Origin of the sequence: Altererythrobacter sp. TH136, from assembly GCF_007065885.1 — a bacterium.
In the GTDB taxonomy this organism is placed as follows: Bacteria; Pseudomonadota; Alphaproteobacteria; order Sphingomonadales; family Sphingomonadaceae; genus Tsuneonella.
The window spans coordinates 2,519,857-2,572,987 of record NZ_CP041409.1 but is presented as its reverse complement, the minus strand read 5'-3'; the positions used below and the strand labels follow the sequence as shown (position 1 = coordinate 2,572,987).

Below are 53,131 nucleotides of genomic sequence, written 5' to 3'. Positions count from 1 at the left end.
CGACGCATTGGGCGAAGGAATGGTCAGGCCGCCCAGGTTCTGCGTTCCGCCGGTATCGACCCCGCGCTCCATGTCGAAGCGCAGATCCGCCTGCGCCTTGGCCTGACGCTAGCGGCGTACCTCGCTTGACGGGATACCGAGCGCGATGCGCGCGTGCTTGACGATCCGGCGGATCGTGCCGGCCGCGCCCTCGCGGCGGAGAACCGCAGCGGTCCGCCGTGCGATCCACAATGCCTGGCTCATCGCTCCGCCAGACCAAGCACCTCGGCATAGAACGGCCGCCCCGCGTCTGCCCTGCCTGCCGGCATCGCCAGCTGGACACGATCGAGGCTGACGATCACCTCAAATCCGCTCAGCCTGCGCCACGGCGTCGCTGGCGCGCAGCGCGCTGACGATGCGCGTCAGGTGCGCCAGGTCCTGCACATCGAGTTCAACCTCGTAGGTGGTGAACGGGGGGTCAGTCTGGGTCTGCTCCAGCGCGACGACATTGGCGTGGTTCTGCGCGTACAGGCCCGCCATCTCGGCCAGCGTGCCGGGGCGGTCATACAGCGTTGCCCGCACCCGCCCGACCGCGCCGTGGCTGCGCTTGCCCCACGACAGGTCGATCCAGTCGGCGTCGATCCCGCTGGCGAGTTCCAGGCAATCGATCGTGTGGACCTCCACCGGCTCGCCCGACTTGCGCAAGCCGACGATCCGATCGCCCGGCACCGGGTGGCAGCATTCGGCCAGGCTGAACCCGACTCCGGGCGTGAGCCCGCGGATCGAGATGGCGCGTTCCTGCCGCGGCCATGGTTCCTGCAGTTCGACGCCGGCGGTGCTGCCGGGCACCAGCGCTTCCATCACCTCGCGGTCAGGCAGCTTATTGGCGCCGATGATATACATCAGCTCGTCCTCATCCTCGAGATCCAGCCGTTTGACCGCTTCGCGCAGCGCCTTCTTGCCGATCTTGACCGGCAGCCGCGCGGCGATCTCGTCGAACAGCTTTCGGCCCAGCGCGGCGACCTCGTCGCGCTCCTTCAGCCGCACCGCCCGGCGGATCGATGCGCGCGCCTTGCCGGTGGTGACGAAGCTGAGCCACGACAACTGCGGCTCGGCCGCCTTGCCCTTGATGATCTCCACCACGTCGCCGTTATTGAGCACCGTGCGCAGCGGCATGTGCCGCCCGTTGATCTTGGCGCCCACGGTCTGCGCGCCAAGATCGGTGTGCACCGCGAACGCGAAATCGACCGGCGTCGCGCCCTTTGGCAGCTGGAACAACGCGCCCTTGGGGGTGAAAGCGAAGATGCGGTCCTGGTAGATCGCCATCCGCGTATGCTCGAGCAGTTCCTCGGCATCGTGGCTGGCATCGACGATCTCGATCAGATCGCGCAACCAGCCGACCTGGCCATCGGGCTTGTCGCCCTGCTTGTACGCCCAGTGCGCGGCCAGGCCGAATTCGTTGGTCCGGTGCATCGCGCGGGTGCGCACCTGGACTTCCACCCGCATCGAGTTTTCATAGATGAGGCTGGTGTGCAGCGAGCGATAGCCGTTGGTCTTCGGCGTGGAGATATAGTCCTTGAAGCGCCCCGGAATGAACTGCCACGTCGTGTGCAGCACCCCCAGCGCGCGGTAACAATCGGCATCGCTTTCGGTGATGACCCGGAAGGCCATGATGTCCGTCACTTGTTCGAAATTGACGTGCCGTTCGGCCATCTTGCGCCAGATCGAATACGGGTGCTTTTCGCGGCCCGATACCTCGACCTTCAGCCCCGCTTCGGCCAGCGCCTGCTTGATCGCCAGCGCGATGGCATCCACCTGGCCGCCGTCGGCACTGCGGATCTGCGCCAGGCGGCCGGTGATGGTGGCGTAGGCTTCCGGCTCGATTTGTTCGAACGCGAGAAGCTGCATCTCACGCACGTATTCGTACATCCCAACCCGCTCGGCCAGGGGGGCGTAGATGTCCATCGTCTCGCGCGCGATGCGCTGGCGCTTTTCCGGTGACTTGATGAAATGGAGCGTCCGCATGTTGTGCAGCCGGTCGCCCAGCTTCACGAGCAGCACGCGAATGTCCTCGCTCATCGCGAGCAGGAACTTGCGCAGGTTCTCCGCCGCCCGCTCGTTCTCGGGCATCGCCTCAATCTTCGACAGCTTGGTAACGCCGTCGACCAGTTGCGCGACTTCGCTGCCGAAATTGATCTCGATGTCGCCAATCGTCGCCAGCGTATCCTCGACCGTGTCGTGGAGCAGCGCGGTGATGATCGTTTCCTGATCGAGCTTCAGGTCGGTCATCAGGCCAGCCACCTCGACCGGATGACTGAAGTACGGGTCCCCGCTTGCGCGCTTCTGCGTGCCGTGTTTCTGCACGGTATAGACATAGGCGCGGTTCAGCAGCGCCTCGTCGGCGTCCGGGTCGTATTCCTTGACCCGCTCTACCAGTTCGTATTGCCGCAACATCTCGCACCCTGATGTGAGGAATGCGCGAACAGGAGCAAGCCTTTTCGTCGACGGGGGGCCGCATGCCGGACGCGGCGCCCCCTGGAAAGAAGCTGGCTCAGTCCTTCTTGAGCACCAGCTTGTCGACCGTGACCGTAGTTACAGCGTGGTAACCCGGACGCGTTGTGGCGTAGATGCGACGCGCCAGTGGCTGGCCCCACTCGCCCTCACCCATCAGGGTCTCGAACAACGGCGCGACGAACTTGCGGCGGCCGACCCGGGCCAGGAATTGCTCCGCCAGCGGGACGGCGGGTTCGTAGCGATTGGCGAGAGCCAGCTGGAGCCATGCGAACAGGACTTCGTCGTTGCCCTCGTTCGACAGGCCCAGCGCCTGGTCCAGCGCGCCAAGCTGGGCCGCAGTGCGCTCGCGCGGCAGCTTGGCCATGAACCGCAGACGTTCGGCCGTGGTCCACTTTGCCCAGGCAGCTTGCGGCACCCCGCCGCCGGTGCCGTAGGCCGCGGCGGCAGCATCGACCTCGGCAAACGCGGCGGGGTTCGGCCGCACCGCATTGGCCGGCAGGCCCGGCTGGTAGATCCATTCGTCGAGCATCAGGCGCTGCGCCAGCGCAGGGTCGTTGCCGACAAGGTTGGCCTTCATGTCAGCCAGGATCATCGCGCTGGTGGCGGGCTGGAACGCGTGGTTGTCGAACCACTGGCGCAGCCAGGCATCGAACCGGGGGCGGCCGACGATGGTTTCGACGGTCCGCATGAACACCGCGCCCTTGTCGTAGATTACTCCGCCCAGCCCGGCGTCGGGCCCGGCCACGCTGTCGGGCAAGTGCAGCGCGGTCTCCGGGTTGTCGGGACCGGCCTTGGCCAGCTCGCCCTCCATCTCGGCAAAGCTCAACGCCGCTTCCTGGCTGGCGCGGCGGGGACCGTACAGCGCCTCGATGATGCGGTTCTCGAAATAGCTGGTGACGCCTTCGTTCAGCCAGCTGTCGGACCAGTTGGCGTTGGTCACCAGATTGCCGGACCACGAGTGCGCCAGTTCGTGTGCGATCAGGCCGTTGAGGCTGCGGTCGCCGGCGATGAAGGTCGGCGTCAGGAAGGTGAGTGTCGGGTTTTCCATCCCGCCGTAGGGGAAGCTCGGCGGCAGCACGATCATGTCGTAGCGGCCCCAGCGGTACGGACCGTATAGCTTCTCCGCAGCCACAACCATCTTCTCGGTATCGGCGGTTTCGTGATGCGCCGCGGCCAGGGTGGCCGGTTCGGCCCACACCCCGGTGCGCGGGCCGATCTCACGGAACGCGATGTCGCCTGCCGCGATCGCGATCAGATACGGCGCGACCGGCTTGTTCATTGCATAGGTGAACGCGCGGCGATCGCCGAGGTCTTCCGTCTCGCCCTGCTTCAGGCCCGACATCACCACCGTCAGCGGCTTGGGTGCGGTGATCCGCGCGCGCCAGGTCTGGCGAATGCCGGGGCTGTCTTGCGTCGGGATCCATGTGCGGTTGAGGATCGCCTGGCCCTGGCTGAACAGGAACGGCTGCGCCTTGCCCGCGGTCTGCTCAGGAGCAAGCCACTGCAGCGCCTCGGCGCCGGGGGCGGCGGTGTACTGGATGGCGATGCGCCGGCGCTCGGCTCCCGGTCCGATGGCGATGGTCAGCGGCGCGCCCCGGCCCTCGACCGACTGGCCGACGGTGAACGGCAGTTCCGCGCCGCCGCCATCGGTGACGCGGCTGATCTGCAAGCCGCGATCGTCCAGGACGACCTCGGTCGCGCCGGGCGCGGTGAGGAGATCGAGTGTCGCGGTGCCGCCCACCGTCTTGGCAGCGAAGTCGAGCGCGAGATCGAGGTCGACGTGCGTGACCCGTGCGACTTCTGGCCGGGCATAGGTCGCCGTGTCGCGGGCGTCCGTACTGGTCAGGATCGGCGCCACCATGGTCTGGGGAGGCGCGTCAGGCGTCATCGTCGTGCACGCCGCGGTCGATGCGAGCAGCAGAAGGGCGGCAAGACTACGCATGAAATTCTCCGAATTATGTTGGTGCAGCCGCGGGTCATCGCGCGGCGGCGCAGTAAGTGGTCATCGCGCGCGAGTGCGGTTCAGCTCCACACCGCCTCGGGCGGAAGGCTCATCAGGATGGCATCGATGTTGCCGCCCGTCTTGAGGCCGAACAACGTGCCGCGATCGTAGACGAGGTTGAACTCGGCGTAGCGCCCACGCCACTCCAGTTGCTGAAGCTTCTCCTGAGGGGTGAACTCAGCGCCCATACGGCGCCGGACGATGCGCGGGAACACGTCGAGAAATGCCCTTCCGACATCCTGGGTGAAAGCGAAGTGCCGCTCCCATGCGGCGTCGTCCGCGCAATCGAGGTGATCGTAGAAAATCCCGCCCACGCCGCGATGGACCCCGCGATGCGGGATATAGAAGTAATCGTCCGCCCATTTCTTGAACTGGTCGTAGTACGTGGGATTATGCCCGGCGCACGCGGCGCGGAACGCGGCGTGAAATTCCGCCGTGTCGTCATCATAGGGAAGCGGCGGGTTCAGGTCCGCCCCGCCCCCGAACCACGCCTTGCTGGTGGTCAGGAAACGGGTGTTCATGTGGACCGCCGGCACGTGGGGATTGGCCATGTGCGCGACCAGGCTGATCCCGGTGGCGGTGAAGCCCGGATCCTCTTCGCTCGCGCCGTTGATCGTGGCCGCGAAACCCGGCGCGAAGTTGCCGTGTACGGTGGACACGTTGACCCCGACCTTCTCGAACACCTGCCCTTTCATCACTCCGCGCGTGCCGCCACCGGGGGAATCGTTGCCCTCCTCCTCACGTGCCCAGGGCGTGTACTCGAACGAAGCGTCCGACCCGGCTTCGCGCTCGATCGCCTCGAACGCAGCGCAGATCTGGTCGCGCAAGTCTTCGAACCAGACTTTCGCGCGGGCGGTGTGGGGGGTCCAGTCAGTCATGCGCGACACCCTTGCCAAGCCGAATCGACTGGGGCAAGAGCGCGGCATGGTTCCCCTTTCGTTCGCCACCCTTGCCTTCGCTAACGAAGAATTCGCGATCACGCAGGGCCGCGCGCTGTACTGGCCGCGGGAACGGGCTTTGCTGGTGGCCGACCTCCACCTGGAAAAAGCCAGCTTCTTCGCGCGTCACGGCCAGCTGCTGCCCCCTTACGACAGCCGCGAAACGCTGGAGCGGCTGGCGCTGGCGATCCGCGAAACCGGCGCGCGACGGGTCTATACGCTGGGCGATAACTTCCACGATGCGCGCGGGGCATCCCGGCTGGAACCGCACGCCGCCGGCATGCTCGCCGCCCTGACCCGCGTCACCGACTGGGTCTGGATCACCGGCAATCACGATATCGACAAGGTCAGCGGCGCGGCGGAGGCAGCGGCGGGCGGCACGATGGCGAACGAACTCGTCATCGCCGGCCTGGTCCTGCGTCACCGCGCGAAAGCAGGCGAGACGCGGCCCGAACTGTCGGGCCACTACCACCCCCGGCTGCAGCTCACGGTTCGTTCGCGGCGCATCCGCCGGCCGTGCGCGGTCGTCAGCGCGGACGGACGCGGCTCTGGACGGATGATCCTGCCGGCCTTTGGCGCGCTGACCGGGGGCATGAATGCGGCCGATCCGGAAATTCTTAAGGCGCTTCAGCCAGCGCGGACGATTGACGCGGTGGTGCCAGCCGGTGGCAAACTCGCCACATTCCCCCTGTGGCGTGCGGCGGCCTAGGCGCAGCCTCTTCCGTATCTGACGATTCGCGCCTAAGTAGAACGTCACTCTAATGGCATTTCAGGAGAACGCCCCATAGCTCGTCCCCCCCGGCGCATGCTGGCCCCGCCCGTCAAGAGCGGCCCGCGCTTTGATAATCTGATCCAGTCCGACAAGGTTCGCGTCATCGACGAAAACGGTGAGAACCTCGGCGTGATGTACACGCGCGAAGCGATGGAACAGGCCAACGAGATTGGCCTTAATCTGGTCGAGATCTCGCCAAACGCCGATCCGCCAGTCGCGAAGTTCCTCGACGTCGGCAAGCACCGTTACGAGGCGCAGAAAAAAGCCAACCAGGCGCGCAAGACTCAGAAAACGCAGGACATCAAAGAGATCAAGATGCGTCCGAACATCGACGATCACGATTACGATGTGAAAATGCGCAACGTGAAGAAGTTCATCGAGGAAGGCGACAAGGTCAAGATGACCCTGCGTTTCCGCGGACGTGAAATGGCGCACCAGGAACTCGGCATGGACCTGTTGAAACGGGTGCAGGAAGACACCGCCGAGATCGCCAAGGTCGAAGCATACCCGCGCCTTGAAGGGCGCCAGATGCTCATGGTGATCTCTCCGAAGTAAGCTGACGAATGCCGGATCCGGCTTGCGCCTGGTCCGGCTTCGCTGCCCCCGAGGGAGCCGTGGCGTGAAAAGAGCCGTGAGCTGCGCGGTGGCCCTAGCAGCGTTGCTGCTAACCGCATGCGAGCAGAAACATCCCGCGCCATCTGACGAGTTGAAGGCGATCACCGGGGAAGAGCCTTCCCCGCCAAGGGGCACCCAGCCCGCATCACCGACTCCCGCACCGCCCTCTCCGGTGCCGCCCAATCCGGCCGTCTCGCCGGATGCCGTTCCCGGCGAGAACGATGGCCGGCCTGTTATCGCTCCTGCAACGCTTACCCTTGCTGCCGCGAGGTCGGAAACGGGCGCACGGGCCAACCTGCTGGCGTGGGCACGCGGGATCGAACTGCGCGAATTCGATCAGGCGTGGGCGCTGATGGGCGATGCGGCCAAGGCAGAGCTTTCGAAACAGCAGCTCAACGCACTGTTCCATCCGCTCCGCGACCTTGCCGTCACGGTGCCTGCCGGCCGGATGGAGGGAGCTGCAGGATCGACCTACTACACGGTGCCGGCAACGGTCACCGGCGCGCGTTCGGACGGCAGTCGAGCGACGCTGACAGGTGAGTGATCCTGCGCCGGGTCAACGACATCGACGGCGCGACGCGCGAACAGCTCGCCTGGAAGATCGTGTCGATGCGACTGTCCCCCGTCTGAGCGCGCCACGCTCCTGTGGTGGGGCAGGTTGCCCTGCCGGGCGGTTGCGATAGAACAGCCTCCGGGCATGGAGGGGCAAGACCGATGACAGCACGACGGATCGGCCTCGTCACCGGGGTGCTGGCATTCGTGCTCACCCTGTTGCTGCCGCCGCCCGCAGGTATGCCGGCCGAGGCATGGCTGGTCGCAGGCCTTGTCGTGTGGATGGCCGCATGGTGGATGACCGAGGCGCTGCCGCTCACCGCCACCGCGCTCCTGCCATTCCTGGTGCTGCCGATGGCCGGGGTGATGAGCGCGAACGAGACCGCCAGCCAGTATTATTCCCCGATCCTGTTTCTCATCCTGGGCGGCGCGTTCATCGCGCTCGCCATCGAACGCACCGGGCTGCACGCACGGCTTGCGCAAGGTCTTTTGCGGGTCGTCGGGAACGGCGGCAGCCAGCATCGTCTGCTGTTCGCGTTCATGGCGGCTGCGGCCATCCTCAGTATGGTCATATCGAACACCTCGACCGCCCTGATCATGATGCCGATGGCACTCGCGGTGCTCGCCAGCGGAGGGTCGGAGGAAGTCACTCAGACCGGCCTGTCAGGGGCGCTGCCGATGGGGATCGCCTTCGCCGCCTCGATCGGCGGACTCGGCACGATCGTGGGATCGCCGACCAACGCCATCGCCGTCGGACTGATCGCGGAGCTGACCGGCGTGCGCATCGGGTTCGCGCAGTGGGCTTCGTTCGGGGTTCCGGTGGTGCTGATCGCGACACCGCTCGCGGCCTGGATCGTCGGCCAGGTGCACCGGGTCGCCGAACACCCGTTCGATGTCACCGGCGCCCGCGCAGCCATCCACACCGACCATAGCTGGACGGTGCCGGAGCGGCGGCTGCTTCCCTTGATCATGCTCGCGTTCGGACTGTGGATGGCGCAACCGCTGCTTGAACCGCTCGTCCCTGCGGGCGCGCTGACCGATGGGACCATCGCGGTGTTCTGCGGGACGCTCCTGTTCGTGCTGCCCGACGGTACCGGGCGGCCGATGCTGACCTGGAGCGAGGCCGATCGCGCGCCATGGGGCGTCATCATGATGTTTGGCGGCGGACTGGCATTGGCCGCCGGAATGAGCGAATCGGGATTTGCGGCATGGCTCGGCCAGTCGCTGCTGGCGCTGAGCAGCGTGCCGCTCATCATCGTCGCGTTGGCGGTCGTCGCCCTGATGATCGCCATCACCGAATTCGCCAGCAACGTCGCGACCGCGAGCGCGATCATGCCGGTGGTGGCGAGCCTTGCGGTGGCGCTCGGCGCTGATCCCGTGCTTCTCGCGCTGCCGGCGGCTCTCGCAGCCAGTTGGGGCTTCATGCTGCCCGCCGGCACGGGGCCCAATGCGATCGCCTGGGCGACGGGACGGATCGCCCTGCCGCGTATGCTGGCCGCGGGCGCGGCGCTGGATGTCGCGGGCGTGTTCCTGCTGATCGGCGCCGTCTGGGGCGTAGCGGCGCTGGGGGCGTGAGCGCAAGCGGCCGATGGTTGCGGTTGAAATCATCGCCGCCGCACCGTAATCGCTCCGGCGACCGTCGAGCCGGCGGAGATGCGTCCTGCGGAGGTTAGGACACGAGCGCCCCGGCCCCTCATTCTCGTGCTCCCCGCCTCCCTGGGAGCGTTGGTCCTGAGGAAGCATCGCATGTCCGACCCTACCCCCACTCGCAAGCCCAAGGCGGCCGTCACCCGCATCGGCGACCACGAACTGAAGCCTTCCACCTTGATGATGGGTGCGGGATACGATCCCGCGCTGTCCGAAGGCAGCCTGAAGCCGCCGATCTTCCTCACTAGCACCTTTGCGTTCGAGAACGCCGCCGCTGGCAAGCGCCACTTCGAAGGCATCACCGGCAAGCGGCCCGGCGGCGCGGAAGGGCTGGTCTATTCCCGCTTCAACGGACCCAACCAGGAGATCCTCGAGGCGCGCCTGTCGATCTGGGATGGCGCGGAGGAGACGCTGTGCTTCTCAAGCGGCATGACCGCCATCTGTGTGCTGCTGCTGACGTTCTGCTCCGCGGGCGATGTCATCGTGCATTCGGGGCCTCTCTATGCCGCCAGTGAAGGGTTCGTGGCAAAGCACATGAGCCGGTTCGGCGTGACCTATGTCGATTTCCCCGCGGGTGCCGACCGCGCCGAACTGGACGCCGTCATGGCCAAGGCCAAGGCGCTGGCGGACAGCCAGGGCGGCAAGGTGGCGATGGTTTACCTCGAAAGCCCCGCCAACCCGACCAATGCGCTGGTCGATGTCGAGGCCGTGCGCGATGCGCGCGACGCCGCGCTGGGCACCGACTGCCCCATCGCGATCGACAACACGTTTCTGGGGCCGCTGTGGTCCCGTCCGCTCGATCACGGGGCCGACATCGTGGTCTACTCGCTGACGAAGTACGTCGGCGGTCATTCGGACCTCGTGGCCGGCAGCGTATCGGGGGCCAAGAAATGGCTCACCCCGGTGCGCATGTTGCGCAATACCATGGGCGGCATCGCCGATCCCAACACCGCCTGGATGCTCCTGCGCAGCCTGGAGACCGTAGAGCTCAGGATGGACCGGGCCGGACAGAACGCAGCCAAGGTCTGCGATTTCCTTGCCGGGCATCCCAAGGTTGAGAAGCTCGGTTACCTCGGCATGATCGACGATCCCCGCCAGCATTACATCTTCGATCGCCATTGCATGGGCGCGGGAAGCACCTTCTCGGTGTTCATCCGGGGCGGCGAGGCGGAGTGTTTCCGTTTCCTGGATGCGCTGACGATCGCGAAACTCGCTGTCAGCCTGGGCGGGACCGAGACGCTTGCCAGCCACCCCGCCTCGATGACGCACCTGTCGGTTCCGGACGAGCGCAAGACCGCGCTCGGCATCGCGGACAACCTGGTGCGGATCAGCATCGGCATCGAGGATCCCGAAGACCTGATTGCCGACTTCGCTCAGGCCCTCGACGCGGTCTGAGCGGGCGGCTCCCCGCCTTTCCGGAAACGTGCGGCGTCCGCACCGTGTCCGGGAAGGCGGCGGGAGCCAATCGCCGTCAGCCCTTCCATACGCGCCTTTCCTCAGCCTGACGAAGGATGTCGTAGGCCAGTTGCAGCTTCTGGAATTCGGCCGCAGCCGCGGCATCGCCGGGTTTAAGATCCGGGTGCACCTGTTTGGCTTTTTCGCGCCAGGCTTTCTTGATCGCTGCGAAGTCCGCGTCAGCTTCGACCCCGATGATTTCGAGGGCCCGCATCTCGTCAGCGCTGCGGCTGCCGTCGCCGCTGCCCGACCATCCATAGTGCGCGGATTCTGCGTATCCGTCGTTATCGCGCTTCTCGGTGCGCGCCCGCTCGGCCGCCTCTTCCTTGCTGAGGCCTTCGAAATAGTCCCACTTGCTGTTGTATTCGGCCGCATGCCGCTGGCAGAAATACCATCTTTCGGGGGTGTTGGGGCTTTTGGGCGCGGGACAGTTGCCCGGATCCTCGCACCCGTGACGATCGCACAGCCGCACCGTCGTTGTTTCACGGCTACCGCCATAACCCCGCCAGCGGGGGAAGCCCCAGTCGCTTGAGCGCCGCGCGCCGGTCATGTGGGATTTCCGATTGTCATCGTGGCCGACCTAGGCGGTGCCACCGGCAATTGAAAGCGAACGAAGGGATTTTGTTGCAATGCAACATCAAAGTCCCTAATTGAAACCTGTCATGCGCAAGATGAGCTCTCAACTGATGATCGCCGCGGTCGCCTCGACGCTCGCGATGGCTTCGCTCGCCTTGGGATCACCCGCGCTGCACGGCGGGGGCGGGAACGGCGCGGGCGCACTGCCCTCGTTGGGTGGGCTGCCCGCGCCGTCCATCTTCCTGCGTTAGTTCACCACCACCGATACGGCGCGGCGGTTCTGAGCCCACGAGGCATCGTCCGAACCGAGCGCGACGGGGCGTTCCTTGCCATAGCTGACGGTGTTGATGCGGCTGGCCGCGACGCCGAGGCTGACCAGGTAGTTCTTCGCCGCGTTCGCTCTCCGCTCACCGAGCGCAAGATTGTACTCGCGCGTGCCGCGCTCATCGGCATGCCCTTCCACCGTGATGGCCAGTTGCGGATACTGGTTCAGATACGCCGCCTGGGTCTGCAGCGCGGCAGCGTCGGCGCTGTCCACGTTGTATTGGTCGGTGTCGAAATAGATCACGTTCTGGCCGTTTACCGCGTTCACGAAGTGCCCTTGAGTGCCGAGCACCGCCGCACCGCCGCTATCGCCGCCCAATGATCCTGAACTGGTGGAGGTCGGCACGGGGTCCGGCGGAAGAGAAGCGGGGGGCTCCTTCTTGCACGCGCCCAGCACGGCGGTGCCGGCCAATAGCGCGGTGATGACGATGCGACGGTTCATGGTGTTCTCCTGATTGAAATCGTCGGTCGGTGCGACCCGTGCTCCCCTGATGGGAATGCTCTTACGGCAGGATTGGTCCCCATGCCGGGTCCGACGCGTCCACCGGAGTGGGCAGCCGGCGTTCGTTGCGGCCGGTCAGATCGACCTGGTACAGCGCGGCCTTGCCGCTCCCCCGCTCGGTGCGGAAGAACTGGATCACGCGGCCATTGGGGGACCACGTCGGCGCCTCGTCCTGCCACCCACTAGTCAGCGTGCGCACGCCGCCGCCGGACGGGTTCATAACGGAAATGCGGAAGTTGCTGGCATTGGTGAATGCGATCTGGTCACCGCGCGGGCTCCATTCCGGGGTCGCGCACCGTCCGCCGCCAAAGCTGATCCGCCGCTGGTTGGACCCGTCCGCGTTCATGACATAACATTGCTGAGTGCCCGACCGGTCGCTTTCGAACACGATCTGGCGGCCGTCGGGTGAATAGGAGCCGCCGATGTCGATCCCCGGCGTGGTGGTCAGCCGGATGCTTTGTCCGCCTGATGCCGGCACGCGGTAGATGTCGGTGTTCCCCGCCACGGCCATCGAATACAGCACCCACTGCCCGTCCGGCGACCAGCGCGGGGCGAAAGTGGGGTTGGTGGACTGCGTCACCAGCGTCTGCCGCCCGGTGCCGATGTCATAGACATAAATGCGCGGGTTCTTGTCGACGTAGCTGAGGTACATCAGCTTGCGGTAATCGGGCGAGTAGCGCGGGGTCAGCGCGGTCGCCCGGCCGTTGGTGATGAAGCGGTGGTTCGCCCCGTCCGAATCCATGATCGCCAGGCGCTTCACCCGGTTATCCTTGGGACCGGTCTCGGCGATATAGGCGATGCGGCTGTCGAAGAACGGGCTCTCACCCGACAGGCGCGAATAGACGAGGTCCGCGCACTTGTGCGCCGCGCGCCGCCAGTCGACCGGCTGGACCACCCAGCCCGCGCGCGCCAGTTCCTTCTGCAACTGCACATCGTAGAGATAGCAGCCCACGGTCAGGCGTCCGTCGGCGCCCGCGCGGACGTATCCCTCCACCAGCATTTCGGCACTGCGGCCGGACCACGTGGCCCAGGCGGGCGCGGTGATCTCGCCATAAGTCGGCTGCGGCAGGGAGCCCGGACCGACCGGCTTGAACAGTCCGTTGTTCCTCAAATCGTTGAACACGACCTGCGCCAGTTCGCGGCCCAGCGCCACGGTGCCCCCCGCGTTCGCGGGGGTCGGAGCCTGGCGGTCGGTGGCGAAAGCGGGGATCGCGATGCCGAGGTCTTCCAGATTACCCTCGAAACTCACCGAGCCTGACAGCCCCTCCTCCTCGGTCGTCTCGACGGGGGTGTCGGCAGGCGGTTTCTGCCCCAGATCCTGCGCAGCCAGCGGCAGCGCGGTGGTCAGCAGCAGAAGGGTGGCGAGGGTTTTGATCATTGGGCCAGTTTCCAGTCAAATCCAAAGGGTCCGACGAGCTTCCACGCGTCGTAGTATTCGTCCGGCAGGTCGAACGGCGCCGCCAGTTGCACGGCACGGATCGCTTGTTCGGCATGGCGTCCGGCCTGTGCGCGATTGGTATCGTTGATTCCGGTCTGCCGGACCAGTTCCGGGCGTCCCTGCAGGCTGCCATCGGTGTTGAGCCGGAAGCGCAGGTACGTGGTGATCTGGTCCACGTCAGGCCCGTCTGGCGGCTGCCACCTGGGCTTGATCTCCCGCGCGATCGACTGGACCAATGACGCCTTGGCGCTGGCGCCGATCTGGCTTGCCGGAACGCGCGTTTCGCGGGTGGCGGTGCTGGTGCCGGCGCCCGGCAGAAAGTCCGCGCCAATCCGGCTGCCGCCCGCCGGCTTGGGAGTGGAACGGGACTGGCTGGCAGGCGCATCGGGCCGCCGACGCGGCTCGCTGGACGGTGCGGCGGGCCGTGCTTGCGGCGCGGAGGTGGAACGCGCGACCGGCTTCGCTCGGGGCGCGGTGGTCGCACGCGGAACCGGCTTTGGCTGCGGCACCGCAGCGGCCCGCGGAACGGGCCTCGGCGCAGGAGCCGGGGCGGCGACCGGTTGAGGCCGCTCGATCGGGGTTGCGGTCGCCGGTTGCGGCACCGCCTCTGCCGGCGGCGCAGGCTCAGGAGCAAGCATCGGCGCGACAGCGGCGGCGCTTTCCGGCACGGGCTCGGGCGCGGTGGCCTCCAGGCCCACGTCGGTCGCGAGGTTGACCGTCATCTTCTCGGTCGGCGGAATCAACGTGCGCTTCGCCGGCTGCACCAGCAGCGCCGCTCCAAGGGCAAGATGCAGCGCCAGGGCGATTCCCAGTCCCAGGCGCTCCTCGCGGCGAAGATTGGCGAAAATCATCGGTATCGCCGCGCTATGGGGCCGACACTGAACTGTTGGTGACCAGCGAGATTGAATTGAACCCGCCCCGGTTCAACTCCCCCATCACCGCCATGACACGGCCGTAATCCAGTTCCTTATCCGCACGCAGCGTCACCACCGGCGGTTCGCCGCCGCTTGCATTCAACTGCGCCAGCGCATCGGGAAAGCCGCCGACCGCCACGCGCTCCTTGTCGATGAAGATGTACCCGTCGCGGTCGATCGACACGGTCACCTGCTCAGGATTCTGGTCGATCGGGTTGGCCCGGCTGTCAGGCAGTTCGATCGGCACGCCCGCGGTCAGCAGCGGCGCGGTCACCATGAAGATGATCAGCAGCACCAGCATCACATCGACCAGCGGAGTGACGTTGATCTCCGCCATCGGCGCACGGCCACGCCGCCCGCGTTTCTTCGCGTGCAAACCCATCGCCATCAGAGCGTCTCGATCTCTCGGCTGAGGCTCGCGTGGAAGCGGTCGGCGAAGCGCTGCAGCCGTCCTTCCAGACCGTTCACCGAGTGGCTGAAACGGTTGTAGGCGATCACCGCCGGGATGGCGGCGAACAGGCCGATCGCGGTGGCGAACAGCGCCTCGGAGATACCCGGAGCGACCACCGCCAGCGACGAGTTCTGCTGCTGCCCGATGGAAAAGAAGCTGTTCATGATGCCCCAGACCGTGCCGAACAGGCCGACGAACGGCGCGACGGAGCCCACCGTGGCGAGGAAGTTCAAACGGTTCGACAGTTCGTCCGCTTCAGACGCGACCTGGCTTTCCATGGTCGCCGCCAGGCGCTGGCGCAGGCCGTCGCGATCAGCGACGCGGCCGCCTTTCACTGAGTGGCGCCATTCTCGCATGCCGGCGGCCGCGACCCGGGCGCTGGCGATGTCCTTCTTGCCGCGCTCCTTCATCAAGGTGTCGAAGCTGTCGGCGTGCCAGAAATCGTCCTCGTATTCGCGGCAGCGCTTGCGCACCGCCGACATGCGGAACGAGAAGCTGACGATGATCATCCAGGTCCAGATGCTCGCCAGCAGCAGGCCCAGCATCACGGCCTGGACGACGATGTCGGCGTCCAGGAACAACTGTACGGGATCGAGCCGCGTGGGCACGGCGGCGGCCGCGGCAAGAAGCGATAGGTCGGTCATTCAGGTCTTTCTGCAAATTGTGCAAAGGCGGCGCGCCATTCGGCCCGCTGGCGCCGGGGCCGCCCGGCGGGATCGATGAAGCCGACGCGGACGGATTGCTCGGCGATCAGCTCACCATCCCGGGTGGCGCGTTGTTGAATGCGGACGCTGGCCGCGCCGAGATCGAGGCAACGAGTCTCGATGATGACGGTGTCATCCAGCCTGGCCGGCCGCACATACCGGATGGCAAGGTCTGCCACGGCATAGGCGCCCTCACCCGCTTCGACCGCGCTGCGCTGGTCGATCTTGAGCAGCCGCAGCAGGTCGCTCCGCGCGCGTTCGAACCAGCGAAGGTAGTTGGCGTGGTACACGATCCCCGAAAGATCGGTGTCCTCGTAATACGCGCGCACTGCATACAGGTGACGCGGGCCGTCGATCAGACCACCGGGTAGCGATAGGTTAACCGTCATTGGCAGCGGCCTTAGCCGCAGCGCGACTCCGCTGGCAACTAACGAAGGTCAGCGCGTGGCGTTCAGCCGATCATCCGCCCCAGCGGGCGTCCGCCGAAGATATGCGCATGCAGGTGAGCGACTTCCTGCCCCCCGTCACGGCCGATATTGTACAGCACGCGGTAACCGTTCTCGACCAGTCCCGCGTCGCGCGCCACTTGCCCGATGGCCCGGGCAAAGCCCGCAATCTCGCCATCGGACGCGCGGGCGGAGAAATCGTCCCAGCTGACGTAAGCGCCGCGGGGGATCACCAGGATATGCACCGGCGATTGCGGCGCGATGTCGTGGAATGCGACCGCCCATTCATCTTCGTACACGCGGGTGGACGGGATCTCGCCGCGCAGCAGCCTGGCGAAGATATTCTGGTCGTCGTACGGCGCGGTGGGATCAATCGGCATCAGGCACTCCTGGCGGCTTTTTCATCGAGGCCGGAAGTCCCCTCCCGCCGGTCCAGCTCGGCCAGCACGTCGGCCAGCGGCACGCCCTTCTCGCCGAGCAGGATCAGCAGGTGGAACAAGACGTCCGCCGCTTCGCCGACGAGCTCGGCCCGATCGCCCGCCAGCGCGGCGATCACCGCTTCGACCGCTTCCTCTCCCAGCTTGCGCGCAATCACGGGCAAGCCGCGCGCGTGAAGCTGCGCAACATAACTGGAACCGGGCTCGCCCGAGCCGAGGCGCTGGGCGATGGTGCTTTCGAGGCGGGTCAGGGTATCCACCCGCCGTGCATGGCGGGAGGCGACCGGTCAGGTCAAGCCGTCAGTCGCGCCGCCGGCGCGCGCCGCGGCGACCAACGATCACGCCGAGCACCCCCAGTCCGAACAGTGCCAGGCCCGAAGGTTCGGGCACCGCCGTTCCCGCCGCCATGGCCGGCGACGCGATGAAGAGAACTACGAGAGAAATGGCGATCCGCATGGCTGAGGACCAAGGCTCGCATCGCGGTGGCTTGCCAATGGTGTTGTGGACGGCGTCCCGCCACGGGACGGGTCAGGCGCGCGCAGGCAATCCGGCAGCGCGCAAGGCGGCGTGTGCCTCGCCGATCGTGTGCTTGCCGAAGTGGAAGATCGAGGCCGCGAGCACGGCGCTGGCGTGCCCCTCCACCACCCCGTCGACCAGATGCTGCAACGAGCCCACCCCGCCGCTGGCGACGACCGGGACCGGCACCGCATCGGCGATCGCCCGGGTCAGGGCCAGGTCGTAGCCCGCTTGCGTCCCGTCTCCATCCATCGAGGTCACCAGCAACTCGCCCGCCCCCAGACGCGCCAGATTGATCGCGTGGTCCACCGCATCGATGCCGGTCGCGCGGCGCCCGCCGTGGGTGAAGATCTCCCACCGCTCGCCGCTTCGCCGCGCGTCGATCGAGGCGACGACACACTGGCTGCCGAAGCGCGCGGCGACATCGCCCACCACCTCAGGGCGCGCGACGGCGGCCGAATTCACCGCCACCTTGTCGGCCCCGGCCAATAGCAGCGCCCGGGCGTCGTCCACCGACCGCACGCCGCCGCCCACCGTAAGCGGCATGAAGCACACCTCGGCAGTCCGGCGAACGACATCGAGCAGCGTGCCCCGCCCTTCGTTGCTGGCGGAAATGTCGAGGAAGCACAGCTCGTCGGCCCCCGCTGCGTCATAGGCCCTGGCCTGCTCCACCGGATCGCCGGCGTCCTGCAGATCGACGAAGTTGACGCCTTTCACCACCCGCCCGTCAGCCACATCCAGGCACGGGATGACGCGGATGCGAACGGTCACGCGCGGTTCGCCATCGCGATCGCGGTCGCAAGGTCGAGCCGCCCGTCGTACAACGCCCGCCCGGTGATCACGCCTTCGATCCCGTCGCTGGCGTAGAGGGACAGCAAGTGGATGTCGTCGATCCCCTTGACCCCGCCACTGGCGATCACCGGAATATCCACCCGCCGGGCAAGTTCAACCGTCGCGTCGATGTTGACGCCTTTCAGCAAGCCATCGCGGCCGATATCGGTAAACAACAGCGCGGCCACTCCCGCGTCCTCGAACCGGCGCGCGAGATCGGCTGCGGGAACGTCCGACACCTCCGCCCAGCCCTCGGTCGCGACCATCCCGTCACGCGCGTCGACCGCGACCACGACGCCGCCGGGGAACGCGCCGGCCATATCGCGCACGAACTGCGGGTCTTTCAGCGCCGCGGTACCCATGACGACGCGCGCCACGCCCAGGTCAAACCAGCCTTCGACCGCCGCGCGGGTGCGGATGCCGCCGCCAAGCTGCACATATCCGGGAAATTTGGCCACGATGGCCTCAACCGCGGCGCGGTTCTCGGCCTGGCCCGCGAACGACCCGTCAAGATCGACCACATGGAGGTGTTCAGCCCCCGCATCGGCAAACAGCGCCGCCTGCGCCGCGGGATCGTCGCCATAGACGGTGGCGCGATCCATGTCGCCTTCGGCCAGGCGCACCACCTGGCCGGATTTGAGGTCGATGGCGGGGAATACGATCATGGCGGCGCCGCTATCACCGCCGCCCGCGGTCGTCACGCGGGCAAATTCTACGATGGCACGAATGCGCTCTTGGGAACGTGCGTTATCCGGCAGGCCAGATCAGCCTCGCCGCTTGCGACGACGAAGTGGTCGCCGGCGTCAACGATGCCGGTGGTGAAGACCACATCGCGCACGTACATCTGGTGCTCGATCGGCCGGGTCAGGTCCGGGTTTGCCTCGATCAACGGGGGGTGACTGGTGGCGAGCACCTTCCACGGCTCATCCGGGTCCAGCAGCGACCAGTACGTGCGATAAATGCCGACGATCTCCTTGGGCTCCACCCCATGCCACAGGCTCAGCCAGCCGCGTCGCCCCGCGATCTCGGTCAGGACCGGCGGGGTGCCGCCGCCGATCCGCGCGGTCGCGGCCGTGCCGGCATGGGGCCGGATCGCGGGCTCGATATGCGGCTTCCAGTGGAGCGCGTCCGGGCTGGTGGCGTGGTTGATCGATGGCCCCGCGTGCCACTCGCTGCCGGGTGGATAGGCGAAGAACAGCTGTCCCAGCGGCCGGGTCTGCGCCCAATACTGATCATCGATCAGGCCTTCGAAGATCAGCATGTCCTTGTTCTGGTGATCGAGCGCGATCCCTTCGAACCGCCAATCGAGCGCATCGCCCGAGCTGTAGAGGGTCGTCGAGTGCCGCTCCGGGCTGACCGAGCAGGTGGTCATCAGGTAGCGTTCGCCAACCTTGCTGATCCGCGCGTCCTCCACGCCATAGCACTGATAGCTGCCCGCCGGCGCAATCGCCTTGTCATAGTGGATCGCCACCCGCTCCAGCCCGTCAGGCGTCAATTCGACCGGCAGCAGCCACGACAGCGAGGTCAGCGCCATGACCTTCCAGCCATAGCCCCGCAGCTCGAACTTGCGCGGGTCCGCGGTGTCGGCGAACTGGAGCGGCCACGCGTCGAGCACGAAGCGACCGCCTCTGCCATCGCTATCCCAGCGGATGGCATGGACGTTGCCGTCCCGCACCGGCTGACGCAGCGCTTCCGCCACCCGGACCATCATCAGCAGGTTGCCGTTCGGCAATCGGGTCAACGCCGGGTTGAACGCGCCGAGCACATAGGTCTCGGCGTCCAACTGACCCGCGAGCGGCGATTGCGCGAGGTCGATATCGTCCGGCGTCAGGATCAACCGGTCGACTGCAAAGCTCATTCGTCGGACACGCGCTGGGTCATGGCAAGCTGCATCACCACCGCGCGGCGCGGCTGCGTCAGCATGAAGTGCACCGCCACGGCGATGTCCTCGGCCCGCAGCATCTTATCCTCGTTGATCATCTCGCGCTGCTTGTCGGCCGGGATGTCGGGGTACTGGAAGTCGGCGCCGGTCAGCCCGGGTTCGATCAGGCCCACCTTGATCCCCTTGCTCCCCAGCTCCTTGTGCAGCGCTTCGGCAAAACCCTGGATGCCCTTCTTCATGCCCGCGTAGACCGAGCCGGAGCCGCCCAGGCTGTGCGCGCTCATCGATCCGATCAGGACCAGGTTGCCCTTATCCTTCAGGTGCGACACCGATTTGTGCGCGCTCATCACGTAAGCGGCATAGTCCGTGGCAACCGCGTACCACGCGTCTTCCTCGCTGGTGGTGGTCAGCCCATCGACCGGGACGGCGGCATTGATGATCGCGATGTCATAGCTGCCCAGCCGCTTTTCCGCCTCGGTGAAGAAGCGATCGAGGTCCTCGCGCTTCGCAAGGTCGAGCGCGATGCCGTCACCCTTGCCGACCTCGTTGATCCGCTCCAGCCCGTCCTTGAGGTGCTGCTCGTCGCGCCCGCAGGTGAAAATCTCGACACCTTCGCTCGCCAGCAGGACCGCGATCGCGCGGCCGATGCCGGTGGTGCCCCCGGTGATGATCGCCTTGCGTCCTTTCAGGGACGGCATCTCGGTATGCGCGTCGGACAGGTTCTTGGGATCGGCATCAGCCATCGGCAGGTCTCCTTTTGCAGTTAGCAGGGAGACGCATCGCACCGGCCGGCCGTTCCCGCCGGTCAGGGGCTCCAGCCGAGGAACCGCTCGAGCAGCCGCAATCCGTATGCCTGGCTTTTCTCCGGGTGGAATTGCACGCCCAGGATGTTGTCCCGCGCCACGGCGGCGACCAGTCCCCCGCCGTGGTCGGTCATCGCGGCGACATCGCGGCCTTCGTCGCACGCGAAGTGGTACGAATGGAGAAAGTACGCCTCCCCCGGCTCCACCAGCATGGCCCCGTCGCGGTGAGGCATCGGGCGGACTTCGTTCCACCCCATATGCGGGACCTTGAGCGCCGGATCGGTGCGTTCGATCGGCAGGACTTCGCCTGCGATCCAGCCCAGGCCGTCGGTGTCCCCGTGTTCCCGGCCGCGCGTTGCGAGCAGTTGCATTCCCACGCACACGCCCAGGAACGGGACGCCGTCGGTGAGAACCCGCTCTTCCAGCGCCTCGACCAGGCCGGGGATCGCGGCGAGGCCTTCCGCGCAGGCGCGAAACGAGCCTACCCCGGGCAGCACGATGCGCCGCGCACCGCGCACCAGGTCGGGATCGGCGGTGACGTGGACATGTTCGGCCCCGGCGGCCTTCAGCGCGTTGTGGACCGAATGGAGATTGCCGGCGCCGTAATCGATCAGCGCGATGGCTTCAGACATGCGAAGGGCCTGTAAGGGAAGCCTCAGCCACCAAGCTGACCCTTCGTGCTGGGAATGGCCCCGCCCTTGCGCTCGTCGCGCTCGACCGCCTGCCGCATGGCGCGCGCGAAGCCCTTGTAAATCGCCTCGCACACGTGGTGGTTGTTGCTGCCGTACATCAGTTCGACATGCAGCGTGATCCCGCAGGCTTGCGTGACCGAATGAAACCAGTGCTCGATCAGCTCGGTATCCCATTCGCCCAGCCGCGGCTGGCTGAAGCCCGCGCGCCACACGAGGTATGGCCGCCCGGAAATGTCCAGCGCCACCCGCGCGAGCGTTTCGTCCATCGGCGAATAGGCCTGCCCGTAACGGCCGATCCCCGCCTTGTCGCCAAGCGCCTGCCCCAGCGCCTGGCCCAGCGCGATCGCGCTGTCCTCGGTCGTGTGGTGCTGGTCGACGTGAAGATCGCCCTGCACGCGCATCGTGACGTCGATCAGGGAATGGCGGCTGAACTGTTCGACCATGTGATCGAGAAAGCCGATGCCGGTCGATACCGAGTATGTGCCGTTGCCGTCGAGATTGACCTCGACCAGAATGGCGGTTTCGCTGGTGGTGCGTTCTATCCGGCCGGTGCGCATGGCGGCGGATATACGCGGCAAGCGCCGCCGTGCAAGCGTTCGCCGGTTTAGGTTTCCGGCTTGACCGAGCCGCGCGGCCAAGCCACCACGCGGGCGATGACCGACGATATGCCAGACAGCCTGATCCCTTACGACGAGATCGTGCAGGAAGCGCTGCGCGCGGTCGTCGGACGGGTGCTCGGTGAAGTGCAAACGACGGGCGGCAGCCTGCCGGGCAACCACCACTTCTACATCACCTTCAAGACCGGTGCCCCGGGCGTCTCCATCCCGCCGCATTTGCGCGAGCGCTTCCCGGACGAGATGACGGTGGTGCTGCAGAACAAGTTCTGGGACCTGAAGGTGGACGACGATGGGTTCAGCGTCGGCCTGACGTTCAACCAGGTACCCGCCAAGCTGGAAATCCCGTTCGGCGCGATCACCGCGTTCGTCGATCCGGCGGTCGATTTCGGGCTGCAATTCCAGGCAACCGTCGCCGACATGATGCCCGAAACGCACGACGAGGCGGAGAATGACGGGTCGGAACGCAGCGGCGGACCCACCGTTACCGAAAGCGACGATGGATCAAACGTCGTGACGGTCGATTTCGGCCGCAAGAAATAAGCACGGCGGCGTCGTTGCCGCCCCATGGGGATACGGCAATGGCGCGAACGCGCGAAACGGCACCACCCAGCAAGAAGACTGAAGCGGCCGGCGGGATTACCGACGCGGGCGCCCAACTGGTCGCCAAGGCCACGGGCAGCAGCACCTCTGTTCCGGGCCCCAGCCCCAATCCGGCGACCAACCTGATCATCCAGGATATCGCCCTGCGCGCCGGTGGCCGCCTGGTGCGTCACACCATGGAGAAAGGCCTGCTTCATGGCCGCTTCGGCCAGGGCACGGCAAAGGCCATCGTTGAGAACCGGTCGCTGTCGAATACGCTGGTCAGCGCGCTGCTGGCGCGGCTGGCCACGCGCTCGCTGCCGGGCGCGGTGGTGATCGGCGGGGGCCTGGCGGTGAAAACGCTCTACGACCGCAGCCGCACCAAACGCCAGGCGCGCCGTTCCGGCGACCGGACGCTGCGGAAGATGGCGGAGGATTGAGCGCGGCTTCCGGGTTGATTTATTAGGCCGGCCTGGCGCACTTGCGGGCGATGACCGGCGACCGAACTCCTGCCAACACTCTCAAGCGCCGCGGACTGATGTTCGTGCTGTCCTCGCCATCGGGCGCGGGCAAGACGACCATCTCGCACATGCTGCTGGCAGCAGACCCCGAGATCAAGCTGTCGGTCTCGGTCACCACAAGGCCAATGCGGCCCGGCGAGCGCGACGGGGTCGATTACCACTTCGCGACCGACTCGGAATTTGATCGGATGGTGGCGGACGACGATTTCTACGAATGGGCGCACGTGTTTGGTCATCGCTACGGCACGCCCAAGGGGCACATCCGCAGCGGGCTGAAGGACGGGCAGGACTGGCTGTTCGACATAGACTGGCAGGGCACCCAGCAGCTGATCCAGAAGGACAAGCAGGACGTGGTTGCCGTTTTCATCCTGCCACCCAGCATCGATGAACTGCGCCGCCGGCTCGAAACCCGCGCGCAGGACAGCGCGGCGGTGATCGACGCGCGGATGGATCGCGCCCGGGCCGAGATCAGTCACTGGGACGCGTACGATTATGTCGTCATCAATGACGACGTCGACGCCTGTTTCGCCAAGGTGCGCGAGATCCTGCATGCCGAGCGCCGGAAGCGGCGGCGCCAGACGGGGCTGATCGATTTCGTTCGCGCGATGATGGGCTGAAACGCGGAGGGCCTGGTCCCACCGGGAAGATCTACCGCGGCGACCGGTTTATCGCCCTCGGGGAACACCAGGCAGCGCCGGGCATTTTCACCATCACGTCGCGGGGACGTATTGTCGCACCGCGCGAAGCAGGAAATCACGACATGAAAAAGAAGGTCCTCATCGCGCTCGCCTTGTCCAGCGGGCTGATCCTGTCGGCATGCAACGCTGTTCGCGGCGCCGCCAATGATGTCGAGTCGGTTGGCGACTGCGTCGACGGTCAGCCGGGTAACTGCTAACTGGTTCGCAGCGGCCGGTGCTCAGGGAATTACCCTAACTCACCGGCCGCTGCAGCAAACGAGCGTTAAAGTCCGCCCGCCGGATCGGCGAAGTGCGTTGGCAAGTGCGCGTTGACGATGCCGCCGTCGACGGTCAGCGTTTCCCCGATCGTGTAATCGCCTGCGCGGCTGGCGAGATAGACCGCGCTGCCCCCCATGTCATACTTGTCACCCACCCGCTTGTTCGGAATGCCCTTTGACGACTGCTCCTCGTGATCGCGCGCGACCTTGTTCATGCTTGAAGGGAACGCGCCTGGTGCGATCGCGGTGACATAGACGTGATCCTGCACCAGCCGCGCGGCCATGCGGCGGGTCAAGTGAATCAGCGCCGCTTTTGACGCCTGGTAGCTATAGGTCTCCCACGGATTGATCCGCAGGCCATCGACGCTGGCGATGTTGATCACCTTGCTCGGGCTGGCCTGGCTCGAATTCGCGGTCAGCAGCTTGTGTAGCTTCTGGGTCAGGAAAAACGGCGACTTGACGTTGAGGTCCATCACCTTGTCCCAGCCCGCTTCCGGGAAATCGAGGTAATCCGCGCCCCAGGCCGAACCGGCATTGTTGACCAGGATGTCGAGCCGGGTCTCACGACCAGACAGCTCCTCCACCAGCGCGTCGATGCCGCTCATGGTGGATATGTCGCCCTGGATGCCGATGACCTTGTCGCCCAGCTCGGCGCAGGTCTCCTCGATCTCATGGATCTTGCGCGCCGAAATATAGACCTTGTCGATCCCGGCGGCGAGGAAGCCCTCGACGATCATCTTGCCGATCCCGCGGCTGCCGCCGGTGACCAGCGCGACGCGCCCCTTGAGGCTGAACATGTCTTCGAGGGTCATTTCTCTCTCCTGTCGCCCAACCCGCCCGCGGGAAGGATCAATCTAGTATCCGCTCATCCGCGCCACGCGGTCGGCGTGATAGTGGACGTCGCCCATGAACTCCGCGAGCGCGCGGTCGCGCTTCATGTAGAGGCCGATGTCGTATTCGTCGGTCATGCCGATGCCGCCGTGCATCTGCACGCCTTCCTTGACCGCGAGGCCGGCGGCCTTGCCCACCTTGGCTTTGGCGACCGACGCCATCAGCGAGGCGTTCTCGCTGCCCGCATCGAGCAGCTGCTGCGCCTTGATCACCACCGCGCGGGCGATTTCGACTTCGGAATACAAATGAGCGGCCCGGTGCTGGAGCACCTGGAATTCGCCTATCAGCTTGCCGAACTGCTTGCGCTGCTTGAGGTAGTCGATGGTCATGTCCATCGCCCCGCGGGCCACGCCCACGCCTTCGGCCGCCGCGCCGACGCGCCCAGCGTCGAGCATCCGACCCAGCACTTCGCGCCCGCCATCGACTTCACCGATGACGGCATCACCGTCGAGCTCGACCTGATCGAGCCTCAGGTGGCTGGCCATCGAGCTGTCGACCAGCCGCACCGAGTTGTGCCCCACGCCGGCGGCGTCCTTGGGCACCGCAAACAGGGTGATCCCCTGCTCGTCGGTGTCGGAGCCGGATGTGCGCGCGGCGACGACGATCATGTCGGCGCTCGCGCCATACAGCACGAAGTCCTTCTTGCCCGACAGCTTGAAGCCGTTGCCCGATCTTTCCGCTTTCGTGGCGATCCGCTCTGGCCGGTGCTTGGGGCCTTCATCGATCGCCACGGCGAACACGCTGTCGCCTGAAACTAGTCCGGGCAGCCAGCGCCCGCGCGCGTCGTCGCCCGCGGCGGACAGCGCCGTGGCGGCCATGACCGAGCTGGTGAGGAACGGCGACGGCGTCAGGTTGCGGCCGATCTCCTCCAGCACGATGCCTGCCTCGACATGCCCCATGCCCAGCCCGCCGTCCGCTTCGGGCACGAGCACGCCGGTGAAGCCCATCTCGGCCATCTGCTTCCACAGATCGTGCCCGAAGCCATCCTTGCATTCGCGATCGCGCCAATGGCGCAGCTGCTTTCCGATCGCGCCTTCCTCGCCCATGAACTGCTGAGCGGTCTCGGCGAGCATCGCTTGGTCTTCATTGTGGTAGAGCGGCATGTGTTCTCTTCCCGTCGTCCCAGCGACGGCTGGGATCTCGTTGTTCTAGGTCGGCATCGGGCGGCACGCGATCCCGGCGAGCGCCGGGATGGCGAATTCACGCGCCGGGCAGCTCGAGGATGCGCTTGGCGACGACGCCCAGCATGACTTCGCTGGTGCCGCCTTCGATCGAATTCGCCTTGGTGCGGAGCCAAGCGCGCGGGGCGGCGCCGCCGCGGGTTTCCTCGCTATCCCATTCGAGCGCGGTCGAGCCGCCGGCGGCCATCAGCAACTCGTGGCGTCGCTTGTTCAGCTCGGTGCCGGCGTACTTCATCATGTTGGGGTATGCCGGGTGCGTCTTGCCGACCTTGATCTCGTCGAGGAACTTCTCGCCCATCGCGCTGAACGCCAGCGCGTCGACGTCGAACATGGCCAGTTCGGCGCGGAGCACCGGGTCAAGCTCGCCGCCCGCATTGCGCGACAGCGCCGCGCCGATGCCGGCTCCGCGTTCCGAACTGTCGGCGCCCGAGATCATCTCGCGCTCGTGCCCCAGCAGGTACTTGGCCACGTCCCACCCGCGATTGATCTCTCCGACGTAGGCCGGGATGCCCTCGCCATAGGACTTGGGCACCTTCACGTCGTCGAAGAAAGTCTCGCAGAACGGGCTGTTGCCGCTGATCAGCAGGATCGGCTTGGTCGACACGCCGGGGGTGGCCATGTCGTAGAGCATGAAGGTGATGCCCTGGTACTTGTTCGCCTTGTCGGTGCGGACGAGGCAGAAAATCCAGTCGGCCTTGTCGGCGTAGCTCGTCCAGATCTTCTGGCCGTTGACGACCCAGTGATCGCCCTTGTCCTCGCCGAAGGTCTGCAAGCTTACGAGATCCGAGCCTGATCCCGGCTCCGAATACCCCTGGCACCAGCGGATCTCGCCGCGCGCGATCTGGTTGAGGAAGTACTTCTTCTGCTCTTCGGTACCGAAGTGCAGCAGCGCGGGGCCGAGCATCCAGATGCCGAAGCTGGAGAGCGGGGGACGCGCGCCGATGGCGGCCATTTCCTCGCGCAGGACCTTGGCCTCGGCCGGCGACAAACCGGCGCCGCCGTATTCCTTCGGCCACGACGGCACGGTGTAGCCCTTGTCGCGGCACGCCTCGAACCAGGCGCGCTGCGCGTCGCTTTTGAAGGTCGCGTTGCGGCCGCCCCAGTACACGTCCTCGTCATCGCGGACGGGCTGGCGCATTTCGGGCGGACAATTCGCCTCGAGCCAGGCGCGGGTTTCGCTGCGGAAAGCGTCCAGGTCGGACATTGGTCGTCTCCTCTCGTTGACGCATACGTAAGGCCGATTGTCGTGCCGGGGCAAGGGTCGATTTGCTCCATACCGATGGTTTGAGGATGCCGTAACGGCAGCCACAGCACCGTTGACGAGACAGCCCATCCGCTTACCCTACCGCCACAACAAAAGGCTCGGGAGAGGCCATGCGATTCTCAGGCAAGACCGTCGTCATCACCGGCGCGGCATCGGGTATCGGCGCCGAGACGGCGCGACTGTTCGCCCGTGAAGGCGCGGTCGTCTATGCCGCCGACATCGACGAGGCCGGCGTCCAGGCACTGCGCGACGAAGGCGTGGGCGACATTCGCTTCCAGCATTGCGACGTCTGCTCGACCGAGGCGATCAAAGCGCTCATGGACCGCGCGGGGCAGGAAACCGGCGGGATCGACGTGGTGTTCAACAACGCCGGCGCCGGCGGCGCGAGGGCCAAGATTCACGAGATCGAGCCCGACGAGTGGGACCGCACGATGGACCTGCTGCTGCGCTCGGTCGCGTTCGGCATCCGCTATGCCGTGCCGCACATGCAGGGCCGGCCCGGCGCCGCGATCGTCAACACCGCCAGCGTGGCGGCCACCGGCTCGGGGTTCTCGCCCACCGCGTATGCGGTCGCCAAGGCGGGCGTGCTCCACCTGAGCAAGGTCGCCGCCGCCGACCTCGCCCAGTTCGGCATCCGGGTGAACGCGATCCTGCCGGGCTTCATCAACACCAACATCTTCACCACCGCGCTCGAAGTGCCGGACGAGACCAAGCACATCGCCAAGTCGATGATCGCCCAGATGAGCGCCAACGCGCAGCCGGTCAGCCGCGGCGGGCAGCCGCGCGACATCGCGGAAGCATGCGCGTTCCTCGCAAGCGAAGCGGCCAGCTTCGTCACGGGCACCTCGCTGCTGGTCGATGGCGGCCTCACGATCGGGCAGCGGGGCAGCTGGGATCCCGAAACGCCGGGGATGCTCGAAGCGCTGTCCGCCATGGAAGCGCAGGCGACCGGAACCGCTGCGTGAGCGCCAGCGCGGCGGCGCCCCAGACGCCGGCACCTGAATCGCCGGCACCGGGCACATCGACTCCCATGACGCCGGTCCAGGGCCGCGTGCCGACCCGCCTTGCCATGGCGAACGGCCTGGGCAGCATTGCCTACGGGATAAAGGACAACGGCTTTTCCACCTTCCTGCTGCTGTTCTATAACCAGGTGCTAGGAATGGACGCGCGGCTGGTCAGCCTGGCGTTGCTGATCGCGCTGGTGTTCGATGGGTTGATCGATCCCATCGTCGGCCACGTCAGCGACCGGACGAACACCCGCTGGGGCCGCCGGCTGCCCTACCTCTATGTTGCGCCGCTGTTCCTCGGCGGCTTCTGGGTGCTGTTGTGGTCGCCCGTCGGCCCGGCGAGCTTCCCGGTCCTGCTGCTCTCGGCGATCGCGGTGCGCGCCGCGGTGGCGTTCTGCGAAGTGCCGTCCGCCGCGCTGGTGGCGGAAATCACCCGCGATTACGACGAGCGCACCCGCCTCACCCGCCTGCGCTATCTCAACGCCTGGGGCGGCGGCCTCCTGATGCTGCTGCTGGCGTACGGCGTGTTCCTGCCCAACGCGATGCTGGCGCGCGAGGGTTACCACAACTACGGCATCGTCGGCGCGATCCTGATGGTCGGCACGGTGCTGCTGTCGGCATGGGGCCAGCACAAGTGGGTCGGCCACCGGCCAGAGGTCAAAGCCCCCGGCAAGGCGGGCATCGGCGGCGCGTTCAGCGAAATCCGCGAGAGCCTGTCCCACCCCGCATTCGTGGTGCTGATGTTCGCGATCGCGGCGTCGATCACCAGCCAGGGGATCACCTTCTCGATCTCCAACTACCTGTACCTGTTCGTATGGAAGTTCCCGCCGCTGGCGCTGCAGCTTTACCCGCTGCTGCTGTTCGGCAGCGTGATCGGCAGTTTTCTGCTGGTCGGCCCGCTGCAACAGCGGTTCGGCAAGCGCGAAACCGCAGCCGTTGCCGCCGTGATCGGGATGATCTGCTGGGTTACTCCCCTCACCTTCCGCCACTTCGGGCTGTGGTGGCCTGACGGGTCCATTCCGTCGCTTGGCGGAATGTTCGTCGCGACGTTTTTCTCGAACATGTTCAGCGTCATCGCCGGCATCGCGCTGTCATCGATGGTGGCGGACGTGGTCGAGGCTTCCGAAGAACAGACGGGCCGCCGGTCGGAAGGCACGTTCGCGGCCGGCGCGTTCTTCGCGGCCAAATGCTCCACCGGCGTCGGGATTTTCATAACCGGGTTCCTGCTCAGCTATGCCGGAATGCCCAGCGGCGCCACGCCGGGCGCGGTCGCGCCCGATATCATCGACCGGCTGGCGATGACCTATGCCGCGTGCGTGTTCGTGCTGGCGATCCTGGTGGTGCTGATCATCCGCCGCTTCCCCATCACGCGCGAGGGGCACGAGGCGCGGCTGGCGCTGCTCGCCCAGGCGGCCAAGGCTGATCCCGACGCGGTCGGACACCACCCGTGATGCCAACTAGAGCCTTGGCGCGGCCGCGTGGCTCTGCCACGGTCCTGAATTGCAACGGACAGATGTCGGGCGCACGAGAAACCGTCTGAAACCGGCCGAGTGCCAGCGAATTTTCAACTGGAGTCAACGCCTTGAAAGCTGCAGTTCTTATCCAACCGAAACAGCCGCTCGAAATCGAGGAGCTGTCGATCTCCAAGCCGGGCCCGCACGAAGTGCTGATCCGCACCGCCGCCTGTGGCCTGTGCCATTCCGACCTGCACTTCATCGAAGGCACTTACCCCCACGCCCTCCCCGCGGTGCCGGGGCATGAGGCGGCGGGCATCGTCGAGGCAGTCGGCAGCGAGGTGCGCACGGTCAAGCCGGGCGATCACGTTGTGTCGTGCCTGTCAGCGTTCTGCGGCCACTGCGAATTCTGCGTTACCGGGCGCATGGCGCTGTGCCTTGGCGGTGAGACGCGCCGCGCGCAGAGCGATGCGCCGCGCATCACCCGCACCGATGGCGGCATGGTCAACCAGATGCTCAACCTCTCGGCCTTTGCCGAACAGATGCTGATCCACGAACACGCCTGCGTGCGTATCGACCCCGATATGCCGCTCGACCGTGCGGCGGTGATCGGCTGCGCGGTCACCACCGGCGCGGGCGCAGTGTTCAACGCGTGCAAGCTGGTGCCGGGCGAAACGGTGGCCGTGATCGGCTGCGGCGGCGTGGGACTTGCCGCGATCAATGCCGCGAAGATCGCCGGCGCGGGCCGCATCATCGCCTGCGATCCGGTGCCCGCGAAGCGCGAGCTGGCATTGGCGCTCGGCGCGACCGACGTGGTCGACGCGATGGCGGAAAACGCCGCGCAGCAGGTCATCGAACTGTCGAAGGGCGGCGTTGATCACGCGATCGAGGCGGTCGGACGGCCCGCCTCGGCCGAACTCGCCTGCAAGGTGCTGCGCCGCGGCGGCACCGCGACGATCCTCGGCATGATGCCGCTCGACTGCAAGGTCGGGCTCGGCGCGATGGACCTGCTCAGCGGCAAGAAGCTGCAGGGTTCGATCATGGGCAACAACCGCTTCCCGGTGGACCTGCCGCGGCTGGTGGACTTCTACATGCGCGGGCTGCTCGATCTCGACACAATCATCTCGGAACGCATCTCGCTGTCAGAGGTCAACGCAGGCTTTGACAAGATGAAGCAGGGCGATAGCGCGCGCAGCGTGATCGTGTTCGACCAGTGAGCGTGCCCTCCCCCGAAATCGGCGACGCGCAGGCGGCCTTCACCGGCACGGTCGAGCCGAGCGAGGCCGATCACCTTGACGAAGCGCGCCTGACCGCGTGGATGAAAGCCAACGTCGAGGGGTTCCAGGGGCCGCTAACCCAGGGCAAGTTCAAGGGCGGCCAGTCGAACCCGACCTACAAGCTGTCGACCCCGACCAGGAACTACGTCCTGCGCCGCAAGCCGTTCGGCAAACTGTTGCCGAGCGCGCACGCGGTGGATCGCGAGTTCAAGGTGCAGTCGGGTCTGCACCGTACCGGCTTTCCCGTCGCGCGGCAGTTCGGGCTGTGCACCGACGATGCGGTGGTGGGATCGTGGTTCTACGTCATGGACATGGTTGATGGCCGCACGATCTGGGACGGCGCCATGCCCGGCGCCTCGCCCGAGGAACGGCGCGCGGTGTATCTGGAGATGGTCGACACGCTGGCCAAGCTGCACAACACCGACGTCGCCGAAGCGGGGCTGGAGGACTTCGGCAAGCCCGGCAACTACTTCGGCCGCCAGGTCGACCGCTGGACGAAGCAATACCGCCTGTCCGAAACCGATCACTTGCCCTCAATGGAAAAGCTGATCGAGTATCTGCCGGCGACCCTGCCCGAGCAGACCCGCACCAGCGTGGTCCACGGCGATTACCGGATCGACAACATGATCTTCGCCCATGATCGGGCGCAAGTGCTGGCGGTGCTCGACTGGGAGCTGTCGACCCTCGGCGATCCGATGGCGGATTTCACCTACCTTTGCATGATGTACGTGACCGAGAACGGCGGCCGGTCAGGGGTGATGGACCTCGACCGCGCGGCGCTCGGCATTCCGGAACTCGATGAACTGGTGGCGCGATATTGCGCGGCTACCGGGCGCAGCGAAGTGCCCGACATGAACTGGTTCTTCGCATACAACTTCTTCCGCCTCGCAGGCATCCTGCAGGGCATCAAGAAGCGGGTGATCGACGGCACCGCCAGCTCCGCCCACGCCAAGGCGCAGTCGGAACGTGTGGCTCCCCTGGCCGACAAGGCATGGGAGTTCGCGAAGCTGGCGGGCGCTTCGTAGCTAGAAGCGCTTCGCCCACTTGACCGCGACACCCTTGTCGTCGGGCAGGCTGGCGAAGTTGCCGGGGTCGGTGCGGTAGAACACGCTGGTGGAGGCGTCCCCGCCCCACAGCCGCCCGTGCCAAGCCAGCTCAGCGTCGATCTCGCGCCCCTGCGGGGTCAGCGACAGCAGGCTGGTGGCGTACGTCGGCAACAGCGTGGTATAGTCGTATCCCACTGGCAGCGTCAGGTTGAGCCCCCCGCCCTCCACCCGCAGCGGCTGCGACACCCGCAGGCCCAGCGTGTCGGAGCCCAGCACGCCCTGCTTGGTCAGGTCCGCCGACCAGCCGCGGCTGACCAGGTTCGATCCCCCGCCGATCAGGCCGACCCGGTCCGCGCGGGTGAAGCCCTGGCGGAACGCGCCGCCCAGCCGCCATCCATCGCCCATCCGCCACCCGGCGCTGGCGTCGATGAACAGGGTGTTCGCCCCGCCCCCGCCAAACGCATCGGCGAAATACGCGCCCAGGATCGTGCGGTCCTCGCTCAACCACGACAGGCCAAGCGCGGTCTCCACCGGGCCGAACGTACGATCGGCGGCCAGCGACCAGTTGGAAAGGCCGCGGCTTTCGCGGGCGCCTTCCAGCCTGCCGTCCTCGATCCGCAGATTGCCGAGCCAGGCGCGGCCCTGCTCGCTGCTGGCGGTCACGCCCCATGGGCCGATCTGCCGGCGATAGGCGACCGCAAGGTCGCCGCCTTGCGTGAAGCCCGCATCGGCCCCGGCATCGCCCGCGATCAGGAACGCCGGACGGTCCTGCCCCTGCAGCTGCGCCACCAGGCCATCGGCCCGTTCTTTGAACGCGAACCCGATCTGCTGGTCTGGCGCGATCTTCATCGCCACTCGGCCGGCAAGCACGCGCGCGGCGCGGGCATCTTCGGCCGAGAGGCGCAGCGGGGCGATCCAATTCGGCTCACCGCGCGATCCGTCGGCAAGGGTAAACGCCATCGCCACCGCCGGTCCGCCGCCACTCACCTGCCGGGTGCCGGCATCGACCGCGCCCAGCAGCTTGGGCTGCAATCCGGCGCTGCGCATCCCGCGGCCAAGGTCGTAGCTGTACGCCCGCTGGTATCCGTCGAGCACCACGGTGCCGAGCGGCTTGCCCCCGAACGCATCGCCCATCGGGCCGGACCCCACGCCGGTATCGTCGCCCAGCGCCATCGAGGTGGAACTGCCGGCGAGCGTAGTCGTCCCGCGGGGCGCGAACGCGGCGGCGATATCGAGGATACCGCGGCCATAGGTCGTGTCGGTCCCCGCAGCCCCCTCATCGCGCGCGCTAGACAACAACAGATCGACCATCTGCGCGCCGGTGAGGTTGGGAAACGCCTGCTTCAGCAGCGCCACCGCGCCCGAAATCTGCGGCGCGGAGAAGCTGGTGCCGGATACCAGGGTGACGAACTGCCCTTCGGGCGTCGATTCGACCTTCAGGACACCGTTTTCGTACACGCAGCAGACCCGCTCCCCCAGCGCGGAGAGGAACCACTGCGCCTGGGCGCCCGCCTTGTTGCTGAAGGGGGAAAACTGGCTGGTCTCGTTGACCGAGCCGGCGATGATCACGTTGCCGCCGCCCGCGTTGCGGACCCCGGCAGCGAACGGATTGGGCTGGTTGGGATCGACCTCGGGATCGCTGCCGTCCCCTTCGTTGCCCGATGACACGACGATCACCACCCCCGCCGCCGACGCCCGCCGCACGGCATCGAGCATCACCGAAGTCGGCGCATCGCCGCCCAGGCTGAGGTTGACCACAGTGGCCCCGGCCGCGACCGCGCGGTCGATGCCGGCGGCGATGGAGCGATCGCTGAACGTGCACCCGTCCTCGCCGTCGCAGCTTCCCAGCGAGTCCGCCCGCAACGCCACGACGGTCGACTGATAGGCGATGCCGACCACCCCGCTGTCGTTGCGCGCCGCCGCGGCGACCAGCGCCACCTGGGTGCCGTGATCGTCCGGTCCTTCCACACCCCGCGATGCGACCACATCGCCGCTCGCCGGATCGATCCGGCCCGCAAACTCAGGATTGTCCGGGTCTATCCCGCTGTCCACCACGCCGATCTTCACGCCCGCGCCGGTGACGCCCTTGGTCCACGCCGCAGTGGCGCCGTGAAACGACGGACCGTCCGAGCGGCGGAACTCCGCCGTGTCGAAGCTCGACGCCGCCACAGGCGGGGGCGGCGGCGGAGGTGGAGCCGGACTGGGCGAAGGGGTCGGCACGGGCGCCGGGGTGCTGATGATCGGAGGAGCACCCCCGCCCCCACCACCGCCGCCGCCACAGGCGGACAGCGCTGCCAGCGTGCCAAGCGCGCAGCCAATAGTGAGCCGCCGTTGACGAAGCGGAGGTCTGGTCATGCGATGCGTCCCCGAATTTACCTCAGCATGTACGGACGATCCTAACATCTTGCTGAACGTGCGGTTCGGGGTTTCTGCAGCCGCGCGCACTTGCCGCTGTCCCGGCGCCCAGCTAGCGCATGGGCATAGCCACTGAACGGGAGCCGATGTCCATGTCCGCCGATCTTGCCGCCGCCATCGACCGGGCATGGGACGCACGCGCCGATGTGACGCCGGCCAGCCACGATGTCCGCGAGCCGGTCGAGGCCGCGCTCGATCTGCTGGATGCCGGTAGCGCGCGCGTGGCGGAGCCGGACGGCAACGGCGGATGGCGGGTCAACCAGTGGCTCAAGAAAGCGGTTCTGCTGAGCTTCCGGCTCAACGACAACGCGGTGATCGACGGCGGCAGCGCGGGCGCGCCCGCGTTCGACAAGGTACCGTCCAAGTTCGCCGGGTGGGGCGACAATCGCTTCCGCGAGGCCGGATTCCGGGTGGTGCCGGGCGCGGTGGTCCGGCGCGGCGCGCACATCGGCCGCGGCGCGGTGCTGATGCCCAGCTTCGTCAACATCGGCGCCCATGTCGGCGAAAACTCGATGGTCGATACCTGGGCGACGGTGGGCAGCTGCGCGCAGATCGGTGCGGGCGTCCACATCTCCGGCGGAGCGGGCATCGGCGGTGTGCTGGAACCGCTGCAGGCGGACCCGGTGATCATCGGCGACGGCGCGTTCATCGGCGCTCGCAGCGAGGTCGCCGAAGGCGTGCGCGTGGGTGAAGGCGCGGTGCTGTCGATGGGCGTCTACCTTGGCGCTTCGACCAAGATCGTCGATCGCGCGACCGGCGAAGTGCACATGGGCACCGTGCCGCCCTATGCCGTGGTGGTGCCGGGCGCTCTCCCCGGCAAGCCGCTGCCCGATGGCAGCCCGGGCCCCAGCCTGTACTGCGCAGTGATCGTCAAGACCGTCGACGCGCAGACCCGTTTCAAGACCGGCATCAACGAGCTGTTGCGCGACTAGGAACCGAAACCGGCGGGAAACCGTAGAAGCGGCAATCAGGCAAGGGAGGCAGACAATGGACCATCGGGGCGACGAAATTCACGCCAGCACAACCGAAGCCAGCGGCGGCTCGCGCGAAGGCGTGGTCCGCTGGGTGCTGGTGATCGGCCTGGTGCTGGTCATCGCGGCATTCGCCATCATCCTGGCGACGGGAATGCTCTCGCAGGACAACGGCGCTGACAGCCAGGTCAATCAGAGCCGCGAGATGGCGGCGCAGGAAGACATGAACGCAGACCGGGGGGAGCCGATGGCGCCCGCCTTTGACGCGGACACCGGTGCCACTGGCACGCAGCAGTCGAATGCCGCCCCCGATGCCGCTCCGTCGAGCGCGGCCACCCCGGGCGATGCGCCCGCGGGTGATCCGACGAACACGGCACAGTAAGTCGGGGCGGCCGGGAAAGGCAACGCGGTCCGCATGGGCGATCGCGCACTCAAGTTGGGATCGGAATTGGACGCAGCGTAGGAGAACCCTGATGCCCGCTCAATCCAAGGCACAACAGAAAGCGGCCGGCGCAGCCCTGTCCGCCAAGCGCGGTGATACGAAAGTCGGCGACCTGCAAGGCGCTTCCAAAGGCATGTACAAGTCGATGACCGAAAACGAACTGGAGGAGCTTGCGGAAACCAAGCGCAAGGGACTGCCAGAGAAAAAGTCCGGCGACTGACTGTTCGGCGCGAGCGGTCGCCCGCTACTGGCATGGCATCGCTCGACCGGTTCTTAACCGCGCAGGCAGGCGGCGTATTCGAGCGGGCGCTTGCCGAACTCCGCGCCGGGTCCAAGCATAGCCACTGGATGTGGTTCGTCTTCCCGCAAATCGCCGGGCTGGGACGGAGCGAAACGGCACGTTACTATGCCCTGGCCGATTTGCGGGAAGCGGCGGCTTACCTTGCGCACCCGCTGCTCGGAGAACGCCTCGACGCCGCGACGGATGCCATGCTCGGCTGGGCCGGGAAGCGCCCGGCAGAGGCCATCCTGGGGACGATCGACGCGGTGAAATTTCGCAGCTCGATGACCTTGTTCGGGGCCGCCGCGCCAGAAAACACGCGCTTTGCAGCGGCGCTCGGGCATTCTCTGACGGCGAGCCGGATCGGGCGACGCTCGCACGGCTCTGACAATACCGATGCAGGCTTGCGTCCAAAGGGCATCGAGAAACGCGCCCGAAGACCTCCGCTGAAGACTCCTATTCCGACAGCTTCGCAACCCGTTTCGCCAGCGCGCGTGCCGCTGCCGGAGCGCGCTCCTTGGCCCCGTTGATCATCATCGCGAACACCTCGCCCGGCCGGCCGGCGCTGTCGGACGGGTCCCCGGAGTATGCCAGCTCCGCTGGCGCTTCACCCCGCGCCCACGCATGGCATTGGCGGGCAAGCCGATCGAGCTGGGCCGGCGGGTAGCCGGTCCGGCGCCCGCTCGTCAGATTTTGCAGCCGCAGGTATGCGAAATTCGCGGTCCGGTCCGCTACGGGCGTCCGTCCGGTCGCCTCCGAATAGACCACCGCAACCCCCGCTTTTCGCGCCAGCGCGACGAACTCGGCGCAGGCGAAGCTCTCGTGCCCCACTTCGATCGCATGGCGTAGCGGCACGCCCTGGTGCGCCGCTGGCAGCAGCGCCAGGAACGCGGCCACATCGTCGGGATCGAACCGTTTGGTCACGGCGAGCTGCCACACGATTGGGCCGAGCATATCGCCGAGCTCGGTGAAGCCCTGCCCCACGAATCGCTCCAGCGCCTCGCCCGCGGAGGCGAGAACCTTGCGGTTGGTGACGAAGCGCGATCCCTTGAGGCTGTAGATGAACCCCGGCGGCGCCAGGTCGCGCCAGGCCGCGAAGGTCTGCGGCGTCTGCAGGCGGTAGAACGTCGCGTTGATCTCGATCGCCGAGACCGCGCGGGTCGCGAACGCCTGCTCGTCGCGCTGCCGCAAGCCGGCGGGATAGAACACGCCCCCGCGCCACGCGGGATACGTCCAGCCGCCGATCCCGGTGCGTATCATGCGACCGATCCTAGCCTGTTTGCCGCGCAGTGGAACAAGCCTGCGGCCCAACATTTGATAAGCGAACCTGGAGACCATGCATGACCAAGACCCTGTCCCACATCGCCGAAGACATGAAGCAGATCGATTTCTGCACCCTTGCCACCCATGCGCCCAACGGCACCATTGGCGCGCGGCCCATGAGCAACAACAGCGAAGTCGATTTCGACGGAGACTCGTGGTTCTTCACTTACCAGGACCGGCAGATGGTGTCCGATATCGAACGCAATCCGAACGTCGCGATGACTTATCTCGGCAGCGCCGGGCTGAAAGGCATTCTTGGCGCGCCGGGGCAGTTCATTCATGTCGAGGGCAAGGCCCGGATCGTGCGCGACAAGGCGCGGTTCAAGGAGCACTGGCAGACCTCGCTCGACCGGTGGTTCCCGCAGGGCACCGACACCCCCGGCCTCGTGATGCTGGAAGTGCGCGCCAGCCGCGTCCACTATTGGGATGGCGAGGATGAAGGTGAGATCGTGCTGGAGGACAAGGGCGTCTGGACCGAGGGCCCCTGACCCGCGCCGCCCGACACGGGGGCATCGCGCGCAGGGCAATTCGCTGGCTGCTCGCGGTGCTCTATGGCGTCGCGGGATATCTGCACCTCGCGGCGCCAGGTCCGTTTCTGCAAATCATGCCCGGCTGGGTGCCTGTTCCCGCGTGGGTGGTAGCGGTTACGGGCGTGGCAGAACTGCTGGGGGCCGCCGCTTTGTTGCAACCATGGTCACGCCCGCTGCGGCGGGTCGGAGGCTGGGGGCTGGCGCTCTATGCGTTGTGCGTGTGGCCGGCGAACTTCCAGCACATGGCGCTCGATCTGGCGCGGCCCGATCAGGGCCTGGGGCTGGCGTATCACGTGCCGCGCCTGTTGGCGCAGCCGCTGATCATCTGGCTTGCGCTGTGGGCGAGCGAAGCGACCGATTGGCCGTTCGCCCGCCGTAAACGCTAAGCGTTCAGCTCATGTGCTTGGAAACGGCACCGGTCATCTTGAACATCGAGATCTGGTCCTTGCCGGTCACCTTGCCGAGCGACTCGTCGGGATTGATCATCCGCTTGTCCTTGCTGTCCTGCAGGCCGTTCTTCTTGATGTAGTCCCACACCTTCGAAGTGACCTGGGCGCGCGTCATCGGGCCCTTGCCGCAAACCGCTTCGAGATCGGGCGTAAGGGTGACGGGCTTCTGGAGCGCGTTGTTCTTGCCAGCCATGTTGTGATCCTTTCCTGCTTGGCTATCCGTAATAAGCTAGTCGAACAGGGTTTCGCCGGTCCACTCCCGCCCGCAAGGCGCGGGCAAGGCGTGTGAGACGCCCTCTTCCACCGATGATGCTAGGCGTAACAATGCGGCACGGCGAGGGCCAGTTGCCTGCCGAACGCAGTTTTCGACAGGCGCGAGGCGCTTTTTCCCGCATTTTGGCTTGGGAAAGTGCATCTGCGGGTTCAGACTGCCCGCGAAGGCCGCCCCCACCGCCCGTCGGCGCGCGGGTGCGGCCCCACGGGATGGCCGCGCGCCCGATGGCTGATCGGCGCGCCTGGGATGGGGAATATCGGGATGAGCATGGGTCGCACTTCGCTCTCGTTGACGCTCGCGCTGGCGCTGGTCGCCTGTGGCGGTGGCGGCGGAGGGGGCGGCAACCCCGGCCCGATCGGCGGCGGCGGCACGCCGACACCCACGCCGACAACCGCGGCGTGTTCGGTCTCCACGCAGCAGGATTTCGCCAAGTCGGTGATCGACGAATGGTATCTGTTCCCCAGTCTGATCGACAGCTCGGTCAACAAGGCCAACTATTCGACCGTACAGGGATACATCGACGCGCTCGTCGCACCCGCGCGGGCGCAATCGCGCGACCGGGGGTTCACCTACATCACCTCGATCGCCGAAGAGACGGCGTTCTACAATTCGGGTTCGAGCGCGGGCTTCGGCATCCGGCTGGCATACGACACCGCGCAGAGCCGGGTGTTCGTGGTGGAAAGCTATGAAGGGGCCCCCGCCCTCAATGCCGGGATCGATCGCGGGGCGGAGATCGTCGCCATCGGCGCAACGGCGAGCTCGCTGCAATCGGTCGCCTCGCTGATGGCGAGCGGCGGTCCGCAGGCGGTGGTGAACGCGCTCGGACCGTCGGACCCGGGCGTCGTGCGGGTCCTGCGCGTCAGCCGCAACGGGACGTTGAGCGACCTTACCCTGACCAAGGCCGATTTCACGATCGATCCGGTGTCCAATCGCTACGGCGCCAAGATCCTGAACGATGGCGGCAAGCAGGTGGGTTACATCAACCTGCGCAACTTCATCGGCGGACCGGCCGAGACAGACTTGCGCGCCGCCTTTTCCACTTTCCGCGCGCAGGGCGTGACCGAGGTGATCGTCGACCTGCGCTACAACGGCGGCGGCCTGGTATCGACGGCGGAGCTGTTCGGCGACCTCCTCGCCGCCAATCGCGTCGGACAGGTGTTCAGCCGCACCACCTTCCGCGACAGCAAGGCGAACAACAATTCCGCGCGCAACTTCGCCGCGCAGGCGCAAGCGATCGCCGCCACCAAGATCGCCTTCATCGGCTATTCGGGCACCGCGTCGGCCAGTGAGCTGCTGGCCAACGCCTTCATCCCGTACCTGGGCACCAACGTGGCGCTGATCGGCGCCAACACGTTCGGGAAGCCCGTGGGACAGATCGCGCTCGACAAGGCCGAATGCGACGCCCGGATGCGCGTGCTCGCCTTCCGCACCGAGAACGCCTCCGGCCAGGGGGATTACTACACCGGGCTTGCCAGCGTGTTTCCCAAGACCTGCGCCGCGCCCGACGATATCAACAATCCGCTGGGCGACCCGAACGAAGCCGCGATTAAGACCGCGCTCGATTTCCTTGCCGGACGGGCCTGCACCCCGATCGGCGGCGCGTCGGGTCAGGGCCCGCTGTCGGTGGCGCCCAAGCGCGAACCGCTTCGCCCGCAAGAGCCGAACGCGGTGCAGCGCGAGGCGCCGGGCTCGTTCTAGCGGCTAGGTCGGCTCGTTCGCGCGCTGCAGCGAGCTGACCAGCAGCTGTTCCGCCCGATCGCGCGCCGCGGTTTCCGGTAGCCCGAGCGACCGCGCCAGCGGCCGCCCCATCAGCGCATCGCCAAGCGCCAGCAGCACCAGCGTCAGGGTGTCCTCATGCAGGCGGCGCGGGCTGTCACCGTGCGCTGCTTCCTGCGGAGCGATGTCGTCGACCAACTGGTGGATGGTCTCGATAATGGGATCGAGTGCATCCTCGTTGCCGCTCGCCAGCATCCAGCTAGCGAGCGCGCCCGCCCCTTCGCGGTCGAACGCATCGAATGTCAGGTCGACCACTTCGCGCGGGCTGCCCAGCCCCGCCCGGCTGGCGCGCACCGCTTCCTTGATCGTTTCGCACACGGTTTCGGCCAGATGCTGCGCCAGCGCTTTCTGCAAACCGGACGCCGAGCCAAAGTGATGCAGCAGGTTGGCATGGGTACGCCCGATGCGCGCCGCCACCGCTTTCAAGGTGACGGACTGCGGGCCGGTCTCGATCAGCAGCACCCGCGCGGCGACCAGGGCTGCGGTGCGGGATTCCTCAGGACTCAGACGTTTGCGAGTGGCCATAGGCCGGGGGGCGTAGTGCGCGGCGCCAGCCGGTTCAACCGTTCCTTATTGACACTGGTGTCAGTAAGGATTATTCCGGCGTCATCATTCAATGGAGCTGCGCCCCGTGAACGCCCCCACGACATTCGATCACCCCGCCGCTACCGCCACCCCGGCGGACCTCGACATCGTCATCCGCGACCGCCGCTTCCTGCGGGGGGCTGAGCCGAAGCGCTGGTGGCTGAACGGCGATCCGGTCGCCACCGCATGGTTCAATGCGCTGTCCGCGACTTTCCCGCGCGGGGAGGCGTTCTTCATCGAATCGGTCAAGGCCTTCCGCGAGGGCGCCTCAGCGAAGCTGACCGCCGAGATCCGCGCGTTCGTGCGGCAGGAGATCAACCACACGCGCGAACACATCGTGCTGAACAAGCTGGCCGAGGCGAGCGGTTACGATGTCAGCTTCATCGACCAGCGCGTCGAGCACCTGCTGCAACTGCTCAACAACCGGCCGATGTACCTCAATCTAGCCGCCACCATGGCGCTGGAGCATTTCACCGCGATGCTGGGCCACGAACTGCTCTCGAACCCTGAACACCTCGCCGGCGCAGAGGGCGATCTCGGTGACATCTGGCGCTGGCACTCGGTGGAGGAGATCGAGCACAAGGGCGTCGCTTACGACACCTGGCTGCACGCCACCAAGGACTGGAGCCGATGGAAGCGGTGGAAGGTGAAGAGCCTGATGATGGTGATCGTGTCCAAGCGCTTCATCTTCAACCGGGTGCAGGACACCGCCGATCTGCTGGCGCAGGATGGCCTGACCGGCTGGAAATGGCGCGCGAAGATCTGGGCCTACCTGCTGGTACGCCCCGGTTTCCTGCGCCGGATCGCGCCGCAGTGGCTGGCGTTCTTCATGCCCGGTTTCCACCCGTGGAACCACGACGACCGGGCGCTGATCGCCAAGCACGAGGGTGATTTCACCGACGCGCTGCTGCCAGCCTAATTCAATAATCGAGACACACGAACGCCGCCCCGGTGAGACCGGGGCGGCGCTTTTCGTTCAAGCTGCCCGCATGTGCGGGACGGCCTCAGCCTCCAGGTTGAGGATATATTCATGCGCCGGCACTTCGCACCCGCGCGCACAACTCATCCGGGGACGGGTAAGGCCCGTGGGGACGAAGCCTAGCTTGCGCAACACGCGCCCCGATGCTGGATTGTCCACGAAGTGACCCGCGTGGACGCGCTGGTGCCCGAGCAGACGCGCAATCTCGATCACGCCCGCCGCAGCTTCGGTGGCAAAGCCACGCCCCCAGAACGGCCGCGCGAGCCAATAGCCGAGTTCCGCCTCGCCATGATGGTCCCCCAGGCCGGCTGAGCCGACGACCTGTCCGCTGTCAGCATGCACTACCAGAAAGTGCGGGCGGCACGGATTTTGCGGCATGGCTGCGAACGCGCGCGCTTCTTCCGGGCCATACGGCCACGGCGCGCGCGCCAGATTGCGCACGACCCCTTCGTCGGCGATTCCGCCGAGCACCGCTTCCCAGTCCTCGGGCCACGCCGGCCGCAGGAACAGCCTTGCCGTACGATGGAACACGTCGCTTCTCCTCCTCGCCCCGCGCCTGCCCGCTAGGAGCGGCGCGTGACATTCTCATGGCGGCGCTTCTGCGATGGCGCCGGTTGCACGAGGGAGATACGACAAGAGGGAGACGGGCTCCCTGAATCAGGAAAGCCCTATCTCCCTCTGGATGCCGGATTTTAACGCCCGGCGGGGGCTGTCCTGATGGACGGCCCCGTTATCGAACCGTCCGTTATTCCGCGGCCTGGGCCATCATGTCGACCGACACGTACTTGCGGCCAAGTTTGCCCGAGTGGAATCGCACGCGGCCCTCGGTCAGGGCGAACAGCGTGTGATCCTTGCCCATGCCCACGCCGGTGCCCGGGTAGAACTTGGTGCCGCGCTGGCGCACGATAATGTTGCCCGGAATCACTTCCTGGCTGCCGAACTTCTTGACGCCGAGGCGCCGGCCCGCGGAGTCGCGGCCGTTGCGGGACGAACCGCCTGCTTTTTTATGTGCCATGGTCTCGTCCTACTCTTATTCGCTGTCGGCAGCGCCGTCGGTGGCGCTGTCGTCCTGGGGAGCGGCGGCCTTCTTGGCCGGCTTCTTCTTGGCGGGCGCATCGACCATGCCCTCGCCGGCGGTCCCGGTATCCTTGGCCGGAGCGGCAGCCTTCGCCTTCTTCGGCTTGGCGGCAGCGGTCTCGGCTGCGGGAGCCGTATCGACCGAACCGGTATCGCCCGAAGTGGCGGCCGGGGTGGTGTCGAGCGGAGCCGCATCGGCAACCGGAGCGGTCGCGATCGGAGCAGCCTCTGCCTTCGGCGCGGACTTCTCGTACTTGTCGTCGCCGACCTGGACGATCCGCAGCAGGGTCATCTGCTGGCGGTGCCCGGCCTTGCGGCGGTAGTTGTGCCGGCGGCGCTTCTTGAAGACGATGACCTTTTCGCTCTTCGCCTGGGCGATGATCTCGGCCGACACGACGACCTTGGCGGCATCGGCCAGGCTGTCGCCTTCGCCGGCCATCAGGACGTCACCCAGCGTGATGGTCTCACCGGCGTCACCCGCCAGCTTCTCGACCGCGATCTTGTCTCCGGCGGCAACCCGGTATTGCTTGCCGCCCGTGCGCACTACTGCGAACATGGTAAGGTTCACTTCCGACTATGTGTGTGGCCGCCCTTGGCAAGGCGACGAGACCGGGGAACCCGATGAAGGGCCCCGGAAAGATGAGCGCCGCTAAAGGAAAGGCTCCAACAAGTCAACGCTCGGATGGGCCAAATTGCGCTGGACCGGCTTCCCAGCATCGCCGGCCGTGCTAAGGACACCCGGTGACCGGCGCCAGACCTTTTGCAGCCCTGCTGCTCTCCGCATTGCTCGCCGCCTGTGCCAGCTCGGGAGATTACCCCTCGCTCGCCCAGCGGCCGGCGGAACGGGCGCAGGGCAGTTCCGCAACCGACCCGGCGCAGGTCGTGCCCCTGCCGCCGCCTGCCCCCAGCGCCGACCTCGTCGCCCGCCTCGCCGCGCTGCGCCGCGATGCCGCCGGACATCACGCCCAGTTCATGGCCGCCCTTCCCGCAGCCCAGCGCGCCGCCGCCGCGGCCGGGGCGACCGGCAGCGACAGTTGGGCCAACGCGCAGGTCGCGTTGGCCGATCTCGATTCGCAGCGCAGCCTGACCGCGGTTCCGTTGGCCGATCTCGATGCGTTGTGGGTCGATTCGACCATCGAAGCCGGGCCGCGCGAGGCGATCGGGGCCGTGCGGGACGAGGTTGAAGCTCTTGTGCGGTCAGAAGATGAGGCGTTGGGGCGCCTCCGGGCGCGGGTCGGCTAGCTCCACCGCGCCAGGTCGGCATGATCCTCGGGCCGCGGCTCGATCCAGTGCCACTGCCCATCGCGCTGCTCGCGCTTCCAGAACCAGGCCGCCGCCTTCAGGTGGTCCATCGTGAAATCGACCGCCTCGATCGCGGCTCGCCGATGCCGCGCCGCTGCCGCCACCAGCACGATCGGCTCTCCCGGCAAAAGCAGCCCCACCCGGTGCCACACCACCAGTGCGTCGAGCGGCCAGCGGGCCAGCGCCTCGCCGGCAAGCCGTTCCATCCCCGGGAAGGTGAGCGGAGCATAGTGGCTCAGTTCCAGCGCGGTGACCCCGCCGCCGGTCCGGACCTGCCCGACGAAGCTCGCGATCCCGCCGCTCGACTGATGGACCTCGCCAAGCGCGGCCAGCACCGGCCCGGGCGACAGTCTGTCCTCCAGCAACCGCACATCGGCCGGACCCCGCAGGCCCATCACCCTCAGCCTCCGCTGACCGGCGGCAGCAGCGCGACCTCGTCACCCTCGTGGGCAAGGATCGTCGCCTTGTCCGCCACCACCGTGCCCGAAAGCGCAACGTGCACCCGCTCATCCCGGACCGCCGCCGCCAGCGCCGCGGGTACCTTGGCGAGCAGCGTTTCCCATGACAGCGGGGCGTCCAGGATCAATTGGTCGGTCCCGGCCAAATCTCGCAGCCGTCCCAGCAGCAGCACCCGCACCCCCACCAGCCGTCAGCCGCCCGTGACCGACATGTGCCGCGCAGGGCCGCTCGCGAACCCCTGGGAAATCGCGAAGCGATGGCGTTCAGGCTTGATCCGCATGGCAGTCTCCAGCGCCGACGCCAGCGCCTGGTCTCCCCCTCCAGAGCGCAGCGCCGCGCGCAGATCGACCGCTTCCGTGCCGCCGAGACACGGGTGCAACTGGCCCGTGGCGGTCACCCGCAGCCGATTGCAGCCAGCGCAGAAGTTGTCGCTGAGCGGTGTGATGAACCCGATCCGCCCCCCCGTCTCCGCGATATGCCAGTAGCGCGCGGGCCCGCCGGTACGATGAGTCGACGGTGTGAGCGTCCACCGCGCCTCAAGTTCTCGGCGCACGTCGGTCAGCGGCACGAACTGGTCTGCCCGCCCGGCTGCCACCTCGCCCATCGGCATCACCTCGATCAGAGTCACCGAATGACCGTGGCCATGCGCCCATTCAATGAGTTCGCGCCGGCCCTCGCTGCTCTCGTCGCGCAGGGCGACGACGTTCAGCTTCACCTCCAGGCCCGCGTCGCGCGCCGCTGCAATCCCGCCCAATACCGCACCGAGCCGATCGGCGCCGGTCAATTGGGTGAAGCGAGCGCGGTCGAGCGTGTCGAGCGATACGTTGACCCGGCGCACCCCCGCCGCCGCCAGCGCATCAGCCTTATCGGCAAGGTGCGTTCCGTTGGTGGTCAGCGTCAGTTCGTCCAGCTGCTGTCCTACGTGGCGGCCAAGCGCCGTCACGAAATCCATGACATCGCGCCGGACCAGCGGCTCGCCGCCGGTCAGCCGGATCGCGCGCACGCCGCGGTCGATGAACGCCAGCGCCAGCCGGTGGAGCTCGTTCAACGTCAGCAAATCCTTGCGGGGCAGGAACACCATCTCGCGCGGCATGCAGTATACGCAGCGCAGGTCGCAGCGATCGGTGACGGACAACCGCAGGTAGGTGATCCGCCGCTGAAAGCGGTCGATCAGCGTAGGCTCAGCCGGTGGCAACGCCCGCGCCTTTGCCGGTCGTGGGTAGATACTGCCCGGTCAGTCCCGGAGCGCGGGCCAAGTATTCCACGGTGGCCGCGATCGCCCCCTCATCGTCACCTGCTACGATATTCACCCGCTGCGGGGCTACTGCCCGTGCAATGTCCCGCGCCGCTGCCCGGCGCCAATCCGTGTGATCGTAAGCTGCACCCGATAACACGATCGTCAGCACCTCGCTGTCTGGCGAAAGCTGCTTCAGCGCCCGCGGCAACCACTGCTCGTAGAAAGCAGCAGCTGCATCGAGTGCTTCGTCCGGCAACCCGCCGACCCGCAGCACGGCCCCGTTCACCCGCGCCGCTCGCGGGTCAGGGTGATGCCGATCCGCTCACCCGCCTCGGCGATCGCCAGCTTGACGATCTTCACCGTGACCGCTTCCACCCGCCGATCCGACACGAATAGCGTATCGCAAATGTGGTCCGCCACCGATTCGATCAGCTTGAAGTGCAACTGCGATCCCAGCGCCTCGGTCGCGGCGAACTTGAGATCCATGTAGTTCTTGCTCGCCGCAAGCGGGGTATCCGGCTCGTAGCGCGCTTCCGGTTTCAACCGGGCGGACACCGAAATGCGCAACGGCTGCGGCTTGCCGGTCTCTTCTGAGTAGATGCCGGTGAGCACATCCACTTCCAGATCAGCGACTTCCAGGATCAGCGAATCGGCCATGGACGCCGCCTTAGCCCGGATTGGACCAGCGCGCGAAGATGGCGGTGGGCAGCAGCCGGGCGCCCTCACCCTCCTCGCTGACGGCCAGGTCACCATGCTCGATCGTCCCCGGCAGGTCGGCGAACAGCTCGGCCAGCAGACCGGCGAGCGCGAGACTGCTCATGCGGACGGCGTAGACCGTCAGGAACAGGAACCGGCTGTCGCGATCCAGCAACCTGCGGCAGTCTGACACGAGCGGGGCGAGGTGCTCCTCGATCCGCCAGGTCTCGCCATTGGGGCCCCGGCCAAACTTCGGGGGGTCAAGGATGATGCCGTCGTAGCGCTTGCCCCGGCGCACCTCGCGAGCGGCGAACTTGGCCGCATCGTCGATCAGCCAGCGGATCGGCCGTTCTGCCATGCCCGACAGGTCGGCGTTTGCGCGCGCCTGGGCGACGGATTTCTTGCTGGCGTCGACATGCGCCACGGGCCCGCAGGCGGACAGGGCCAGACTGCCGACGCCGGTGTACCCGAACAGGTTCAAGGTCTGGGCCTGCTCCATGCCCAGGAGCTGCTGCCGCATCCACGTCCAGACCGGCGCCATGTCGGGGAAGAAGCCAAGATGGCGGAACGGAGTGCACTGGGCAGTGAAGCGAACATCGTCCCATGCAAGCTGCCATCCATCTGAAGAGACAGCATTCGCGAATTGCCAGCGTCCTCCGCCATCCTCATCGGAACCCGGAACGAATTCGCCGTCGGCCGGCCAATGATCCAGGCGCGGCGTCCACATCGCCTGCGGTTCGGGCCGGATGAAACGATAGCGGCCATAGCGTTCGAGCTTGCGGCCATGCCCGCTGTCGAGCAGCGCGTAGTCGGCCCAACCTTCTCCGGCCAGGACCACCGGTTGCTGCACCAGATTGGCCATCAGGCGGCAGGCTTCGCCCGCTCGGCGATATAGGCGCTGACGGCGCGGTAATCGCCCGGCAGCTCGTCAAAGCGTTCCGCCCGCGCGAACAGATCACCGATCCGCGCGGGCAGATGCGGCCGCTGCCCGGTGGCCCGCTCCACCGCATCCGGGAATTTCGCCGGATGAGCGGTGGCGAGCGTCACCACCGGCACCTGCGGCTCCAGATCGGCAGCGCGCGCGGCATGCAGGCCGATGGCGGTGTGCGGGTCGATCAGCTGACCTGCCGCTTCCCGCGCCCAGCGCATTGCGCCGTTCATGTCGCCCAGCTCGGCGCGAGCGCTGGTCAACAGCCCCGCGACCCCCTGCCGCTGGGAGTTGGTCAGCTGCATGGCCTTGCTCGCTTCGAAACCGCGCATCTGCTCCGCCAGGGCAGCCCCGTCGCGGCCGCCCGCATCGAACAACAGGCGTTCGAAGTTAGAACTGACCTGGATGTCCATGCTGGGCGCGGCGGTGGCGGTGACGCTGCCGACAGAATAGTCGCCGTCGGCCAGTGCGCGGTGGAGGATATCGTTGACGTTGGTCGCGACGATCAGCCGCTCGATCGGCAGCCCCATCTGCGCGGCGACATACCCGGCGAACACGTCGCCGAAATTACCCGTCGGCACGCTGAAGGCGACCCGGCGGTCGGGCGCGCCAAGCTGCAGGGCGGCGGCAAAGTAATACACCACCTGCGCCATCAGCCGCGCCCAGTTGATCGAATTGACCGCGCCCAGGTGCAGACGTGCAGTCAGTTCGGGATCGGCGAACATGCGCTTCACCATGGCCTGTGCATCGTCGAACGAACCGTCGATCGCGACGTTGTGCACGTTGGGCGCAAGGACGCTGGTCATCTGGCGCCGCTGGACGTCGCTCACCTTGCCGTTCGGGTGAAGCATGAAGATCTCCACCCGCTCGCGGCCGGCGACCGCATCAATCGCGGCGCTGCCGGTGTCCCCGCTGGTCGCACCGACGATCGTCAGGTTGCGACCCGTCCGGCCGAGGAACTCCTCGAACAGCAATCCCAGCAGTTGAAGTGCTACGTCCTTGAATGCCAGGGTCGGCCCATGGAACAGCTCGAGCAGCCAGTGCGTCTCGTCCAGTTGCACCAGCGGCGTGACCGCGGCGTGCGAGAACCGGCCGTACGCGGCGCCGGTCAGCTCCCTCAGCCGTTCGGGCGAGAGGCTGTCGCCGACGAACGGCTGCATCACCCGCGCGGCGAGTTCGGCGTAAGGCAGGCCCCGCAACCCCGCGATCTCGCCAGCGGTAAATCGCGGCCATTCGCGCGGCAGATACAACCCCCCGTCGCTGGCGAGACCGGCCAGGGTCGCGCCTTCGAAGTCGAGCGCTGGCGCGCTTCCGCGAGTGGAGATGTATTCCATCGGATTCAGCGACTAGCGAGGTGCCCGGGCGCCGGCAAGCAAGGCACACTTGGCACCGGCGGGCGGTTTTCTTGTTCGCCCAGCCCCCGCGGCGTTATGCCGCTTCACGCCACTTCTTTCGGAGCGCTAGCACATAGATCACCAGTGCGGTCGCGGCGAACAGGAACCATTGCACCGCATAGGACAGGTGATTGTTCGGCACATCGCGCGGGTCGGGCGCGGCGAGCTGCGCGAGACCGGCCTGTGGAGGCGAGGCCACGAGCCGCACGCCGTTCTTGCCGGAAGGTCCGACGAAACCGGCCACGGCGCCCCCCTGCCATTGCACCGCTGCCGGATCGCTCGACCAGCCGAGCGCCACCACCGCGGGGCTGCCGTCGGCCAGGGTGCACTGCGCGATGTGCGCCCATCCTGTCTGGCCGGTCTGGGAGTGTCCGGCGCGGGCGTCGATGCTGCGAACTTGGGCACAGGTCAGTTCCGACCGGCGATAAAGCGCCGCCTCCCGCTCCTGCGCGGTGCGCGGCCACTGCGTCTCTGACGCCATCGTCAGCGACTGTTGATAACGTGCCAGCTGCGCCTGCTTCTCATCCGCCCGGCCGATCTGCCACAGGCCGAGCACGATCATCGTCGCGATCGCAAGCGCCACGATCACTGTCGCCACGACAGGTATCCGCCGGCTCACTTCCTCAGCCGGCCTTCGCCGGAACGGTTGCGGTATTCACTCGCCATCAGCGCTGCTTTCGAAAATCTGAGGCCAAGCACCACCAGCGCCAGCGTGACCGGGATCCAGATCAACGCCTGCAGCCAGAACGGCGGTTCCGCTGCGAGCTGCAGCCAGATCGCTAGACCCGTGACGAGTGCCCCGATGATCAGGATAAGGAACGCCGCCGGTCCGTCACCCACGTCGAAGCGGGAGAAGTCCAGCCCGCAGGAGCGGCACGCCGGAGCGAAGCGGGCGACCCCGGCAAACAGCGTCCTGGCTCCGCACCGGGGACACAGACCCGAAAGGGCAGCCGCGGCGATGCCAGGCTGCCCTTGTCGATCGGCTGGCCCCTGCTGGTGGTCGGGGCGGTCCGAATTCATCAGTGAATCGGCGCGCCCCAGCCGCCCCACACGTAGACCGCGATGAACAGGAACAGCCACACCACGTCGACGAAGTGCCAGTACCACGCGGCGGCTTCGAAACCGAAGTGCTGCTGCGGAGTGAAGTGACCCTTGTAGGTCCGGACCAGGCAGACGATCAGGAAGATCGTGCCGACCAGCACGTGGAACCCGTGGAAGCCGGTCGCCATGTAGAACGCCGAGCTGTAGGTGTTGTTGCCGAATTCGAACGGCGCATGGGCGTACTCGTACGCCTGGATGCAGCTGAACAGGATGCCGAGCAGGACCGTCAGCCACAGCCCTTTCTTGAGGCCGTCGCGATCACCGTGGATCAGCGAATGGTGCGCCCAGGTGACCGTCGTTCCGGAGCACAGAAGGATCAGCGTGTTGAGCAGCGGCAGGTCGAACGGGTCCATGACCGCCTCGATCGCCTTGGGCGGGAATTGGCCGCCCACCACTTCCGACAACTCGCTGGGGAACAGCGAGAAATCGAAGAACGCCCAGAACCATCCGACGAAGAACATCACTTCCGAAGCGATGAACAGGATCATGCCGTACCGCAGGTGCAGTTGCACCACCGGGGTGTGATCGCCCGCTTGCGCTTCGTTGACGATGTTGGCGAACCAGCTGAAGAAGGTCGCGATCAGGCCGGCAACGCCGAGGCCCAGGACGATCGGCCACCCGCTCATCGTATCGCGGTGCATGAACAGCACCATGCCGCTGGTGAAGGTCACCGCGGAGATCGAGCCGATCAGCGGCCAGATGTCCGGCGGCAGGATGTGGTACTGGTGGTTCTTGGCGCCTGCCATGTGAAATCTCGTCCCTGATCGAGCGGTTTGGCTTGCCCTTAATGCGCGCAAACGGCGCTAACAAGAGCGCTATTGCGGCTGATCCGCCTGGCGGTGGAAAGTGTAGCTCAAGGTGATCTGTTCAACCGGCGCCGCGTCTTCGTCCTGCCGGATTGCCGGATCGACGAAGAACAGCACCGGCATCACCACTTCCTGGCCCGGCTGCAGCGTCTGCTCGGTGAAGCAGAAGCACTGGACCTTGTTGAAGTAGCCACCTGTCTGGTCGGGCGAGACGTTGAAGCTCGCCTGGCCGGAGATGGGCCGGTCGGAATTGTTCTTGGCGTAATAGAACGCCATCTGCCGCTGACCCAGCTTGACCGTCTGGGTCACCTGCTCAGGACGGAACGTCCACGGCAAGTCGGCATCGATATTGGCGTCGAAGCGGACCGAGATGGACGCTCCAGCTTTCGCTCCGGCACGCTCGGCGGCGATCGCCTGGCCCTCGGTAGCGCGCATCGTGGTGCCGCCAAAGCCCGTGACCTGGCAGAACAGGCGGTACAGCGGCACCGCGGCGAAGCCCAGGCCCAGCATAGCCAGTGCCAGCAGCGCGGCGGTGATGCCCGTGCGGGCGTTGCTGCGCCTAACCTGCGGAATGCTCGCCATCGGTCAGCCGATCCGCACCAGCGTGATGGAGTAGAACAGGATCACGAAGAACACGAGCACCAGCCCGAGCGCGATGTTGCGCCCCTTGCGGCGGCGCTTGAATTCGATTTCTTCTTCCGGGGTCATGCGAGCCAGCCCTGCCCGTAAACCACCCGGTCGGCAACCAGTGCGGCGAACAGGGCGAACAGATAGAGCACCGAATAGCCGAACAGCCGCTTTTCAGGCTTCATCGTATCGCCCGGCTCCGCACGGCGCAGCGCCACGGGTGCAGCGAGAATCAGGAAAACCAGCGACAGCGCGATGGCGACGACGCCATAGATCGCCCCGGTCCCGCCGATGAACCACGGCGCCGCGGCCAGCGGCAGCAGCAGCACGGAATAGACCATGATCTGGCGGCGGGTGCTGGCCTCCCCCTTCACTACAGGCATCATGGGAATGCCGACCTTGGCGTAATCGCTTTGCACGAACAGCGCGAGCGCCCAGAAGTGCGGCGGCGTCCACATGAAGATGATCGCGAACAGCAGCACCGGCATCAACGTGATGTCGCCGGTCACCGCGACCCAGCCGATCATCGGCGGAAACGCCCCCGCCCCGCCGCCGATGACGATGTTCTGCGGTGTGCGAGGCTTCAGCCAGATCGTGTAGATAACCGCATAATACACGATCGATACCGCGAGGATGATCGCCGCCAGCCAATTGACCGCGATGCCCATCACCGCGACGGAGGCCACCGACAGCGCGATGCCGAAATCGCGTGCGTCGGTCGGGCGCAGGCGACCGGCGGGGATCGGCCGCTTGGCGGTGCGCTTCATGCCCGCGTCGAGATCCGCCTCCCACCACTGATTGAGCGTCGCCGCACCGCCCGCGCCCATCGCGATGCACAGGACCGCGGTGAAGCCGATCACCGGGTGGATGTCGCCCGGCGCCGCCAGCAGGCCGCACAAGCCGGTGAAGATCACCAGGCTCATCACGCGCGGCTTGGTGAGCGACAGGAAGTCGCGCCAGTCGGTCGGCAGGTACAGGGCGGTGGATTCGGTCATCGGCAGACGAGCGGGCCTATAGGGGTCCTGCCGCGCTGAGGGAAGGCGCAATGGGTGCGAGGCGCAGGCATCCGGGATGTGTCACACGTGTCACACTGTTCTGGGGAGAAAAAATCCGCCGCCCCCATTTCCGGAAGCTCGCGGCCTGCAGCGAAGTGGATGGACGCTATCATGCCCAGACTATGGCGCAGATGACCGCCTGTAGGAAAACGCTGGCAAGCGCCGGCACGCAAGATACCCGGTCACTCGACTTTCGACCCCTATTGCAGACGAGCTTTGCGTCCCTAAGGTTCTCCCATGGCTTTCTGGCAAAAACACTGGACTACGGCCGCACCGATTGTCGCATGGCTGACTTATCTCGCCAGCTTCAGCGGGGTGGTACCCACGCTCGTGCTGGCAGCGACGTTGATCGCCAGCGTGCTCGCCGCCGTGCACCATGCGGAACTCGTCGCGCACCGGGTTGGCGAGCCGTTCGGCACCTTCCTGCTGGCGGTGGCCGTCACGGTGATCGAACTGGGCCTGATCGTCACGTTGATGTCCGCTGGCGGGGAGAGCGCCACCACCCTTGCCCGGGACACGGTGTTTGCCGCCGTGATGATTATCCTCAACGGCCTTGTCGGCGTCTGCATCCTGATCGGCGCGCTCCGGCACAAGGAGCAGGTTTTCCAGCAGGTCGGCGTCAGCGCTTCGCTCGCGACGATTT

68 protein-coding genes (2 of these 68 running past the window's edge) are annotated in these 53,131 nt (G+C 66.7%); 24 read left to right on the top strand and 44 right to left on the bottom strand.

The window, feature by feature from the left end:
* From C0V74_RS12665 to hemF, 5 genes are all read right to left on the bottom strand, one after another.
* On the bottom strand, positions 1-72 hold the start of the coding sequence (locus tag C0V74_RS12665) for a methyltransferase domain-containing protein (protein ID WP_143252072.1). It extends 477 nt beyond the left edge of the window; only the first 72 of its 549 coding nucleotides appear in the window; the start codon lies at positions 70-72; its stop codon lies beyond the left edge, outside the window.
* A 36-nt stretch (positions 73-108) separates the two neighbouring features.
* Complete coding sequence (locus tag C0V74_RS13295; RefSeq protein ID WP_282595922.1) at positions 109-243, bottom strand: hypothetical protein; 135 nt, start codon at positions 241-243, stop codon at positions 109-111.
* Positions 244-342: 99 nt separating this feature from the next.
* Complete coding sequence (locus C0V74_RS12660; RefSeq protein WP_143252071.1) at positions 343-2,433, bottom strand: bifunctional (p)ppGpp synthetase/guanosine-3',5'-bis(diphosphate) 3'-pyrophosphohydrolase; 2,091 nt, start codon at positions 2,431-2,433, stop codon at positions 343-345.
* A gap of 97 nt (positions 2,434-2,530) precedes the next feature.
* The gene (locus C0V74_RS12655) at positions 2,531-4,435 is read right to left on the bottom strand and encodes a M1 family metallopeptidase (protein ID WP_143252070.1); all 1,905 of its coding nucleotides are present in this window, start codon (positions 4,433-4,435) and stop codon (positions 2,531-2,533) included.
* An 80-nt stretch (positions 4,436-4,515) separates the two neighbouring features.
* Positions 4,516-5,373: an oxygen-dependent coproporphyrinogen oxidase gene (gene hemF, locus C0V74_RS12650; RefSeq protein WP_131624970.1), complete on the bottom strand. Its 858-nt coding sequence runs from the start codon at positions 5,371-5,373 to the stop codon at positions 4,516-4,518.
* A 46-nt stretch (positions 5,374-5,419) separates the two neighbouring features.
* On the opposite strand from hemF, the gene pdeM reads away from it, so the two are divergent.
* The 5 genes from pdeM to C0V74_RS12625 all read left to right on the top strand — a co-directional run bounded on the left by pdeM (position 5,420) and on the right by C0V74_RS12625 (position 10,414).
* Positions 5,420-6,142, top strand: a complete 723-nt coding sequence (gene pdeM / locus C0V74_RS12645; protein ID WP_143252069.1) for a ligase-associated DNA damage response endonuclease PdeM — start codon at positions 5,420-5,422, stop codon at positions 6,140-6,142.
* A 96-nt stretch (positions 6,143-6,238) separates the two neighbouring features.
* Positions 6,239-6,760 carry a translation initiation factor IF-3 gene (gene infC, locus C0V74_RS12640; protein WP_131624969.1) on the top strand — a complete coding sequence of 174 codons (522 nt, stop codon included), beginning with the start codon at positions 6,239-6,241 and terminating at the stop codon, positions 6,758-6,760.
* Positions 6,761-6,824: 64 nt separating this feature from the next.
* Positions 6,825-7,364, top strand: a complete 540-nt coding sequence (locus C0V74_RS12635) for a hypothetical protein (protein ID WP_143252068.1) — start codon at positions 6,825-6,827, stop codon at positions 7,362-7,364.
* 170 nt (positions 7,365-7,534) lie between these two features.
* Positions 7,535-8,947, top strand: a complete 1,413-nt coding sequence (locus tag C0V74_RS12630) for a DASS family sodium-coupled anion symporter (RefSeq protein WP_143252067.1) — start codon at positions 7,535-7,537, stop codon at positions 8,945-8,947.
* A 171-nt stretch (positions 8,948-9,118) separates the two neighbouring features.
* Positions 9,119-10,414 carry a cystathionine gamma-synthase family protein gene (locus tag C0V74_RS12625; RefSeq protein WP_143252066.1) on the top strand — a complete coding sequence of 432 codons (1,296 nt, stop codon included), beginning with the start codon at positions 9,119-9,121 and terminating at the stop codon, positions 10,412-10,414.
* Positions 10,415-10,490: 76 nt separating this feature from the next.
* On the opposite strand, the gene C0V74_RS12620 is transcribed toward C0V74_RS12625, so the two are convergent.
* Entirely contained in the window at positions 10,491-11,024 is a 534-nt protein-coding gene (locus C0V74_RS12620) for a J domain-containing protein (RefSeq protein ID WP_143252065.1), read from the bottom strand.
* Positions 11,025-11,136: 112 nt separating this feature from the next.
* Between C0V74_RS12620 and C0V74_RS12960 the strand changes: the two genes are divergently transcribed.
* Entirely contained in the window at positions 11,137-11,301 is a 165-nt protein-coding gene (locus C0V74_RS12960; RefSeq protein WP_168194208.1) for a hypothetical protein, read from the top strand.
* Here the strand turns inward: C0V74_RS12960 and pal are convergent.
* From pal to hisB, 15 genes are all read right to left on the bottom strand, one after another.
* On the bottom strand, positions 11,298-11,816 hold the full coding sequence (gene pal, locus C0V74_RS12615; RefSeq protein ID WP_143252064.1) for a peptidoglycan-associated lipoprotein Pal: 519 nt from the start codon (positions 11,814-11,816) through the stop codon (positions 11,298-11,300). The two genes, C0V74_RS12960 and pal, sit on opposite strands and share 4 nt — an antisense overlap.
* Positions 11,817-11,877: 61 nt before the next feature.
* Positions 11,878-13,254: a Tol-Pal system beta propeller repeat protein TolB gene (gene tolB, locus C0V74_RS12610; RefSeq protein ID WP_143252063.1), complete on the bottom strand. Its 1,377-nt coding sequence runs from the start codon at positions 13,252-13,254 to the stop codon at positions 11,878-11,880.
* The gene (locus C0V74_RS12605; RefSeq protein WP_143252062.1) at positions 13,251-14,165 is read right to left on the bottom strand and encodes an energy transducer TonB; all 915 of its coding nucleotides are present in this window, start codon (positions 14,163-14,165) and stop codon (positions 13,251-13,253) included. Before C0V74_RS12605 ends, tolB begins: the two co-directional genes overlap by 4 nt.
* Before the next feature lie 13 nt (positions 14,166-14,178).
* Complete coding sequence (locus C0V74_RS12600) at positions 14,179-14,616, bottom strand: biopolymer transporter ExbD (RefSeq protein ID WP_143252061.1); 438 nt, start codon at positions 14,614-14,616, stop codon at positions 14,179-14,181.
* Positions 14,616-15,323, bottom strand: coding sequence for a protein TolQ (tolQ, locus tag C0V74_RS12595; protein WP_143252060.1), 708 nt, complete (start codon positions 15,321-15,323; stop codon positions 14,616-14,618). Before tolQ ends, C0V74_RS12600 begins: the two co-directional genes overlap by 1 nt.
* Positions 15,320-15,772, bottom strand: a complete 453-nt coding sequence (locus C0V74_RS12590) for a YbgC/FadM family acyl-CoA thioesterase (RefSeq protein ID WP_131624959.1) — start codon at positions 15,770-15,772, stop codon at positions 15,320-15,322. The genes tolQ and C0V74_RS12590 overlap by 4 nt, the downstream gene beginning before the upstream one ends.
* A 62-nt stretch (positions 15,773-15,834) precedes the next feature.
* Positions 15,835-16,209: a histidine triad nucleotide-binding protein gene (locus tag C0V74_RS12585; RefSeq protein ID WP_143252059.1), complete on the bottom strand. Its 375-nt coding sequence runs from the start codon at positions 16,207-16,209 to the stop codon at positions 15,835-15,837.
* On the bottom strand, positions 16,209-16,526 hold the full coding sequence (locus C0V74_RS12580; RefSeq protein WP_131624957.1) for a phosphoribosyl-ATP diphosphatase: 318 nt from the start codon (positions 16,524-16,526) through the stop codon (positions 16,209-16,211). The genes C0V74_RS12585 and C0V74_RS12580 overlap by 1 nt, the downstream gene beginning before the upstream one ends.
* Positions 16,527-16,566: 40 nt before the next feature.
* A complete protein-coding gene (locus C0V74_RS12575; RefSeq protein WP_246844889.1) occupies positions 16,567-16,674 on the bottom strand; it encodes a PEP-CTERM sorting domain-containing protein in 108 nt (35 codons plus the stop codon).
* Positions 16,675-16,794: 120 nt separating this feature from the next.
* On the bottom strand, positions 16,795-17,553 hold the full coding sequence (gene hisF / locus C0V74_RS12570) for an imidazole glycerol phosphate synthase subunit HisF (RefSeq protein WP_143252057.1): 759 nt from the start codon (positions 17,551-17,553) through the stop codon (positions 16,795-16,797).
* Positions 17,550-18,278, bottom strand: coding sequence for a 1-(5-phosphoribosyl)-5-[(5-phosphoribosylamino)methylideneamino]imidazole-4-carboxamide isomerase (gene hisA, locus C0V74_RS12565; RefSeq protein WP_143252056.1), 729 nt, complete (start codon positions 18,276-18,278; stop codon positions 17,550-17,552). Before hisA ends, hisF begins: the two co-directional genes overlap by 4 nt.
* A gap of 47 nt (positions 18,279-18,325) precedes the next feature.
* Positions 18,326-19,471 carry a glycosidase gene (locus tag C0V74_RS12560; RefSeq protein WP_143252055.1) on the bottom strand — a complete coding sequence of 382 codons (1,146 nt, stop codon included), beginning with the start codon at positions 19,469-19,471 and terminating at the stop codon, positions 18,326-18,328.
* On the bottom strand, positions 19,468-20,238 hold the full coding sequence (locus C0V74_RS12555) for an SDR family oxidoreductase (protein ID WP_143252054.1): 771 nt from the start codon (positions 20,236-20,238) through the stop codon (positions 19,468-19,470). Before C0V74_RS12555 ends, C0V74_RS12560 begins: the two co-directional genes overlap by 4 nt.
* A 62-nt stretch (positions 20,239-20,300) precedes the next feature.
* Positions 20,301-20,930, bottom strand: coding sequence for an imidazole glycerol phosphate synthase subunit HisH (gene hisH, locus C0V74_RS12550; RefSeq protein ID WP_143252053.1), 630 nt, complete (start codon positions 20,928-20,930; stop codon positions 20,301-20,303).
* 23 nt (positions 20,931-20,953) lie between these two features.
* Positions 20,954-21,547, bottom strand: a complete 594-nt coding sequence (gene hisB / locus C0V74_RS12545; RefSeq protein WP_143252307.1) for an imidazoleglycerol-phosphate dehydratase HisB — start codon at positions 21,545-21,547, stop codon at positions 20,954-20,956.
* A gap of 96 nt (positions 21,548-21,643) precedes the next feature.
* Here hisB and C0V74_RS12540 point away from each other — a divergent pair, with 96 nt between their 5' ends.
* From C0V74_RS12540 to C0V74_RS12525, 4 genes are all read left to right on the top strand, one after another.
* Positions 21,644-22,147 (top strand): ClpXP protease specificity-enhancing factor SspB, encoded by a 504-nt coding sequence (locus tag C0V74_RS12540; protein ID WP_143252052.1) that lies wholly within the window; start codon positions 21,644-21,646, stop codon positions 22,145-22,147.
* A gap of 38 nt (positions 22,148-22,185) precedes the next feature.
* The gene (locus tag C0V74_RS12535) at positions 22,186-22,626 is read left to right on the top strand and encodes a hypothetical protein (protein ID WP_143252051.1); all 441 of its coding nucleotides are present in this window, start codon (positions 22,186-22,188) and stop codon (positions 22,624-22,626) included.
* Between the two features lie 50 nt (positions 22,627-22,676).
* Positions 22,677-23,324: a guanylate kinase gene (gene gmk, locus C0V74_RS12530; protein ID WP_143252050.1), complete on the top strand. Its 648-nt coding sequence runs from the start codon at positions 22,677-22,679 to the stop codon at positions 23,322-23,324.
* A 143-nt stretch (positions 23,325-23,467) separates the two neighbouring features.
* On the top strand, positions 23,468-23,602 hold the full coding sequence (locus C0V74_RS12525) for an entericidin EcnA/B family protein (RefSeq protein ID WP_131624948.1): 135 nt from the start codon (positions 23,468-23,470) through the stop codon (positions 23,600-23,602).
* 65 nt (positions 23,603-23,667) lie between these two features.
* Here the strand turns inward: C0V74_RS12525 and C0V74_RS12520 are convergent, their stop codons facing one another.
* From C0V74_RS12520 to C0V74_RS12510, 3 genes are all read right to left on the bottom strand, one after another.
* On the bottom strand, positions 23,668-24,474 hold the full coding sequence (locus C0V74_RS12520) for an SDR family NAD(P)-dependent oxidoreductase (protein ID WP_143252049.1): 807 nt from the start codon (positions 24,472-24,474) through the stop codon (positions 23,668-23,670).
* A 42-nt stretch (positions 24,475-24,516) separates the two neighbouring features.
* Complete coding sequence (locus C0V74_RS12515; protein WP_143252048.1) at positions 24,517-25,656, bottom strand: acyl-CoA dehydrogenase family protein; 1,140 nt, start codon at positions 25,654-25,656, stop codon at positions 24,517-24,519.
* A gap of 97 nt (positions 25,657-25,753) precedes the next feature.
* A complete protein-coding gene (locus C0V74_RS12510) occupies positions 25,754-26,938 on the bottom strand; it encodes an acyl-CoA dehydrogenase family protein (protein ID WP_143252047.1) in 1,185 nt (394 codons plus the stop codon).
* A gap of 170 nt (positions 26,939-27,108) precedes the next feature.
* Here C0V74_RS12510 and C0V74_RS12505 point away from each other — a divergent pair, with 170 nt between their 5' ends.
* The 4 genes from C0V74_RS12505 to C0V74_RS12490 all read left to right on the top strand — a co-directional run bounded on the left by C0V74_RS12505 (position 27,109) and on the right by C0V74_RS12490 (position 31,761).
* Positions 27,109-27,963: an SDR family NAD(P)-dependent oxidoreductase gene (locus C0V74_RS12505; protein WP_143252046.1), complete on the top strand. Its 855-nt coding sequence runs from the start codon at positions 27,109-27,111 to the stop codon at positions 27,961-27,963.
* 65 nt (positions 27,964-28,028) lie between these two features.
* On the top strand, positions 28,029-29,456 hold the full coding sequence (locus C0V74_RS12500; protein WP_143252045.1) for an MFS transporter: 1,428 nt from the start codon (positions 28,029-28,031) through the stop codon (positions 29,454-29,456).
* A 131-nt stretch (positions 29,457-29,587) separates the two neighbouring features.
* Positions 29,588-30,676, top strand: coding sequence for a Zn-dependent alcohol dehydrogenase (locus tag C0V74_RS12495; protein WP_143252044.1), 1,089 nt, complete (start codon positions 29,588-29,590; stop codon positions 30,674-30,676).
* Positions 30,677-30,678: 2 nt separating this feature from the next.
* Positions 30,679-31,761, top strand: coding sequence for a phosphotransferase family protein (locus tag C0V74_RS12490; protein WP_246844888.1), 1,083 nt, complete (start codon positions 30,679-30,681; stop codon positions 31,759-31,761).
* On the opposite strand, the gene C0V74_RS12485 is transcribed toward C0V74_RS12490, so the two are convergent.
* Positions 31,762-34,137, bottom strand: coding sequence for a S8 family peptidase (locus tag C0V74_RS12485; RefSeq protein WP_143252043.1), 2,376 nt, complete (start codon positions 34,135-34,137; stop codon positions 31,762-31,764).
* 152 nt (positions 34,138-34,289) lie between these two features.
* Here C0V74_RS12485 and dapD point away from each other — a divergent pair, with 152 nt between their 5' ends.
* The 4 genes from dapD to C0V74_RS12465 all read left to right on the top strand — a co-directional run bounded on the left by dapD (position 34,290) and on the right by C0V74_RS12465 (position 36,420).
* Entirely contained in the window at positions 34,290-35,129 is an 840-nt protein-coding gene (gene dapD, locus C0V74_RS12480; protein ID WP_143252042.1) for a 2,3,4,5-tetrahydropyridine-2,6-dicarboxylate N-succinyltransferase, read from the top strand.
* A gap of 55 nt (positions 35,130-35,184) precedes the next feature.
* The gene (locus tag C0V74_RS12475; RefSeq protein ID WP_131624941.1) at positions 35,185-35,550 is read left to right on the top strand and encodes a hypothetical protein; all 366 of its coding nucleotides are present in this window, start codon (positions 35,185-35,187) and stop codon (positions 35,548-35,550) included.
* Positions 35,551-35,641: 91 nt separating this feature from the next.
* A complete protein-coding gene (locus tag C0V74_RS12470; protein WP_131624940.1) occupies positions 35,642-35,830 on the top strand; it encodes a DUF3008 family protein in 189 nt (62 codons plus the stop codon).
* Between the two features lie 32 nt (positions 35,831-35,862).
* On the top strand, positions 35,863-36,420 hold the full coding sequence (locus C0V74_RS12465; protein ID WP_143252041.1) for a DUF1810 domain-containing protein: 558 nt from the start codon (positions 35,863-35,865) through the stop codon (positions 36,418-36,420).
* Here C0V74_RS12465 and C0V74_RS12460 read toward each other — a convergent pair.
* The gene (locus C0V74_RS12460) at positions 36,347-37,150 is read right to left on the bottom strand and encodes a DUF72 domain-containing protein (protein WP_143252040.1); all 804 of its coding nucleotides are present in this window, start codon (positions 37,148-37,150) and stop codon (positions 36,347-36,349) included. The genes C0V74_RS12465 and C0V74_RS12460 overlap by 74 nt on opposite strands.
* Positions 37,151-37,230: 80 nt before the next feature.
* Between C0V74_RS12460 and C0V74_RS12455 the strand changes: the two genes are divergently transcribed.
* Positions 37,231-37,701, top strand: coding sequence for a pyridoxamine 5'-phosphate oxidase family protein (locus C0V74_RS12455; RefSeq protein ID WP_143252039.1), 471 nt, complete (start codon positions 37,231-37,233; stop codon positions 37,699-37,701).
* A 56-nt stretch (positions 37,702-37,757) separates the two neighbouring features.
* Positions 37,758-38,129, top strand: coding sequence for a DoxX family protein (locus C0V74_RS12450; RefSeq protein WP_349236012.1), 372 nt, complete (start codon positions 37,758-37,760; stop codon positions 38,127-38,129).
* A gap of 4 nt (positions 38,130-38,133) precedes the next feature.
* Here C0V74_RS12450 and C0V74_RS12445 read toward each other — a convergent pair whose 3' ends face one another.
* Positions 38,134-38,385 carry an SWIB/MDM2 domain-containing protein gene (locus tag C0V74_RS12445; RefSeq protein WP_131624935.1) on the bottom strand — a complete coding sequence of 84 codons (252 nt, stop codon included), beginning with the start codon at positions 38,383-38,385 and terminating at the stop codon, positions 38,134-38,136.
* A gap of 342 nt (positions 38,386-38,727) precedes the next feature.
* Here C0V74_RS12445 and C0V74_RS12440 point away from each other — a divergent pair, with 342 nt between their 5' ends.
* On the top strand, positions 38,728-40,164 hold the full coding sequence (locus C0V74_RS12440) for a S41 family peptidase (RefSeq protein WP_143252037.1): 1,437 nt from the start codon (positions 38,728-38,730) through the stop codon (positions 40,162-40,164).
* Positions 40,165-40,167: 3 nt separating this feature from the next.
* Here the strand turns inward: C0V74_RS12440 and C0V74_RS12435 are convergent, their stop codons facing one another.
* Complete coding sequence (locus C0V74_RS12435; protein ID WP_131624933.1) at positions 40,168-40,767, bottom strand: TetR family transcriptional regulator; 600 nt, start codon at positions 40,765-40,767, stop codon at positions 40,168-40,170.
* 106 nt (positions 40,768-40,873) lie between these two features.
* Here C0V74_RS12435 and C0V74_RS12430 point away from each other — a divergent pair, with 106 nt between their 5' ends.
* The gene (locus tag C0V74_RS12430) at positions 40,874-41,746 is read left to right on the top strand and encodes a metal-dependent hydrolase (protein ID WP_246844887.1); all 873 of its coding nucleotides are present in this window, start codon (positions 40,874-40,876) and stop codon (positions 41,744-41,746) included.
* 57 nt (positions 41,747-41,803) lie between these two features.
* Here C0V74_RS12430 and C0V74_RS12425 read toward each other — a convergent pair whose 3' ends face one another.
* The 3 genes from C0V74_RS12425 to rplU form a co-directional block, all read right to left on the bottom strand.
* On the bottom strand, positions 41,804-42,337 hold the full coding sequence (locus tag C0V74_RS12425; RefSeq protein ID WP_143252035.1) for a GNAT family N-acetyltransferase: 534 nt from the start codon (positions 42,335-42,337) through the stop codon (positions 41,804-41,806).
* Positions 42,338-42,551: 214 nt separating this feature from the next.
* A complete protein-coding gene (rpmA, locus tag C0V74_RS12420) occupies positions 42,552-42,821 on the bottom strand; it encodes a 50S ribosomal protein L27 (RefSeq protein ID WP_143252034.1) in 270 nt (89 codons plus the stop codon).
* Between the two features lie 15 nt (positions 42,822-42,836).
* Positions 42,837-43,439 carry a 50S ribosomal protein L21 gene (rplU, locus tag C0V74_RS12415; RefSeq protein ID WP_143252305.1) on the bottom strand — a complete coding sequence of 201 codons (603 nt, stop codon included), beginning with the start codon at positions 43,437-43,439 and terminating at the stop codon, positions 42,837-42,839.
* Between the two features lie 185 nt (positions 43,440-43,624).
* On the opposite strand from rplU, the gene C0V74_RS12410 reads away from it, so the two are divergent.
* Entirely contained in the window at positions 43,625-44,125 is a 501-nt protein-coding gene (locus C0V74_RS12410) for a hypothetical protein (protein ID WP_143252033.1), read from the top strand.
* Here the strand turns inward: C0V74_RS12410 and C0V74_RS12405 are convergent.
* From C0V74_RS12405 to C0V74_RS12350, 13 genes are all read right to left on the bottom strand, one after another.
* Positions 44,122-44,580: a molybdenum cofactor biosynthesis protein MoaE gene (locus tag C0V74_RS12405; protein WP_143252032.1), complete on the bottom strand. Its 459-nt coding sequence runs from the start codon at positions 44,578-44,580 to the stop codon at positions 44,122-44,124. The two genes, C0V74_RS12410 and C0V74_RS12405, sit on opposite strands and share 4 nt — an antisense overlap.
* A 5-nt stretch (positions 44,581-44,585) precedes the next feature.
* On the bottom strand, positions 44,586-44,828 hold the full coding sequence (locus C0V74_RS12400; RefSeq protein WP_143252031.1) for a MoaD/ThiS family protein: 243 nt from the start codon (positions 44,826-44,828) through the stop codon (positions 44,586-44,588).
* A gap of 6 nt (positions 44,829-44,834) precedes the next feature.
* Entirely contained in the window at positions 44,835-45,839 is a 1,005-nt protein-coding gene (moaA, locus tag C0V74_RS12395; protein ID WP_143252030.1) for a GTP 3',8-cyclase MoaA, read from the bottom strand.
* Positions 45,826-46,167 (bottom strand): Rossmann fold domain-containing protein, encoded by a 342-nt coding sequence (locus C0V74_RS12390; RefSeq protein ID WP_143252029.1) that lies wholly within the window; start codon positions 46,165-46,167, stop codon positions 45,826-45,828. The genes moaA and C0V74_RS12390 overlap by 14 nt, the downstream gene beginning before the upstream one ends.
* Positions 46,164-46,538, bottom strand: coding sequence for a dihydroneopterin aldolase (locus C0V74_RS12385; protein ID WP_131624924.1), 375 nt, complete (start codon positions 46,536-46,538; stop codon positions 46,164-46,166). Before C0V74_RS12385 ends, C0V74_RS12390 begins: the two co-directional genes overlap by 4 nt.
* Positions 46,539-46,548: 10 nt before the next feature.
* Positions 46,549-47,439, bottom strand: coding sequence for a class I SAM-dependent methyltransferase (locus tag C0V74_RS12380; protein WP_143252028.1), 891 nt, complete (start codon positions 47,437-47,439; stop codon positions 46,549-46,551).
* Positions 47,439-48,839 (bottom strand): threonine synthase, encoded by a 1,401-nt coding sequence (gene thrC / locus C0V74_RS12375; protein ID WP_143252027.1) that lies wholly within the window; start codon positions 48,837-48,839, stop codon positions 47,439-47,441. Before thrC ends, C0V74_RS12380 begins: the two co-directional genes overlap by 1 nt.
* A gap of 94 nt (positions 48,840-48,933) precedes the next feature.
* Positions 48,934-49,497 (bottom strand): SURF1 family protein, encoded by a 564-nt coding sequence (locus tag C0V74_RS12370; protein WP_246844886.1) that lies wholly within the window; start codon positions 49,495-49,497, stop codon positions 48,934-48,936.
* A gap of 17 nt (positions 49,498-49,514) precedes the next feature.
* Positions 49,515-49,919, bottom strand: a complete 405-nt coding sequence (locus C0V74_RS12365; RefSeq protein WP_131625016.1) for a DUF983 domain-containing protein — start codon at positions 49,917-49,919, stop codon at positions 49,515-49,517.
* Complete coding sequence (locus C0V74_RS12360; protein WP_143252026.1) at positions 49,919-50,746, bottom strand: cytochrome c oxidase subunit 3; 828 nt, start codon at positions 50,744-50,746, stop codon at positions 49,919-49,921. Before C0V74_RS12360 ends, C0V74_RS12365 begins: the two co-directional genes overlap by 1 nt.
* A 69-nt stretch (positions 50,747-50,815) precedes the next feature.
* The gene (locus C0V74_RS12355) at positions 50,816-51,388 is read right to left on the bottom strand and encodes a cytochrome c oxidase assembly protein (protein ID WP_131624920.1); all 573 of its coding nucleotides are present in this window, start codon (positions 51,386-51,388) and stop codon (positions 50,816-50,818) included.
* Between the two features lie 3 nt (positions 51,389-51,391).
* Entirely contained in the window at positions 51,392-51,514 is a 123-nt protein-coding gene (locus tag C0V74_RS13290; RefSeq protein WP_282595921.1) for a hypothetical protein, read from the bottom strand.
* On the bottom strand, positions 51,511-52,428 hold the full coding sequence (locus tag C0V74_RS12350) for a heme o synthase (protein WP_131624919.1): 918 nt from the start codon (positions 52,426-52,428) through the stop codon (positions 51,511-51,513). Before C0V74_RS12350 ends, C0V74_RS13290 begins: the two co-directional genes overlap by 4 nt.
* Before the next feature lie 297 nt (positions 52,429-52,725).
* Here C0V74_RS12350 and C0V74_RS12345 point away from each other — a divergent pair, with 297 nt between their 5' ends.
* Positions 52,726-53,131, top strand: partial view of an ionic transporter y4hA gene (locus C0V74_RS12345; RefSeq protein WP_143252025.1) — the 5' end (the start) only. The gene runs 668 nt beyond the window's last position; 406 of the gene's 1,074 nt are visible here — the first part of the coding sequence; its start codon is at positions 52,726-52,728; the stop codon falls past the right edge of the window.

Excerpts from the sequence above, each read along its gene's own strand:
- C0V74_RS12655 (WP_143252070.1), bottom strand. The coding sequence starts at position 4,435 with ATGCGTAGTCTTGCCGCCCTTCTGCTGCTCGCATCGACCGCGGCGTGC.
- C0V74_RS12590 (WP_131624959.1), bottom strand. The coding sequence starts at position 15,772 with ATGACGGTTAACCTATCGCTACCCGGTGGTCTGATCGACGGCCCGCGT.
- C0V74_RS13295 (WP_282595922.1), bottom strand. The coding sequence starts at position 243 with ATGAGCCAGGCATTGTGGATCGCACGGCGGACCGCTGCGGTTCTCCGC.
- hisB (WP_143252307.1), bottom strand. The coding sequence starts at position 21,547 with ATGCGCACCGGCCGGATAGAACGCACCACCAGCGAAACCGCCATTCTG.
- C0V74_RS12465 (WP_143252041.1), top strand. The coding sequence starts at position 35,863 with ATGGCATCGCTCGACCGGTTCTTAACCGCGCAGGCAGGCGGCGTATTC.
- C0V74_RS12575 (WP_246844889.1), bottom strand. The coding sequence starts at position 16,674 with ATGGCGGCGGGAACGGCGGTGCCCGAACCTTCGGGCCTGGCACTGTTC.
- C0V74_RS12540 (WP_143252052.1), top strand. The coding sequence starts at position 21,644 with ATGACCGACGATATGCCAGACAGCCTGATCCCTTACGACGAGATCGTG.
- C0V74_RS12605 (WP_143252062.1), bottom strand. The coding sequence starts at position 14,165 with ATGATTTTCGCCAATCTTCGCCGCGAGGAGCGCCTGGGACTGGGAATC.
- C0V74_RS12585 (WP_143252059.1), bottom strand. The coding sequence starts at position 16,209 with ATGCCGATTGATCCCACCGCGCCGTACGACGACCAGAATATCTTCGCC.
- C0V74_RS12510 (WP_143252047.1), bottom strand. The coding sequence starts at position 26,938 with ATGTCCGACCTGGACGCTTTCCGCAGCGAAACCCGCGCCTGGCTCGAG.
- C0V74_RS12625 (WP_143252066.1), top strand. The coding sequence starts at position 9,119 with ATGTCCGACCCTACCCCCACTCGCAAGCCCAAGGCGGCCGTCACCCGC.
- C0V74_RS12505 (WP_143252046.1), top strand. The coding sequence starts at position 27,109 with ATGCGATTCTCAGGCAAGACCGTCGTCATCACCGGCGCGGCATCGGGT.
- thrC (WP_143252027.1), bottom strand. The coding sequence starts at position 48,839 with ATGGAATACATCTCCACTCGCGGAAGCGCGCCAGCGCTCGACTTCGAA.
- C0V74_RS12960 (WP_168194208.1), top strand. The coding sequence starts at position 11,137 with ATGCGCAAGATGAGCTCTCAACTGATGATCGCCGCGGTCGCCTCGACG.
- C0V74_RS12555 (WP_143252054.1), bottom strand. The coding sequence starts at position 20,238 with ATGGCTGATGCCGATCCCAAGAACCTGTCCGACGCGCATACCGAGATG.
- C0V74_RS12660 (WP_143252071.1), bottom strand. The coding sequence starts at position 2,433 with ATGTTGCGGCAATACGAACTGGTAGAGCGGGTCAAGGAATACGACCCG.
- C0V74_RS12520 (WP_143252049.1), bottom strand. The coding sequence starts at position 24,474 with ATGACCCTCGAAGACATGTTCAGCCTCAAGGGGCGCGTCGCGCTGGTC.
- hisA (WP_143252056.1), bottom strand. The coding sequence starts at position 18,278 with ATGATCGTATTCCCCGCCATCGACCTCAAATCCGGCCAGGTGGTGCGC.
- C0V74_RS12435 (WP_131624933.1), bottom strand. The coding sequence starts at position 40,767 with ATGGCCACTCGCAAACGTCTGAGTCCTGAGGAATCCCGCACCGCAGCC.
- C0V74_RS12620 (WP_143252065.1), bottom strand. The coding sequence starts at position 11,024 with ATGACCGGCGCGCGGCGCTCAAGCGACTGGGGCTTCCCCCGCTGGCGG.
- C0V74_RS12535 (WP_143252051.1), top strand. The coding sequence starts at position 22,186 with ATGGCGCGAACGCGCGAAACGGCACCACCCAGCAAGAAGACTGAAGCG.
- C0V74_RS12525 (WP_131624948.1), top strand. The coding sequence starts at position 23,468 with ATGAAAAAGAAGGTCCTCATCGCGCTCGCCTTGTCCAGCGGGCTGATC.
- C0V74_RS12475 (WP_131624941.1), top strand. The coding sequence starts at position 35,185 with ATGGACCATCGGGGCGACGAAATTCACGCCAGCACAACCGAAGCCAGC.
- hisH (WP_143252053.1), bottom strand. The coding sequence starts at position 20,930 with ATGTCTGAAGCCATCGCGCTGATCGATTACGGCGCCGGCAATCTCCAT.
- C0V74_RS12360 (WP_143252026.1), bottom strand. The coding sequence starts at position 50,746 with ATGGCAGGCGCCAAGAACCACCAGTACCACATCCTGCCGCCGGACATC.
- C0V74_RS13290 (WP_282595921.1), bottom strand. The coding sequence starts at position 51,514 with ATGACCCCGGAAGAAGAAATCGAATTCAAGCGCCGCCGCAAGGGGCGC.
- pdeM (WP_143252069.1), top strand. The coding sequence starts at position 5,420 with ATGGTTCCCCTTTCGTTCGCCACCCTTGCCTTCGCTAACGAAGAATTC.
- C0V74_RS12460 (WP_143252040.1), bottom strand. The coding sequence starts at position 37,150 with ATGATACGCACCGGGATCGGCGGCTGGACGTATCCCGCGTGGCGCGGG.
- C0V74_RS12470 (WP_131624940.1), top strand. The coding sequence starts at position 35,642 with ATGCCCGCTCAATCCAAGGCACAACAGAAAGCGGCCGGCGCAGCCCTG.
- C0V74_RS12515 (WP_143252048.1), bottom strand. The coding sequence starts at position 25,656 with ATGCCGCTCTACCACAATGAAGACCAAGCGATGCTCGCCGAGACCGCT.
- pal (WP_143252064.1), bottom strand. The coding sequence starts at position 11,816 with ATGAACCGTCGCATCGTCATCACCGCGCTATTGGCCGGCACCGCCGTG.
- C0V74_RS12455 (WP_143252039.1), top strand. The coding sequence starts at position 37,231 with ATGACCAAGACCCTGTCCCACATCGCCGAAGACATGAAGCAGATCGAT.
- rplU (WP_143252305.1), bottom strand. The coding sequence starts at position 43,439 with ATGTTCGCAGTAGTGCGCACGGGCGGCAAGCAATACCGGGTTGCCGCC.
- C0V74_RS12350 (WP_131624919.1), bottom strand. The coding sequence starts at position 52,428 with ATGACCGAATCCACCGCCCTGTACCTGCCGACCGACTGGCGCGACTTC.
- C0V74_RS12560 (WP_143252055.1), bottom strand. The coding sequence starts at position 19,471 with ATGAGCTTTGCAGTCGACCGGTTGATCCTGACGCCGGACGATATCGAC.
- tolQ (WP_143252060.1), bottom strand. The coding sequence starts at position 15,323 with ATGACCGACCTATCGCTTCTTGCCGCGGCCGCCGCCGTGCCCACGCGG.
- C0V74_RS12385 (WP_131624924.1), bottom strand. The coding sequence starts at position 46,538 with ATGGCCGATTCGCTGATCCTGGAAGTCGCTGATCTGGAAGTGGATGTG.
- C0V74_RS12405 (WP_143252032.1), bottom strand. The coding sequence starts at position 44,580 with ATGGGCCTGCGGGGTCCGGCCGATGTGCGGTTGCTGGAGGACAGACTG.
- C0V74_RS12445 (WP_131624935.1), bottom strand. The coding sequence starts at position 38,385 with ATGGCTGGCAAGAACAACGCGCTCCAGAAGCCCGTCACCCTTACGCCC.
- C0V74_RS12440 (WP_143252037.1), top strand. The coding sequence starts at position 38,728 with ATGAGCATGGGTCGCACTTCGCTCTCGTTGACGCTCGCGCTGGCGCTG.
- C0V74_RS12485 (WP_143252043.1), bottom strand. The coding sequence starts at position 34,137 with ATGACCAGACCTCCGCTTCGTCAACGGCGGCTCACTATTGGCTGCGCG.
- C0V74_RS12380 (WP_143252028.1), bottom strand. The coding sequence starts at position 47,439 with ATGGCCAATCTGGTGCAGCAACCGGTGGTCCTGGCCGGAGAAGGTTGG.
- gmk (WP_143252050.1), top strand. The coding sequence starts at position 22,677 with ATGACCGGCGACCGAACTCCTGCCAACACTCTCAAGCGCCGCGGACTG.
- C0V74_RS12600 (WP_143252061.1), bottom strand. The coding sequence starts at position 14,616 with ATGGCGATGGGTTTGCACGCGAAGAAACGCGGGCGGCGTGGCCGTGCG.
- C0V74_RS12630 (WP_143252067.1), top strand. The coding sequence starts at position 7,535 with ATGACAGCACGACGGATCGGCCTCGTCACCGGGGTGCTGGCATTCGTG.
- infC (WP_131624969.1), top strand. The coding sequence starts at position 6,239 with ATGCTGGCCCCGCCCGTCAAGAGCGGCCCGCGCTTTGATAATCTGATC.
- tolB (WP_143252063.1), bottom strand. The coding sequence starts at position 13,254 with ATGATCAAAACCCTCGCCACCCTTCTGCTGCTGACCACCGCGCTGCCG.
- rpmA (WP_143252034.1), bottom strand. The coding sequence starts at position 42,821 with ATGGCACATAAAAAAGCAGGCGGTTCGTCCCGCAACGGCCGCGACTCC.
- C0V74_RS12500 (WP_143252045.1), top strand. The coding sequence starts at position 28,029 with ATGACGCCGGTCCAGGGCCGCGTGCCGACCCGCCTTGCCATGGCGAAC.
- C0V74_RS12355 (WP_131624920.1), bottom strand. The coding sequence starts at position 51,388 with ATGGCGAGCATTCCGCAGGTTAGGCGCAGCAACGCCCGCACGGGCATC.
- hemF (WP_131624970.1), bottom strand. The coding sequence starts at position 5,373 with ATGACTGACTGGACCCCCCACACCGCCCGCGCGAAAGTCTGGTTCGAA.
- dapD (WP_143252042.1), top strand. The coding sequence starts at position 34,290 with ATGTCCGCCGATCTTGCCGCCGCCATCGACCGGGCATGGGACGCACGC.
- C0V74_RS12365 (WP_131625016.1), bottom strand. The coding sequence starts at position 49,919 with ATGAATTCGGACCGCCCCGACCACCAGCAGGGGCCAGCCGATCGACAA.